Source organism: Haloplanus sp. GCM10025708 (assembly GCF_042663985.1).
Taxonomy (GTDB): Archaea; Halobacteriota; Halobacteria; order Halobacteriales; family Haloferacaceae; genus Salinirarus; species Salinirarus marinus.
The window spans coordinates 278,630-335,327 of record NZ_JBHSZA010000003.1 but is presented as its reverse complement, the minus strand read 5'-3'; the positions used below and the strand labels follow the sequence as shown (position 1 = coordinate 335,327).

Here is a 56,698-nt window from a genome sequence, read left to right as displayed (position 1 = left end):
AAGCCCAACGCGAGTTTCTCCTTCCCTGTCAGGACTTTCTGCGACTGCTTATACGTCTCATCAATATACTGCTCTACCTGATCGTACAGCGGGGCTGCGTCACCCAGCTCGATACGTTTTGTCTCGACATCCCGAGTCGGAACCGTATCGTCGAGCAGCCCGAGATCCTGACACTGCTCCAATACCGCTCGAGTATTCCGGAAGATGCGGGACTGAACCGGTGTCGCCCACTGAGAAGCCTCCATGGTGCGCTCCACTCCGTTGGCCCACAGTCGAAAATGAGCGAGCGCGGATCGTCAAATCGGGGTGAGGTTTCGCGCACGCCGACGAGTTTCTCGGGCTTTCCGCTGTTGAATCGACTCCGTGTCCGTCGCCTCGGCTAGCGCCTTCGCCTGCTCGTCGTAGCCGGGATTCGACGTGAGATGTTCGTGAATGAGTTTCCCGAACCGTTCGATTCTTGGTCGGCCTTCGTCCTCCTCCAGATCGAGCTCTTTCTGGAACTGTTGGAGAACCTGTTGCTGTCCATCGGCTATATTCTGATAGCGAGAGCCGACGGTACTGAGGCTATCTTCGAGTGCTTGCCGTGTTTCGAAGAACTCGACGAATCGGTCCTTGTCGTCCCAACCCTCTGGGAGATCGCATAGTCGAAGGAGATCGTAGAGCTCGCCAACATTCAACTGCATAGGAGTCGCCGTGAGAGCGTAGAGACACCGGGAGGCTTCTTCGGCCTGTCCGAGCAGGTCGTAGAGTTTCGTCTCCTCGCGAGCACTGTGTGCCTCGTCGACGACTGTGAGATCCCACACGTTCTCGTCGATGCGTGGGGCGACGTGTGCCTGATTACCTTCGCGGCGGGCGGTATGCCACGACTCGATTACGACGGTTGGCTCATCTCTCTCCGTAACGAACGAACCAATCGGCGTGTTCTCCCACGCATCGGCGTCGACCGCTCCGGATGTGGGGATACGGTGATCCTCTGCGTCTCCGAGAGGACCGATCATGTAATCACCGTCGTAGGACCGTTCGTGATAGTAGGCGTGGATATTGAAGCGGTCGAGGAGTTCGTTCTGCCACTGCTGTACCAACCCTGCAGGAACCAGAAACAGCGCCTGCTCAGCCTCTCCGACCTCCATCAGCCGTGAGAGGGTCAGGCCTGCTTCGATGGTTTTGCCGAGCCCCACCTCGTCACAGAACAGGAGGTTGTTCGGGTAGATACTGACCGCGGTATCGGAGATCGTTCGCTGATGGGGCCAGGGCGTGACAGTACTGATCTCCTCTGCGAGGTGGATTCCTCCTGGTGTCCGTCCGGCGATCGAGACGACACCGGCGGTATCGTCTTCGGGCACCGTCGTCTGGGGGTCGTGATTCTTAACGCGCTCGACGTGTTCCTCGAGCGTTCCATCGGTGTCCTTCCAGTCAATGAGGTCCTGGCGTGCAGCTTCGTCGAGCTCGAAGACATCGACGGAGGGTGGAAGCCGTTCCAGAGTGCGTTGAACGTCGAGACGTCTTCCTCGACATACTTCGCCTCGCCGCGGCTCCAGGAGCGATGAACTTTGAAGCGTTCGTAGTTGTACTGCCACGCACTGAGCGTCTCGTTGATACTCCCCTCGAAGCTGATCTTGTTGCCCTCGCGATCGACACCGATGCCGAGCTTCGGGTGGAAGAGCCCGTCACCGCCTTTGGGGTCACCGACCTTGATTTGGAGGTCGCCGCGGTCGAGGAGGGTAGCGATGATGGTGAGTTGGGACTCAACCCACGGTTCGAGGGGTTCATCTGCGTCAGGGAACATCGCTCCCTTCTCGCGCTTCTGGAGGTCGGCTCCAGCGATGACACGTACTGTTCCATCAGTCTCGAGGAGGGAGTCAACCCCTTCGAGAGCGTGCGCCAGACTACGCAGACTCAGGTAGCCGGCGAGCCGGTCGTAGCGGATGACCTCGTTGAGGAATGGCCGGTAGAACGTCTCCATGAGCGTCCGGTTGGTCCGGAACTCGCTTTCGTACACCGGCTCCCACGAGACGTTCTGAAGACTCATTCGAATTCTTCAGTCAGGGATGATTGTCGGTCGTCCCCTGACAAGTCCAAGTGAGACAGCTCGATGTCAAGGTATTCCCCGGTGTCTCCTGAGATTAGGTTAATAAGTGTCTCTTTCATTGGTTCGTCACCCGGAAGAACCTCTAATAACGCAGCTACACCTATCTTAAATTCTTGATTAGATTTGAGGTTTCTGTCAGTAATCCACTTCCAGGCACCGTCTGGTCCCTTGTTGTCGTATACATGAACCACTGAATGTATGAGGTCAATTATGTATGTGAAACGCGTATCTGTTGGGTTAACCGGATATTTTCGAGTTGATGGATTCTCTGCACCATCCGCCTTGAGCTTTGTAATATCCTGCACACGATCCTTCGGAGACTGCAGAGTTACCTCACTACCACCTCTCCAGATCTTCGTAGGGCGTTTTAGATCTTCAATATCAACTCCAGCAGCCACGCCCAATTGGTTTGCTTCGTCATATGGCATAGTGTCATTCTCGTATATTAACCAAGCAAGAACATACCAACGTGAGGGAATCCAGTTGGTCAATGCCTGCCGTTTCAAGAAAAGTTTCAGCAATAACACTTGTTACTGCTTCTTGAGCTTTTGATAAAGCGGTCTTTGGTCTAACTTCCTCTCCTTTCTTATTAACTACTGGATATTCAGAAGCATACCGTTGAAGCGTCGGCCCGTAAGCGGAGATCGCCATATCTGTTTTAGAAATGGAATAATCGGATTGAATGATATCTTCTGCTTCCTCACGAGCAACATTTGCGATATCGGACTTCACATCTCCCCATAGCGTCTTTTCGTCGCTCTTCCTTTTTTGCTTCCTTCCAATCAACAGAATGGAGCTATCTGCGCTTGCTTTGTCCTGAGCTCCAATTCGATCACCCATCTCTGTTTTAATCGGATGAGTTGCTGTAATTGTAAATCCCGACTCTATGAGGGCAGACGTAAGAGTATCCCACGCATCAATCTCCCTATGGGTGAACATAATTGTCATAACTCCTCCGTCGCTAAGTGATTTGTATATCTCAGAGAATATTTCTCCCATCTTATCCTCATAGAAATTGTCAGCAAGCTCTTTCTTTGATTTAGAATCGTTATCGAATTCCTCAAATCGAGAAGGATTGGCTACAGCTTCATCTTTCTTATTAGTGAGCTTGGTGTCATATAGGTCTGGGAACACATCACCAAGGTATTCTTTGTGGAAGATGTAGAAGATATCTGCTAGTTCAGCATACTGGATGCTTTGGTAGTACGGAGGGTCGACGATAGCAATATCAACTGAACCTTCTGACCAATCGCTAGAGAGGCTGGCAGCATCACCGTATCGTACCTCTGCCGGTTCTGATTCGCGTACATACGAGGCAATTTTCTCGTAAGAGTCTATAACATGATCTGAGTTCTTCTCATACCCCCGTCTTGGAGCAGATATATTATTATCTGCCCCCATCTTTGAGAACAAAATTATTCTGAGCAAACATCCCATGCGGAATACCCCGTTGGTCATACCACTTTGAGAGTCTTGAATTGAACATTACTACCCGGCTAGCACAAAGCGTTAAGACGGAAGCAATAGCCTCAGCCCTCTCTTGTTCATATTTTGCTTGTATTTCAGGAAGAGCATCTTGGAATGCCTGCAAGTATTCGTAATGTACCACTAGCTGTCTTGGCGTGAAGATGTCCCGCCATTCTTCAACCCCGTAATTTTTGACTCGGTCTGTGAACCCACCTGGATATGACTCGGTGAGGAAGTCGATCATTCCAAAGTCATTTTCTACCCTTTCAGCGGCTTTCTCCATCCCTTTTTGATCAACCTCATCTCCTCCGCGGAACTTACGATTCCCACGCGCATCCTCATAATTAACACCGTAGACACTATATTCGAATTCACCCTCAGCTATCTTCTCCCTTACTTGGTCATTTTCTGTAACTACATCGCAATGAGGACATTCTGCATCACCACCTTTCACTGGTCCATCATCTGGGTCGTAGTCATCAGTGTCTTGCACCTTTACATGTTCGTATGAGACTTCTCCATCGGTGTAAATTGGCTTTATTGCATCCCCTCCATTCGAGCTCTTGTTCAACCACCATTTCACGACAAGCGGAATCTGACCACCACAGGACTCACAGTTTATCAGATATGTGACGGCTGAATTTAGAATTGTGGACCCGTCTTCTTTTGTAGGATAGTATTGCCTAGTATTCTCTTGAGCGGATTCCTGAATCTCATCTCTCCACTCGTAAATTTCAGGAGTGAGAGATCCTACTTGAGGGGCGTATTCCAGTCCTACTCTCATTATCAAGTTGGGAACTGGATTTAGTTCATTAGCCTTCGTGGGGAATCCATATCTAATCGATTCAAACGGGATGATTCCACGGCCTGCTGTCGGATCCATTACAGTCGGTAAGCTACCACCCCACCCTTCTCGAATCTCCGCGTGCATTTCCTCCAGTTCTTTAGCAGTCGGTGTCTGTGTGCTCGGATTCGGATACTGGTAATGATCGTCTAGGGTTGCACCGTTCTTTGGCTCCGTGAACTTTCCTTCAACATATTCAGCAATCTCAGAATCCAGTTCTTTCGGCCCGATCTGCATCAACTTGAGAAGTTTATCCGAGTCGATCTCACCTGGGTATGCAGATGCGATTGTAGCGAGCCTCGCTACTGGAGTGGGTCGAGCAGCAAACCACTTGTGCAAGCTACGTAGTGGGTGATGGCGACCAGACGCCATGTCTTTTTGACTTTCAATGTCAATTGCTGTAAGCGGGAGCTTTGATTCAATTGCTACTTTATTCGGTGTATCGGATCCAACGGAATGGCCTTCTTGATTTTGTTCTGACATATTTAAATGTGGTCGGCGAGTAGGACGCGGAGTGCTTTCGTACCGCTGGGCGAGGACGGAGAGCGAGCCTTGGCGTGCCAGTAGTAGCATTCACCCAGGCTCATCTGGTCGATTCCCTTTGCGACTTCACGGAGACGGTCCCGGCGTCGCATCGGCTTCATCGCACGGAACGCAATCGAAAGCCGAACACCGGCCGCTTCGGGGAGACTCACGCTTGCTGGGTCTCCTGTACAGACGGTCTCGGGATCAAGACTCAGCTCCCGGAAAGTGGATTCGATGAGGAAACTCACCTCGTTGAACGCCCCACCGCGTAACGTTGCGATGCGAATCGCACACCAGTCATCCCAACCGTACGCCGCGTCATCCGCTCCGGGGAGTTCGGACGGGGAACGGTCGCCGGTAATGGCTTCCTCCAGTTCGCGTACTGAGACGCTCACTGCTTTTTGGGCTCTCTCGAACCGTTCTCGTCGAGCCGTTGCGATATCCCGGGGCGCCAGCTCGTAGAGCGTGATTTCGTGCTGGTCGTCGACCCGATCACGCGTCAACACGAACGTCGGTCGATTCCCGTACGCGCCAGTGGTGAAGGCGAACGAATTCCCCTCGGCGATGCCTTGGCTCATACTTGGGTCACCTCGCTGGATTCGATCACACGGATTTGCGTGTGCATCGTGACGGTGAATGCGTTGTCGACCGCAAGGAGCTCGTCAGGAGGTCGAACGTGTCGCCATAGAGGCGGTCATCGCCCTCGTCGAACTCAATCGAGAACTCGGCTTCAGCGGTACGACCGCCATCCGGATTCGCGAGATCTTCCGGCTCCATGTTGAATCTGAGATGGCTCGCGAAGACCTCCGGGCGTCCATTGAAATCGACTTCGAACTCCGATTTCGAGTCGGCTCCGTCGTTGGCCTCATAATCGAAGTCCATCGTCGTGTCCTCTGCGAAGTCCTCGTTATTGCTGAGTTTGTTCGCAGTGAACCACGCACCTTTCCACGCATCGGCCCCGTCCAGATGGATCCAGACGCCTTCGACGATGGGGGTCAGTTCGTCAGGGTGCCCGTCGTACTCCTCGCGAGCGCTGGTAAGCTCATCAGCGATGTCAGCCCGCATTTCCTGCAGGGCCCGAGAGACGTGTGCGGGTTCGGAGGTGCGAACTTCGATGAGTTTACTGAATGGCTCAGGTTCGTCATCGCCACCCGAACCGCCCCCGCTACTGCCGCCAGTCTCCTCCTCATCATCGTCGTCAGTAGTCTCGTCCTCCTGCTCTTCATCTTCGTCGGGTTCCTCCCAGTCGATCTCACTCCCGACGTCGTCGACCAGCTCATCGAGCGAGGTGTAGAGTGTGTGCGACTGCGAGAGCTTCACGTCCTGATAGCTGAGCCCCGCGTGCAGATTCTTCGCGTCGTCGAGTTCGTGATCGGTTGCCGTGAGCGTCGTCTCGGGCGTGTAGTACCCGGTCTTCTGCTCCTCGTCCCAGTAGGCGTACCCGTCTTCACGGACGAGCTGGGCGATCGTCTTTCGCAGTGGGATGGGTGACAGGAGAATCTCCGCATCCTGGCGCTTTCCGAACTGTTCTTCGATTGCTCTCGTCGTCATCGAGGCCGAGCCGACGTTCCAGATCGTCGCCTCGAACCAATCAACACCGTAGGCGTCCTCTCCTTCGGGGATAATCGCGCCTGCCTCATCGAGCTTCTCGATGACACTCTGATGGATGGTGCTGTCGGTGGTGACGTTCCGATGAGCCAGGCCATCTCCAGTCGGGAAGTAGAGGTGCGTATACGCCTTTTTGATGTCCTGATCGAGCGTGCCCTTCGCGCTATCGAGGCGTTCACCGAGCTTGTCCTGCTGTTCGGTGTTGAGCTCGTACTGGTCGCCGAGATTATTCTGGATGTGTTTGATGGCAGCGACGCGCTCTGCGGTCCGCTTCGCGTCAGTCACGTCGTTCGCGCTCGCTGCGAGGAAGACGACGTTGTTCTTGAACACCCGTGGCGTCTTCTGCCCGCCACTCGACGATGCTGTATTCTTGTACAGCGTTTGGATTGCCTCTGGGACGGTCTCGTAGTCCGTGATGGTGACCGTATCGAAGTCCATCACGCACAGGTGCGCTTCGTCAGCTGTATCTGGGATCTCGTGCGGCTCCTCCGGCCCGACAATCACATTCAGACTACCCTGACCGAGCGCCTCGTCGAGGGCTTCCTCGAGATGCCGTCGGGCGAGCCCGTCTTGCAGTTGCTCGACGACAGAATCGATGAGTTTCGTGAGGTTCGGCTCTGACTTGAACTGGATTTTCTCACCGTTGTCTCCGTGCAGGTAGAAACACGCAGACCGACGTCCCTCTCCAAGGAGGTTATTGAGAGCGTCGTCGTAGTGCGCAGCTCGACTTCGGTGTTGGCAATTGCGTGTCGAAGAGGCCGGCGTGTAGTGCCGCGTCCGTCAGCCCCCTTCACGATACTTTTCCAGAGGATTGCCGTCGTCAGATGTGTTCCGAGTGGGGGTGTCCGTTCTTGACCCAGTTCCGGTCCTCTTCCTCTGCGTTCGCCGTGCCATCTTCCGAGAAGATGTCGGCTTTGATTGCGGCCTCGAAGTCCATGTCGACCGACGAGAACAGCCGGAGGAGCGTCGAACGAACGTCCCCATCGGAGGGATGCATGTCGAACAGACGGACGAAGTGGCGTTCTTGGTAGTCGCTCTGGTGCTGCCAAAGGCGGTAGACTGCGCGGGAGAGGAGCTTGAGTGCACCACGAGTGCGCTGGAACGACGGGAGGGAGTCCAGTTCCTCTGTGAGTGTATCGATGACCGTCGGATGAATCGGGTAGCTGTCTTCGAGGCGGTCTCGGTGTTCCGGGTTCGTCGCACTGTCGGGGAAGGAGTCACGATCACCCGTATAGAGGGACATATAGGCATCAACAGTCGCATCCCGCCCGTCTTCCGCGACGCTCTCGAACAAGCGGTGCCGCAGGACAGCGGCAATTTCGTTGTCCTCCGTCGGCGTGATGGACCCCTCGACACGGTCGCTGATACTGTTGAACTCAGAGATGGTCTCGGAGACGAGACCACGGACGTCTTCGGCTTGGTCGGCGAAGGCGGTGTCCGCGATACTGAGGACAACAGTGACCTTATCGTTATTCTGCGTCGCGGACAGCAGCGACATCAGGAAGGTATTCGTCTGCTTTGCGAGCGTCGAATCTCCGATTTCAACAGCGGCAGCTTGCTCGAGATATGCGGCGATCTCGTCGATGAGGATGAGCGACGGATTGTCGTTCCGCTCGAAGAGCCGCTCGAGCTTGGTTGTTCCTGGAGGCGTTCTGTTCTCGTCGTTTTCGCGCAGGAACTCGTAGCCTTCCCGCCCGAACAGCTGGTAGGCCATTTCGCCCCACATCGTCTTCGTTGCGGGGGCGTCAGGGTCGTCGTAGTTCGAGCGAGCGTCCTCGGCGTCGACGTGTGTGCCCACGAAGACGGCTGTGTTGACGTCGAGACCGAGTGCAGCGGTGTCAGTATACTCGTCGGCGATGTCCTGGTCGAGGATGAAGTCAGACAGATCGGGGACAGCACTTGGTGATTCTGCGAGGTGATACGCGGCGATCTGGTTGTGGGTTTTCCACCACCGAAGCTGGTGTCGAGTCGGAGAATGCCGTTCGTGCCGGTGTAGTCGTCGTTATGTGCGCCGACGAAACGGGTTGCGAGACGTGTGAGAAGATCCTGCAGACCGCTGGTGGGGTAGGTTTTCTCGAAGAAAAGTCGAGGGTCAGCGTAGACATCAGGAGCGTCGTCGCTGTGGGCGACGTCCGCGAGGCTAGCCGCGAATTGGTCCTCGGCGAGTTCACCGGTGAGAACGTCTTGGCGAGGTTCGCAGGAGTCGAAAATACTCGGCGGGCGATTCGTCGTGCCGGTGGTTGTGGGCGTATCGCTCATTCGTTTGTTGAGGTGGTTTCGTTGGTGCGTTCTTTGAGGAGCGTCTTGATTACTGAATCAAGGGACGTGTGGTCTTCTTCGTCCTTGATCTCCTCTAGCTGTTCTTTCGTCCAGTCCTGTACCCGTATCATCGGCATAATTGTATCACGAAATGTCCGGTCCCCTGAGTTTCGCGCACAGTAGGTTATCACGATGTATACAGACAGTTGACTTAGTCATTTGGTATTTTAAAGGTGATTTCAGTCCAGCTGGCCTGCGGTTCGACCATGATACCGTCCTCTGGACAGTCTCCCATCTAATTCATGTTTTTTTAGCCAGCTCTTTGTAGCTCCTGGATAAGTCCCCATCTTCCTGATCAATTAGTATAAAAGTAGATTTTTGAATGGTTATCGAGAAGCAAAGGAGTATGAAGGCAGTCGTATTCACCGAATCCTCAAATACTGTTGATGAAAATGCACAGTCTCTGTTAAATTATTATAAGGGTCAGTTTCGACCAGTCGCTTCGCTTGTTGAGGAGCTCTCAAATTTCGCAGATACAGACCTCTATATCCTCTCTGACGAGTTTGGCGTTTCTCAGGCTTCCCAGTCAATCTCAGGACTCACTCCCGGTTCCGACCGGGCTCAGGTACATGAACATGCCCAGTCTCTATTACTCAAGGAAGTAGAAGATGCTGACATAATCATCCTCCTATTGACTAAATCAGTCTTCACAGAAATTCTAAAACCGATTTGGAGCGATCTTATAAAGAAATCCACGGAAGATTCAATTTGGGGATTAGCAGTCCCTCAGAGTGTCCTTGATGAACTTGATCTCAATTCTCTCAGAACTAAGGGGACCCTCTATATTTACCCACGAGTTGGCGTTGCCCGAATTGATACCGAAACACGAACAAGTATTCTTGATGCTGTAGAAGCAAGGACCAATAGTAATTGACCTTTTCAAGTGAGATCAATGTCCAAACCCGAAATAGTCGCCCTTGATGACGGCGAAGCCTATCCCTATTCGTCGCATATCAGCGTAGACGGTACCGAACTCCAGCTGGGCGATCTTCTCCTTGTGTTTGATTCTCCCGACGACAATGGTGTCAGCTTCTTTGAGCGCATCTATGGGTTCACTTGGCCGGGAATTATCACTCACGTCGTCGATGGGCCGGTTCCTGCTGAGTTCCACAATTTCGAGGACTTTGCTGCGGATCTCGAAGGCGGGAAGATCGCGGTCGCCAGCAAACGCGAACAAACGAGCTTCTTCGTCGACGAAGACACCGTTCGCACTATCACCCTCTACCGATACCAGTACCAGGGCGGGTGGCAGCCGATCGTGATTGATGAGCGACGAGATCCACTTGAGAACACCCCCTTCAATGAATCAATTACTCTCTGTGAGGATGAAGAGCAGGTAATTGAAGAAATACTCGGGACGAGTTCCCCTGAGAAGAAGCAGGAGGTTGAGCTTATCCGCGAATTTCTGCGGTCTGCTGGTTATCAACTAAATCCGATCTCTGATTCAGACGAATAAGTCTCTCACTCACCGATTCACATATAGTAGAAATACTGTGGCTGAACCTCTGAAATGGACTCAGTATCTACTTCAGAGAGGATTGTGCCGACACGCTTTGCAACACTCACGGTTGCTGGCATCCGAATTGCGTAGTCCGATGTATTCCAGTCGAGTTTTGTGAAAAAGAGAATCTCCTTACAGATCTCTAACGAGGGTGTCTCACAAATCTCATCAGGTCGGATCTCAATCGGTGATGGTACTCCACTCCCCTGATAGGTCGTCTCTTCTGGGACATATCCAGATGTGTGGAGATAGTGGACGTCGTCATCAGGGACGCTCAGGAGGGTTCCCCGCATGGCGGGATAATCCGTAGGTGGGAACAACCTGATCTTTGGCCGCCTACGAACCCAGACTAGATCTAAATCGCGAACACTGTCTGTGGCATCAAGCAACCCTTCACGTTCTTCTTCCCAGAAGACAGATGGCTTATGAAGGACGAACCGGCTGGGACGTGTCCCTTTCTGAGCTTCGTAGTATTCCAGAATCTGCTCACCTACCTGTCTAGCCGCCTCATATGAGAGGTGGGGAGATCCATTCTCGTCCTCGGTGATATCCGGGAGTGGATCGCTCTGAAGGATAATATGGTCCCGTCCGTGAAAGACGTGAGCAAGAGCAGCTCGAATTACATCATCTCCTTCGTCTCGCTCCCTGTAGAACGAGAGCCCTGCGTAGCAGTGCCCATCTTCGATTTGCCGAGTTTTCCAGGGATGCCCTCGTTGAGACTTGTATAGAAGTCCAACTGTGAGATTCCAGGCCCGAGATGCTCGCTGACGGTCAGTACGGATCGCAAGTGTGGATGGCTTAATCAGCTGTGTGGGGATTCGAGCCTCCATCCCGATCAGTTTGATTCGATTTCGCAGGTCAGAACCTTCCGACTGGATTCGCGCATGGTCCTGGTTCTCTGGAGTACACGCGTCCATCACTTCTTGCGGAATACAGACGATGATTGCGTTCGGCTGAACGGAATCCCGTTCGATTATCTCGATGTCTTTCCGCACCTGCTTCAGGAATCGCTCCATCCGCTCTCTGGGGGTTGATTTACTCGTAACTGATTGGATGTCTCGTCGACGAATCTGGCGTCTCCAGCCCTTTTTTGCATTAATAGAGAGATTGAGCGCGGAACTCTTACACGGCCGGGATACGGAACCTGCCACGGTTTATCACTTGTTCCTGGATGGATCCCGACCTCCATATCGTGAAGTAGTTCGGTCAACCGGCGAATCGAATCTCGATCGCCGATAATCCCGAGTTTGATTGTGTGGTGTCCTTCTTCATAGAGCCGTGGACCATATCTGATAAGGCCTCGTTTGGGAGAGGTTTCAGTACCCCCTTCAAACTGAATCTCTGGCTCCTCGAGGTGACGGAGCGTGAACGGGGAATCTTCAGGCGTCATTGTTCAATTCCACCTGTGTTTTCAAGATCAGACGCTGACTCGATGAGCTCATCACGTTCGTCTCCGTCTTTGGGTGGGCGGACATTGAGGGAAAGCGAGTCAACTCTGGTTACTTCGAGTTCCTTTATGACGGGTATCTTTTCGCCCATAAATCGATCAAGCTGGGTCTGATCGGACATCAGCAGCTCTTCCCAGACACGCAGCTGGCGGTCGTACTTACTATTCTGGGCGTGGAAGCGATTTGGTGAGAAGTCGTTTTGGAGCCGCGATTTACGCTCGCCTTTTACAGGCCGACGACCGTCAGAAGTGAAGACTTGTGTGGGTAGCAGAACGTAGTAGTACTCTTCCGCATAGCGCCGTACTCGTACTTTGACACCACGATGGATGACATCAGGGTAGGAGTCTAACTCCTTTGCAACCCAAGATCGACCTAGTTTTCGCTCGGAACCGTGCTGTTTGCGGTCGAGTTCTGGGTATACAGTTGTTCCTTTCTCACGGTCGATGAGACAATCGTTATCTCTCGCAACGAGAGTGAATATCCCTCTGAGAAGCGACCTTACGATGTTTTCGCGCTCTTCCTCTTGAGCACCCGTTCGAAGGAACTTCTCGAAATCCTGTGTTTCGAAACGGTCCTCGTGGAGGTAATGACGAGTAGACCCCGGAAGATGGTCCGGATGAACGAGAGAATATAATTTCCGCTCGTGAAGCTTGATGGGAAACGCCTCGTTGTTGTAATTATAGACGCGAGCTGACTCGGCTTCCTCCGTCGTATCTATGATGTACAGTGTCTCAGGATAGCGGGTTACCTGAAACAGATTTGTCGCATATTCTGTTTCCTCCGAAACTGGATCGTACGAGTGAAGATATGGTTCGTACTGGAACCGTTCTGTTTTCTCGAGTTGATGAGCTTGTTGACGGAGATCATCGTATGTACCTACGAAAACATGGGTATCGATAGCAAAATCTCGGAACTCATCTACATCAGTATCATCTAGCCGATCTACGACCTCATCGTTGACGCTGTCTTTGAGTTTTTTGTAGAAGTCGACCAGTTTCTGGTTATCGGTGACATCTCGATCGAATAGGGCTTTCCAGAGCTGGTCATTAGAGAGTGTCTCCGTAAAAATATAGAAATCAAAACGTTGGGGTTGGGGCTGTTTGATGTATTCGAGGAAATACCGGGCGAGTTCGTCTCTAAAATCGTTCGGGCTGAGGCCTGTGGAATACGCTTTCGCCTCGGCTACCACTTTATCGCCCGTAGCTTTGTTCACAAACTGAATATCGTCAAGCGTGGAGTGGAAAGCTGAATCCCGCTCAACCATGTAATTCAGCCCTTCCATGTACTCAATGACGACTTCCTTATAGTCCTCCCCGCGTCGCGCCGTCCCTTCCCGCTCTTTATATAGATTGTAGATGGGCACGTTGTATCTCGTTACAAGGAAGTCTCGTGTGAATTACTTTTCCCTCAGTCGTTGGATAGTCTACTGGGATCCGACGGTAGTTCTATAAAACGAGCGGTATATATTGGAGATAATGAATCGCGAGGACTTGGGAACGACTCTGCGCCTCCTCAATCATGAACGAGGGGCCGCGGATGCGCTGCCGAAAAAGTCGCTTCACAAGCTCCTCTATCGTATTGACGTCAAATCTGCCGAGCAAGATTTGGACATCGAGATTCCGTATTACTGGTATCTCTTTGGTACTGTCTCTCCAGCTACGCCCTCGACTGTCCCCTCGGCCAGTATTAATGAGCCCGGAGTTGAAGATCGCCTCCGTTCTATTGTCTCTGAGACTCTTTCTGAATATTACGAGCATGGGTTAGAATGGCTCACAGACAGAATGTATGATGATGCGCCGTATCAGGTTCAGCGGGATTTTCGGGAATTAGATAAGAAAATCCGGACGTTACATACGGGATATCACGATTTCTTTGAGGTTGACCCAAGTAGAGAATCGGTACTCAGTTCGGTTCACGAAACTTTTGAATCATTTCCAAACGACCGATTTCCGGAGTATGACCGACCGCTAATCAAGTGGTATAATGCGGTCACACGAGAACTCCATTCGCATTCTCCTGATCCCTCCAGATTGATGACGGTGAATGTAACGTTCTGGCGTATATTTGCCCTCGAACTTGCTGAACGGCATGCCCAGGGGATGTCTCAGGAAGAGGTCCGTGGGAACCTCGGTATAACTTCATTTGAGCAGGGTCGGAGTGCTGCGATCCAGAAACTTGACGAATTCGAAGAGCAAGACCTTGATGCAAAATTTTCTGGATTAGCAACCGAACTCGAATCTGAACGGAGCGCAGCTGACGAACTTGTTGCTCCGATTCTTGAACGCCGGGGAATTGCGCACGAAGATCTTCATCCGGGCCAATGACTAGATACTTCGTAGATACTAACGTCCTCATTGGACTCACGTTTTCTCACGACCGGTGGGCCGTAGAAGCAGAGCGTATTCTAGACGGCCATAACACGCTCTTCACGAGTGAGTTTGTGATCTACGAGTATTGCAGCCGCCCGCAAGGAGCGCCTCGGGTTGTGTCCGACCCTGATCAGCTACAGGTTGATCCTGACGATACAGGTGGCGTGTTCGGAACCGTTCTTGAAGACTTTCAAGAGAATGTGGAGGACAACATCCCGATGTACAATCGTGAAATCGATTTACAGAGCTACGATGGACTTTCGTTTGAGAGGATATTAGAGATTTTCTTCGAAAATATTGAGGTTCGAAGTCAGGCTAAGCCACACTTTGTTCGGCACTTCCAGAACTACTTTTCCTCGCGTGAAGTCACTCCGCGGAATGCAAAACGGTGTGTCGAAGATCTTCGAGATCGTGTTCTCCACGACGCAAAGGAGCGGAAAGACGCACTAATGGATGCTGTCCACGTTGTGTCCTCAACCTATGATGAACAGGATCGTGCCTGTGGTCTCGTTGATGAGCATATTGGAATTCGAGAGTCCAGAGTCCCTCCAGTAGACTCTCAGTGGCTTCTTGACGCAATAGGGCTTGCAGAACGCGGGGTGCTTCATCGGGTTGTGACTGGAGATAAGAAAGACGTCGTCCGATATCAGCAACAGTTGACCTCCTTATTTGACGTGTCTATCCTCTATATATTGGACGAATTCCATACTCACTCCCAAGTCGGCCAGGATACACACGAGATCTTTTGATTGCGTACCGACTGTTTAGAAGGATCACAGCCGGTTGACCTCTGCTGATTCTCCTATCGGTAGGACACTCCTAAGCTGTCAGTCTCGCCAAGAGTGAAGTGAGACCGATATCTTGGTAGGGAGTGTTCGATGGATTCAACGCTTCTCACCGGTCCGAAACACTCCCGTTTGGAACAACGGGCATTTCAGCGGGCTGATGACATCGCCACCGATTCGCTGGGGAGTATTCTCTACATAACGCGGAACGACGCTCGCCGGAGTACGGTTGAGGACAGCTGGGCCGCCTCATACGACCCACTCCGGCTCCGTGCCGAGACGCTCGATGCGGTCGTTCGAGAGTGGTACGAGGAACTCCAGGGCCCGGTCCAACCCCTCTCCGGGCAGCTGAACCGCCGGCTCGCGGAGTACGCGCTTGACCGAACAACAGTCGAGACAGACGGGGCTCTTGCCGGCGAACCCGCCTCGGCCGCCCTCGCTGATTCGTTCAGTAGCCGCTTCTCACTCTTCGACGACGCCGGCGTCGGGACCCCCGACGCATTGGCAGCGGAGTTCGAGGGCTCCGCTCTCGATGACCGTATCGCGACAGCCACTGTCGACGCGTTCCGTCACTATCGCGATCTCCACGGCGACTACGTCGACGAGTGGGTCTGTACCCGGGGAGAAATGTTCGACGCCGTCGCGACGGCGGAGCAGTCACTATCGGCGTTCTCCCCGGAACTGGATGTGGTCATCCTTTCCGGGTATCACGAGTTCCGTCCTGTCGAACGCCGCCTCATCGAACGCCTCGTCGACGAACTTCCGATGATCGCACTGCTGCCACTCCACCAGGATGGCCGGAGCGGAGTCGACGCCGTTGCGGAGGACGCCTTGGAGGTCTACGAAGCGCTGGACTTTGAGACCGTAGAGCTCGAGTCCGTCGACGAGTCAGGGCGGGCCTTCGGAACGATCACCGAGGCGCTCTATCGCCCGGCCCCCGACACCGTCCCTGCTTCAGACGCGCTCCGGTGGCGTGAACTCCCGACGCCCGAGCGCGAGATTCGCTTCGTCGCTCGCGAGCTCCGAACCGAGTTGGCCGATGGCCGTGACCCCGACGACCTGGCCGTCGTCGTCCCGGGGACCGAGGCCTATTCGGGGTACGTCGAGGACACGTTCGATACGTTCGACATCCCGCACGTCACGACCGCCGCTTCACAGCTGAACCGGACGTTCACCGGGAGCGTCGTACACGATCTCTTGAACCTCGCCGAACCCGACCCGCGTGCCGAGGATCTCACGTCCTTGCTGGCGAATCCACTGGTCGACGTCGTCGATACTGACCAAGCCAACGCCGTCACGGCATCTGCTCGCCGGCGTGACACCGTTTCTGTATCACCCCTGCTCGATGACGTCGACGACGACGCGGAGGCACTGATCGAGGATCTACTGTCCACATTGGAAACGGTCCGAACGGGGAACGTCGAAGATGCGACCGAGACGCTCCGCCGGCTGCTGGACGGTCAGTTTGACGTAGAGGCAGCAACAGAGGACTACGCCAGCGGCGCCGAGCAAGCTGTCGAACAGCGGGCCTACGATCTCGTGGACGAGGTCCTTTCTTCGTTCGAGTCGCTGGCGACGGTCAATAGCGACCTTTCCCCGTTGGCACTGTTCACCCGTGCGTTCGATGGTGTACCGATTAGAGTCCCGCAGAGCGCTGCTGGCGGCCACGTCGAAGTGATGGGGTTGCTCGACGCGCGGATGCGATCCTTCGAGAAGGTGTTCTTTGTGGGACTGACGAGCGAGCACTTCCCCGTGACGCCGGAACGCCCGGCCTTCTTCGAGGAGATGACCGACGCCCATCCGCGGTTCGACACCGGCGACGAGCGCCTCCGGGGGCGCTATCTCTTCGCGACGCTCCTCGCGAACGTCGACGAACTCACGATCACCACACCAGAGACGGGCGACGACGAATCCGCCGTCGTCCGGTCGCCGGTCCTCGACGAACTCCAGCGCGTGACCGGCATCGACCCCGAAGACGGCGTCGACGACCGCGTAGGCTCCCGCGAAGACCTCCAGCGCCACGTCGCTGCAACGGCCGACCGGCGTGCGGCAGTCAGCCGCGCCGGCGACCGAGGTGACCTCTCCCCGAGCAGACCAAGCGCACGGATCGAGGACTCCACTGTGCGGACAACAAGAGAACGGCTGCCCTCTCCGAACACGATGGCGTGTTGAATCCCGAGACAGTCGATGAGGTATACCCTCCGTCGGAGCGGGAACCCTACAGCGCGAGTCGAATCGAACGATACGTCGAGTGTGGGTTCAAGTTCTACGCCGACGAAGTGCTCGGAATCGAGGATCCCGATGATGTCGAAGTCGTCCCTACTCCCCTCGAAACCGGGTCGTACGTTCACGATGTCCTCGAACGGTTTTTCGCGGATCTACAGGACGAGACCGAGGATGGTGTCGATCTCACTGACTTTAACCGGGACGACCTGGCGACGCACCTTCGCGAGATCGCCGTTGAGGAACTCCGGGATGCTGACTTCGAGTACGACGGCTTGTTCTACGAACGGTGGAAGGCGGAGCTGTTCGCGGGCCTGGGTTGGGGCGAGAGCGCTCCGTACCAGGCCGGGAGCAAACCCCACGACGCACCGGAACAGGGGTTGTTCGCTACCTTCCTCGACAACGAACTCTCGCGTGACGGCGCCGCTCGCCCACATCTGTTCGAGGCTCCGTTCGGCGAGGGGCTTCTCGACTCGGATGTTGGGCCGTTCACAGTTGAGCGACCGGACGGCTCGACTGTCTCGATTCGGGGATACATCGACCGCGTTGACGTGGATCGGGATGGCGAACAACCGACGCTCACGCTCTACGACTACAAAACTGGTCGAGCACCGTATATGACGAAGACGACCGGCGGCACGAAGTTCCAACTCCCCATCTATCTGCTCGCTGCCGCCGAGGTCGTCGACGGTGACCTGTTCGCGGAGGGCTCGCTCTCGGCGACGTACTATCAGGTGCGACCGCCAAACGACCTCAAGGTTCCACGCGGCGTCGAATCGAAGTTCGATTCAGAGGCCGAACTCCGCCGGTTCCTGAACGATGTCGTTCCGGAGTGGTTGGGCCAGATCGACGAGGCAATCGGCAACGGACGGTTCCACACGACGCTTCTGTCGGCCAGCGGAGCGAACTGCCGATACTGTGACTACCGTCGGGCGTGCGATGTCCGCCATCACCGCAAGCGGGAGTTCGTCGACGAGGTTCACAAGGACGACGCAGCGTACGTTCCGCTCCGTGTTCGCGACGACGAAGACATCGAGGCGGTGATGAGCGATGACTGAGGAACCCGAGGAGATTCAGCTCACAGAGGAACAGGAGGACGCGCTCGTCCAGGGCCGGAACGTCGCGATCACTGCCGGCGCCGGGACAGGGAAGACGACAACGCTCACCGAGCGGTACGTGACGATACTGGCCGAGAACCCGTCACTCACGCCGGAGAACATCGTCACGATCACCTTCACGCGAAAGGCTGCTGCCGAACTGACCGAGCGCGTTCGAGAGGAGGTGTACGATCGGCTCGAGGCTGTCGACTCACCAGAGGCCTACCACCGTTGGCGAAACGTCCTCGACGACTTGGAGGACGGCTACGTCCACACCATTCACGCGTTCTGTACGCGGCTCTTACGAGAACGGGCCGTTGAGGCTCCGGTTCCACTTGGGTTCGACGTGCTCGATGAAGACGGCGCTGCGACACTCCAACGCGAAGTCGTGACGGAGTTCCTCGAACGCAACCAGGACGATGACGACGTCGCGCTCCTCGCTCATCTTTGGGGTCGTGACCAGCTGGTCGATGTACTCGCTGGATTACTCGATGAGCGCCCACAGAGCGAGGCGGTCCTCGAGGAGTGGCGTGATGCGGAGGTCGACGACTACGTCGATATCTGCTGGGAGGTCGTTTGTGATCTCGACGTCGCCGACGCCCGACAGACGCTGTATGCGGACGGACTCCTTGAGCAGCTTCGCACGGTCGCGAACCGCGTCGACCGCGAGGACACTATCGCCGACGAGGACGGCCTTCGAGCTTACCGGACCTTCACCGAGTTCGCGACGACACTCTCGGACGACCCGGAGGAAAGCGATCCTCGCGACTGTCAGCGGGCAATTCTCGAGCTCTACGAGGCCTGTGAGAAGAAGAACGGCGGCCTGTACAGCAGTTCGGGGTACGTCGTCGGTGACCGGGACGATTGGGGTGAGTACGGTGACGTCTACGACGACCTGAAAGACGCCATCGACACGGTCATCGATGCCGTCGAACCGCACGCGGATGCAGTCGAGACGACGCCGGGAGAATTGGAAGCGAATAGCGCTCACTACGCGCTCGCCCTGATGCGGGTCTTCGACGACGTCCTCACAGCCTACACAGCAGAGAAGGACCGCCGCGATACCCTCGACTTTCCCGACGTGATCGAGACGACCCTCGCGTTCCTGCGAGCCAACGATGCGGTCACGGATCGGCTACGAGAGCAGTTTGCGGCCGTGATGGTCGACGAGTTCCAAGACACGGACCCGCGCCAGTGGGAGTTGGTCAAGCTCCTCACGGGCGTCGACGAGCAGACTGCGTCGAACGTCTTCCTGGTCGGCGACGAGAAACAGAGCATCTACGGATTCCGTGGGGCCGACGTGACGACGTTCGGGGCGGCGAGAGCGGAACTCCAGGCCGTCAACGAAGCCCGTGGGGTCGACGACGTCCCCGACAGCGACGCCGAGAGTCCGACCGCGCTCGAACTCTCCGGGAACTTCCGGACGTTGGACGAGCCGCTGTCGTTCCTAAACGAGCTCTTTGAACATCTCTTCCAGCCGGAAGGTGACACCCACGAACCGTACGAAGCGCCACCGCAGGAACTGAGTACGCAACGCGACCGCGTCGAAGATATCGAGGGACTCACCGGGAGTGTCGAGTATCTCGCTGTCCCCGACGACGCCGATACGGCGGCGGAGCTCTTCGGCGACGACCATCCGGTCGCCGGAGGCGCGCTCGATCACACCATCGAAGCAGAGGCGCAAGCGCTTGCTGCTCGACTGACACACCTGTTCGACGATCCGCCGCAAGTCCAAGACCCCGATACGGGTGTCCATCGTGACGCCACTCCTGACGACACGGCAATCCTCCTTCGCCGGCGAACCCATCTGGATCGGTATCAGCGCGCCCTTGAGGAGTACAATATTCCCTACACTGTCGTCGGTGGCGTCGGGTTCTACGATACGCCTGAGGTCCAGGCGCTCACGAACCTGCTTCGAGTACTCGGTGATCCACAGGACGATGTCTCCCTCTACGGGGTGCTTCGGTCGCCGCTGTTCGGATTCACCGATGATCGCCTCGCACCGGCTGTCGCAGTGGCTGATTCAGTGTGGGACGCGCTCGCCGAGACGGACGACCCGCAGCTGTCGGACGCGTTCGATCTTCTTACGACGTGGCGGACCCTCAGCGGCTGTGCGACGCCGTCCGAAGATGGCGTCCTCCCGTGGAACCGCCTGCTGTCCCGGGTGATCGACGACACAGGGTATCTGGCGAGTGTGAGTGCCGACGAACGCGGTCGACAGGCCGTCGCGAACGTCGAAAAGTTCCGCGACCAGGTCCGTACCTGGAGCGAGAACGGTGTTCACACCGCTGCCGGGTTGCTCCATCGGATCGACCGCCAGGCCGAAATCGATCCCCGTGAGGGGGAGGCAGATATTCCGGGTGACGCCGAGGGCGTCCGGATTATGACGATCCATTCCGCGAAGGGACTCGAGTTCCCGATCGTCACCGTCCCCGATCTCGGGAGTGACCTCAACTTGGGTCGCTCTGTGGACGACCATGGGTACGTTCGACTCGTGGATGGAACTGATGACGCGCCGCCGGTGCCGGCGGTCGGTGGGCCGAATCCGGGCGATGCGTTCTCCATCGAGAAGACGGCCGTCCACGAGTACGCCGACCGACGGTCGCGTCCTCAGGAGCGGGCGGAGTCGAAACGGCTCCTCTACGTTGCGTGTACACGAACGCGGGATCACCTCCTTCTCTGCGGCACGCACGACATCGACGTCGACGAGTCTGGCGCCATCGAACTCGGCGAGCCTGCAGCCTTCGACGACGCAGACCGGTGGCGTGATTGGTTACAGCCAGCCCTTCTCGACGGAGCCCTCGTTGCCGAGGCGGTTCGGGATGGACAGGCCCGTGGCGAGATGGATGGGGCCAGCTATACCGTTCGCAGGCCGCCGCGCCCAGTAGACTGGCACACCGACGACCACGCTGTTGATTCAGCGCCGGAGATCTCGATTCCTTCACCGCCGTCGCTCGCGCCGGCGAAACGGATCGCGGCCACGACGCTCGTGAATGCGGTTGCGGATGCGTCTACAGACGGCCACAGTTACTCTCAACGTGAGGAGTCGGCGGGCCTGAGTCCAACGACGTTCGGGACGGTCGTCCACCGGATCAATGAACTCCGGCCACCGAGAGACCAGTGGACCACCCTGATCCGCCGTCTGAGTCGGATGTCCGGTGAGGAGCCGACAGAACCTGACCTCCGCGAAGCTGTCGATCATGCCGCTGATGCGGTCGAATTTGTGGACCAGGTTGAGGCTGATTCCCAGCTCCAAGCGGTTTACGACGAGTATTCTGTTGTCGCCCGAATTGATGAGTCGCGGATTGTCGGTGATATCGACCGGCTGCTCGTCACACCGGATGCCTTCCACATTATCGACTACAAGACCAACGACCTCTCAGCTACGACGTCGGATGAACTCGCAGAACACTATCGACCGCAGATGCTCGCGTACGCTCTCGCACTCCTCCAACATGACCGAAATCGCGACGTACGATCTTCACTCCGGTTTACTGATGCGGGCGTAGAGGAACGGTTCAATTGGGTATCGGATCAGATGCCGGAAATTGAATCTGAACTTCGACCGATGATGGACCTAGTCAAGTAGTCACACGGCTATTCGACAACCAGCTGTTCGCAGAATGGTTTGTAGCCACGACTGATTCTCAATCCAACCTATTTACCTGCTCTGTCAGATACTCTTGGAGGGCGGAGACTGTCTCTTCTGAGACAGCTGAGGCCCCGAAGTCACTCCGATACCCGTGCTTGAGTTCGTCGCTCTCCAAGATCTCCAGTCCATGCTCTAGCTGCTCCCGTAGCGCATCGTCGTCCCCTCGCCGCAGGTGGGGCGTGACAGCGTCAAGGTCGATCTCTTCCGCCACTGCCAGGACGTCCCGAAGGTCTGTTTCCCGGCCGCTGTGGAGTTTTGCTGCCACGAGGACGGCTCCATCGATGACTCTGGCTGTCGTCGTTACTGTGCCCCCGCTCACCTCCTGCTGGTGGCTATGGTCGTACAGGTAGTCGAACGACCACTGTGCCTCGGTCTGGCGGCAGCCGAGTCCGTTCACCAGCAGATCGAAGCCGATCGGCTGCTGCGGTGTGAGCCGCTTCTCGTACTCGATCACCTCGGTGTCGTAGAACCATTCCTTTGCGTGGCTGTCCGTTTCCTCGAAATCCCGCCGTTCGAGGAACTCGACGAAGTCAGCCTTGGAGTCCGGTGCGACGACGATATCGAGGTCCGTTGAGAAGCGAGCATTAAACGCTGAGACAGCGTAGCCGCCGACAAGGACGTACTCGTGCCCCTCCTGAGTGAGGTCCTCGAGCAGTTCGATGAGTGCGTCACTTCGGTTGTGGAAGCTCATGTCTGTGCCCGCTCCGTCTCCCGGTACGTGACGCCGAGGTCGATGTCCTCGTACATCCGGTCGAGCATCGCGAGCGCCGACTGGAACTGGGCGTAGTTCTCACGCATATACTCGATCGTCTCTGCTCTCGGGATAACCGGGTACCCCTCGATGTGCTCAATGTCGAGTGAAGGGCGTGGCTCGAGGATGATGTGCAGCGCCCCGTCCAGCTCGTCTTGGGGCTGCCGCTCGAATGCGGTTGGGAGGTCAAACGACTCGAAAAACGCCTCCCAGTCGTCGACGTCCCGCTCACGGACGGCGAGGAACAGCGGATAGTCGTCGGGCTCGCGACCAACTTGGTAGCCACCCTGTGTCCACACATAGACGGCATCGATCCTTGTGAATGCGAACGGCCAGTCACCGAACTGCGGGATGACGTAGGTCTCCTTGATGGATGGTGGACTGACGCCGGCGCTGGCAGCGACGAGCTCTCGTGCTGCGTCTCTCACGCGGTCATCGACGACTGAGAGGCCGTCATCATAGCGGACGTAGCCTGCGTCTTCGAGACGGTTGACGGCCTGTCTCACCGTCTCGTACGGCGTGTGGAGGTGTTGGGCGACACGACGGATGGAGTCACCACTCTCGATAGCGAGGATGATCTGCGCCGCCGTGTCGTCGAGCACCTCATACATCTTGTAGTTACCAATAATCCGGTAACAGTTAAAAGTCTTACCCGATTGGTCATGAAGCTACGATATCTCCATTCGTCTCGAAGGTAGCCGGGAACCCTGTCGGAACACTAGAAACGAGCATAATGATGTAAACGAACGAAACGAGCACAACGAGCAAAACGAAGGTACTGAACGAAATCTTCGGAACGAATTGATTGAGGAAAAATCAGTGGAATCTGTTCTCGTTGAACGAAACGATAGAAACGAACGTAACGAACGGAGTGATGGCAACGAGTGTGTTTGCTTCAACGAGTGGAACGAACAGTTGGTTTTAACATCGTCGTAATCCTCTCACCGAGTGAAACACCCTCACCGAACGAAACGAACAGAACAAGGACAACGAACGAAACGAACACAACGAGAGAAACGAAGGAAATGACCGACACCAACACTGCACGAATCACCGTGGCGAATCAGAAGGGGGCGCGGGGAAGACAACCGACGTCATTCATACTGGCGGTGCGCTTTCCGCTCGCGGGCACGACGTCCTCCTCGTCGATATCGACTACCACGGGGGACTCACCTGCTCGCTTGGCTACAACGATCTGTACTACGACACCGACCGCACAACGCTGTTCGACGTCCTCGACTTCGACCAGATGGAGTCGGTGAACGACATCATCGTCGAGCACGAGGAATTCGACATCCTTCCCGCCAGCGAGAAGCTCGCGAACAACAAGAACATCCAGACGTTGCTTGAGGCGCCGAAGAGTCGCGAGCGGTTGGAGATGACTCTCGACGAACTCGACAAGGACTACGACTATATCATCGTCGACACGCCGCCCTCCCTGAACGTCCTCACCGACAACGCCCTCGTCGCGACCGGCAACGTCGTCATCCCCGTCATTCCAGAGAAGCTCAACGCCAACAGCCTCCAGATTTTCGCAAAGCAGCTGAGTTCCTCGAACAGGCGTACGGAGACATCAATCGGCTCGCGATTGTCTGTAACCGTGTCGAGCAGAACGCCGAACACCGCGACACCATCGAGGAGATCAAGTCGGCGTACTCCCTCCCAGTGTACGAGATCCCGAAGCGGACTGACCTCTCTCAGTCAATTGGCGAGGGAGTGTCCGTCTTCGGCTTTGGCAAGGAGAACCAGCGCGTCGAGGATGCACGCGACCTGTTCAACGAGATCGCCGACCTGTTCGACGAGACGTTCGAGAAGACTGCGCCTGAGGAGGTGGAAGCATGACCGACGGCTGGGGCGATGCATCCGGCATCGAGGGCAACTACGAAGAGGAGGACGATGAGTCCGATTCCGGCGAAACGAGTGAGGTGAGTGAAACGGTGGAAACCAGTTCATCGACCGAAACGACCGAATCGACTTCAACGAGTGAAACGAACGAAACGAGCAAAACGAAGACGAACATCAAGGACGAGTGGAACGGTAGGACGATCTACATTCCCGACGATGTCCTCGACGAGATGGAGGATACCTACCTCGAGTCCCAGCTGAAACTCCGCAAGGCGGGCCAGGACGAGTTCAAGAAGAACCGCCACTTCTACCCGCTACTCGTCCAGTTCGGTGTTGAGGCGCTCTCTGAGGCGGATGCCGAGGAAATTCAGGCTCGGCTTTCGGAACTCGGCGACGAATGACCCAGCGCAGAGCGAGGCCCGGGATTTTGTATAGCGATATACGATATACATTTTCCTGTAGTACGGAATTCCAACGTTAAGGGGCTCCAGATGCCGGAATTCTTCAGATGGGGCGAATACAGCTAGTGGTCCTGATTATCCCCGTAATCACGACCACTTTGAAGTACCACGCCGCCGTCGGTGAAGCACGAATGCTGCAACCGCCTCACGACGACGCTTCCCCGGGGTAGAGGCACCAAGACCGGCCCCACAGGACGGTGGAGGGCCGGTGGATGCCTGACCGAACGCTTTCGACGCCGCTCGACGACAGCTTCGAGCGCTACCTCCAAGACAAGGGGAAAGGCCGCGGTGGCGACGGCGGGAACTATCGACGAAACGCTGCACGCGAGCTCGAGCGGTTCGCCGAGTGGGCCGCCGGCGACCGCGGCGCCGACGACTGGACCGGGATCGTCCCCGACGACGTCGACCGGGAGCCGGCCTTCGACGATCTCGACGAACGCGTGTTTCGGGAGTACGCCCGGCATCTCGGTGGAGATCGGGGACTCAAGCAGAACACGGTACAAACCTATTACCGCTATATCTCTGCGTGGTGTGGCTGGTGTGTCAACGAGGGGTATCTCGAAGCGCATTACGCGCAGCGGGCGAGTGCGATGGCGCCGCTACCGGAGGACGACGGTCGCAAGCCCGGTGACCAGCAGGCCTGGACGTCCGAACAGCGCCACGCTCTCACCCGTCACGTCGACGAACGGGCCCGCGAGGTCATCGAGGCGTATACGACACTCCCAGAGGATACTGACCCCATCGATAAGCAGCGAGCGCGCTACACAGCGCTGAAGGCGGCTCGTGACCGGGCGCTGGTGTTCGTTCTCGCGTACACAGCTGTCCGCGTCGGGGAACTGCTCCGGGATCCGAACGACCCGCGCCGGCGCGGCGTCCGCTGGGAGGACCTCTCCCTCGACGACGGGAGTATGGACGTCTACCGAAAGAAACAGCAGTGGGACGCCGCCAGTCTCCCCGACCCGGTGATCTCGCCGCTACGGAGTTACCGCCAGCTGATGGACCCACCGACGGAGCGCTGGCCGGTGTTTCCCACGTTTGACCAACGGACGCTCGCAGGGCTCGTCCAGGATGAGTTTGCCGACCGAGGGGAACGCCCAGAGGCAATTGCTGAGCGGCGTAATGAGTACGCTCGCGACCTCCTGCTGGCGCTCGATGAGGATATGCGGCCACCGTCAATCACGACGGACGGCGCACGGTCGATTCTCCAACGGCTCTCGGAGGCCGCCGAAATCGACATTCCCCATCCGAAACACGATTATCTTGCCCCGCACGGTGGTCGCCGAGGGATGGGGGAGGTACTTGTCCGCGCGTTTGGATACACGGTGGCGGCCCGGTATCTCGATAACTCCGAAGAGATGGTCCGAGAGCGCTACTCGCATATCGAAGCCGGCGAACTCGGTGACGTTGCAACAGAGGCGCTCTCAGAGATTGATGGGTAATTAACGGTTTCCTGGGCACCGAGCTTTCGGCACTACACTCTTCTCAGCTCCTCTCGAACTCTATCGTATGCCTGACAACGTTCTCGTCGCCTTGGACGGCTCCCCGCTTGCCGAGCGTGCCCTCACGTACGCACTCGAGACCTTTCCGAACGCCACGATTACCACAATTTACGTCATCAACCCGATCGACTCGGTAATCGATGTAGAGGCCGGTGGCTTGCCAGTCGCAGAGGGCTGGTACGATACGGCCCAGGAGCGGGGGACCGAGATTCACACGACTGCGACGGATCTCGCGGCGGAACACGATATTGTGATCGATACTGTCACTGAAGTTGGGAAACCAGCGCGTGAGATTCTCGACTACGCTGCCGACAACGGCATCGACCAGATCGTTATGGGGAGCCACGGTCGGGCAGGCCTGACCGGACGTTCCTCGGGAGTGTCGCCGAGACAGTCAATCGCCGAGCACAGATCCCGGTAACCATCATTGGATGAAATCCTCGGCTCGTGTGCCGAGATTAGGATTGGATGAATGCTCGTAGGCTCACCTCAAACGTGAAATCAAACCAAATCATAGGTACCGAGAACGTGGCTGTTACTGAATCACCATCTCTCTCGACGTGTACTATCCACATTGAACGACGAGGTGGTCGTGGCGACGCGGGAGCACGGGCGCTTGAACGACATCTTAGGCGTCTCTCCGGCGTCCACGATGTCGACGTCTCGTTTCGAACAGGGGACGCCCAGATCACCTACGACGGGAGCATCACCTCAGAAGAAACGATTCGAGACGCTATCCGCGACCGCCACGTGTCGATTCAGGACGAATCTGAGACAGCAACGGATGACGTAAGTACCCGCTCGGAACTCAGGCAGGAGGCCGTGTTCGTCGGTCTGACGCTCCTCGGGATGGCAGTCGGCCTTGTGACGGGGTGGCTCGAAGGACCACCGCTCCTCATGTGGGCGGGGTACGGCGTCGCATACGTCTTCGGCGGGTGGTACGGGCTCAAAGGCGCGATCGAGACGCTCCGCCACCGTGCGGTCGATATCGACCTCTTGATGATCGTTGCCGCACTCGGCGCCCTCTCGATTGGCGCACCATTCGAGGGCGCGATGCTGCTGTTCCTGTTCTCACTATCGAACACTCTCCAGCACTACGCGATTGGCCGCTCGCGACGGGCGATCAAGTCACTCGTCGAGATGCGGCCGGACGAGGCACAGGTCTTCCGCGACGGTGAGGAGGTCACTGTGCCCATCGACGAGGTCGCCGTGGGTGACGTGTTCGTCGTCCGTCCCGGCGACAGGATTCCGCTCGACGGCGTCGTCGCGTCTGGCGAGGGAACGGTCGATCAGGCGTCACTCACTGGCGAATCAGTGCCCGTGCCGAAAGAGCCCGGAGATGAGGTGTTCGGCGGGACGATCAATGAGAGCGGCAGCCTGGAGATCGAGGTCACGCGGCAAGCCCACGAGTCGGCGATCAGCCGTCTCATCCACATGGTCGAGCGCGCCCAGAGCGAGAAGGCGCCGACACAGCGGCTCATCGACCGCCTTGAGCAGCCGTACGTCCTCGGTGTGTTCGGGCTCACAATTGCGGCGATCGCCATCCCGCTCGCGCTCGGAAGCGAGTTCACCAGCACGTTCTACCGCGCGATGACCCTGATGGTCGCTGCCTCGCCGTGTGCGGTCATCATCTCCACGCCGGCGGCGGTGCTGTCGGCGATCGCCTCCGGCGGGAGGCAGGGCGTCCTGTTCAAGGGCGGTGAACACGTCGAGACGGCCGCGAACATCGACGCGGTCGCGTTCGACAAGACGGGAACACTCACGCGGGGCGAGACGCAGCTGACCGACGTGTTTGTCCGGGACGGTCTTGGGGACGAGTCACCGACTGCTGACGAACTGCTCTCGCTCGTGGCCGCTGTGCAGGCCCGCTCGGAGCATCACTTGGCTCGTGCGACCGTCTCGGAAGCCGAAGACCGCGCACTCGACGTTCCCGACGCGCGACGGTTTTAATCAGAGGCCGGAAAAGGCGTCCGCGCCGATGTCGACGACGGAATCATCCACATCGGGAATCGGAGTTACGTCGAAACGGTTCTCGAAGACGCTGCAATCGAGGGGCTCGAACCTGGTCTCGATCGGCTCCAGTCCCTGGAGGCGGAGGGGAAAACGAGCGTCCTCGTCGCCCGTGAGCACGGCGACAGTGTCACGGTACTGGGATGGCTTGCGTTCACCGACACGGTCCGGCCGGGGGCTGCAGAGATGATCGAGAACCTCCGCTCGCTCGGCGTGGAGCACATCGTTATGCTGACCGGCGACAACGAACGCGTCGCCCAGCAGATCGCCGACGAAGTCGGTATCGACGAAGTGCAGGCGGAACTGCTGCCGGAAGAGAAAGTGGCAACCATCGACGATCTGGTTGAGCGATACGAGAACGTGGCGATGGTGGGTGACGGTGTGAACGACGCACCCGCGCTGGCGACGGCGACGCTCGGGATCGCCATGGGTGGCGCCGGGACCGACGTTGCCCTCGAAACGGCTGACGTCGTCCTGATGGGCGACGACATCGGGAAGATTCCGTACGTGCTGGGACTCGGTCGCAGGACGCGCCGGACGCTGACAGTCAACCTCGCAATCGCCTTTGGTGCGATTGCGCTGATGGTTGGCACGATTCTGTTACGTGGTATCCCCTTACCGCTGGCCGTGGTCGGCCACGAGGGTTCGACGGTCCTCGTGTCCCTGAACGGGCTTCGATTACTCGGATTCCACGAATAACGATCACTAAAGGCGACGAATGAACCGATGGCGCCGATCAGCAACAGCTAGTGTCGTCGGGAGTCCACTCGCATGCATTCCCGGTAGTGAGGTCGTTCTCGTCGATATATGCGGACAGACAGGCGTAGTTACAGAAATACGTGGGTGAGCCACACTCGTCATCGCAATCGCGGACGCAGATTGGATCGTGGTCGAAAATCCGGGATTCACAGTACGCACATGTCTCGTCTGTTTCGGGTGTTGGACAGTCGTCGACATACTCGTGCTGAGGAGATGCCCACAGAAAACGTTTCTTCGGGCTGTGATCGGTGAAGGAGTCTCGATCACCCCTCCTCCTCGAATTAGCAGTCTTCCCACCACCTTTTCGAACAGCGTTGAAGACAGTCTCCTGTTACAAATCCTCAGGTTTTGGTTCGCGTCGTCCGTCGATACCCTTCGTACAGGGCCGGTAATCCGAGAGGAAGTGCGAGGATTCCAAACCCGAGAAGGGCATATCGGTCTCTATCCTGATGTCGCACGACGAGGATAGTCGTGACGATGCCGAATAGCGCAATGACGTATGCGGTGTTGCTCCAGAGCACGTTGTAGGTCGAACAGTACAGCCAGCAAACGAACGTGTAGGCCGGGGCGTTCCAGGTTGGTGGATTGAGTTTCGGCCAGAAGAACCGACAGTACGTGGTCCAGCCCAGCATCGCGACGGTCGGCAACCCGACGAGCCACACCGCAGCCTCACGGTTCCCGTCGCCGTATCGCCGGTATCCAGCGAGGAAGAGCGCGGGAAAGCAGAAGACCCACAGCCAGATGCCGATCGTGTAGGTGACTGGCCAGTGTTCGATTCTCGGCTGTTGTATCGGAAGTCGCAGCGACGGAGGAAGTGTAGCCCAGGGGAACGATGGGTCCGGGACGGGATTGGTGAAGAGGGCGACGAGACAGAAGACTGTCCCAAGTAGAAGCCCGAAGAGCCCAGCTGTCGTGTACTTCTCTAACCACAAGGGAAGCAACGAAGATGGTGTCGTTTTTCCAGTGGTTTCCATCGTTGAGGGGTTCTGATTCAGGTCTCGCGTTCGAGGAGGTCTTTCCGCTGTTCGTATTCCTCATCCGTGAGATCGCCGCGAGCGTACGCTACACGGAGTTCCTCGAGTGCTCTATCGCCGGTCAACGACGACCCAGCACCGCCGACGAGACCGCGATAGAGAAGGTATCCGATGCCGATGAGGACGACGAGCCAGACGAGCATCATCCCGATGCCCCACAGTGGGGAGAGGCCGCCAGCTATTCCGCCGCCCCACCACCAGCCCATCATCCCCATCATCGGCATCGCAAATACCATCATTAGCAGCGGGAACAGGACGATTACTGCGAGGACTATCAGTACGATGCGGAGCAAACCGTCGGACGTGCGCTCTGTCGACATGTGAACCACTAGTGGGGTTCGTCGACTGCGTTCATAAAGTTGGTCAGCCGCCAGTACTGCTCCAGTAATAGTCTTTGATTTGAGGGCAACCGATACGTTGCTCCGTGTCTTTAGGATGAGTCCCCCAGCAGTAGGGCACGACGTCAGGCGACTATTGTACGTCGGCGATCCACAGTCGTCAGAATCTCCCCACGCACAGGCCCTGACAGGCATCAGTTCTCTTGATTCTGTACCAATCGTTCACGGCGTCGTTGGAACTCCGTTTCGTCGATCTCGCCGCGGGCATATCGACGTTTGAGGGTTTCCATCGCGGAATCGTCACTCTCTGGAGGTGCATCACCTCGCCCGAGTGCCCAGTAGAGGAATCCGCCGACCAGCCCCAGCATTCCGAGTGCCCCGCCGACGAACGGCAGCCCGCCGAACCGGCCACCGTTCCGCCCATTCATCATTCCAGGACCAGACCCCATCCCAGGGCCCATCATTCCGCCACCGGAGGTCCCACCATCTCCGGTGCTGGACCCATACGCTATCGCGCCCTGTTCGACGATCGCGTCGCTTTCGGGCACGTCGCCGTCCAGAATCGGACTCTCCTCGGCTGGACCGCCGGGGCTGCCGACGACGATGCGACCGACCATCCCGATTGACTTGTGTGGGACGCAGTAGTAGTCGTACGTGCCTGGCTCTTCGAACGTGTACTCGAAGGCTCCCGACGAGATGGTTCCACTGTCGAATGCGTTGGTGTCGGCCGGAATCCGGTTCTCGTAGGCGGTTGCCGAGTGGGCTCCGGCCGCAGCTCGAAGCGAACTGTCGTGCCGGGTTCGACGTGGAGTCCGATCGGGTCGAAGTAGTTGTTCCCCATCTCGACGACGGGCGTCTCCTGTGCGGCGACTGGCTGGGTGAATCCCGCACTTGCGACTGTGCCGGCACCGAGCGCTCCTGGAACTGGCGTCTACTGTAGTCCGTCATTGTATTGTTTTGACTTCTGTTATCTGCGGATGATGCTGGTGAGTCGGTGCGCGAGGCCGGGCGATTGCTGGCCGGCGCTCTCGATAGCTGCCTCAGGTCGTCACGGTCGACGATTCCGATGAACTCGGCTGTCTGTTCCCCGTTCGCGTACACAAGCGTCGTTGGCGTCTTTCGAACACCGTACTCCTCGGCCGTCTCCAGATCGGTCTGGATGTCGACCTCGCGAAATTCGACATCCGGATACGCATCTTCGATGCCTTCGTTTTTCTCTCGTTGCGTTGCGCACGCCCCGCACGTCTCCTGTGTGAACAGGATTACTTCCGTCATAGTAGCTAGTAGGGCCTTGTTTCTTTAGCACATTTCTGTTCACATCCGAAAGCTGTGAGGGTCACAGATTTCGGAATACAAGGAAGCGGATGTGAGTAACGCCGGAGTTGGTGGTCAGGGCGTCACTCCGAACGTTCGAGCTTGTTCCGACGCGTCTCAAACTCTTCCTCGGTGAGATCACCGCGGGCGTATGCCATACGCAACTCCTCCATTGCAGGATTCCGCGACGACTGCGATTCGGTCACGCGACGGAAGACGAGATATCCTCCACCGAGCAGGAGGAGGAGGAAGACCAACTGAACGAGCATCCCGACGAGTGGCCACCAGCCGCTGGTCGTCCCGTATCCGCCCATCATTCCACCGTAGCCCATCATCCCGCCGAAGCCCATCCCCATTGTGAGCAACGGGAGCAAGATGATCGCTCCGAGGATCAGGAGAACGATGGTCGTGGTGTCGAGTTGGTTCGATGAAGACATCGAGATCAGGCCTCCGACGTAGATCCTAGTTCGTCGGTAACGCCCGAGAGAACACGCTCGAAACGCTCGTTGACCTCGGTCGCGATGGAGTCGAGCGCATCGTTGTCCACGATACCGACCAATTGCTTTGGATCAACGGCACTCACAACGATATCGCCGTCATCGGTTTCGTAGACGATGACGTTACACGGGAGGAGTGCGCCGAGTTCGATTTCTTCGGTCAGTCCTTCGTATGCCAGCGGTGGATTGCATGCGCCGAGAATGCGATACTGGCGGAATTCTTCGCCGAGTTTCTCCTTGAGCGTCGCCTGGATATCGATGTCACAGAGGACGCCGAATCCTTCGTCTTTGAGCGCAGCACTCGTCGTGTCGACGACATCGTCGAACTCGCCAGTGGCTGAAGTCTGTATTGTGTATTCCATGTAATATTATGCCCCGTCCACGGGGTTAACGGTTGGGTGCCGTAACGGCGGGCGTTGGGAGTGTGATGTATCGGCTGGACAGCAGCTGTTCCAGTCATCCGGTGCGTTCGAGCTGTTTTCGCCGTCGATCGAATTCATCGTCCGAGAGCTCCCCGCGGGCGTAGCGCTCACGGAGAACCGACAACGACTGCTCGTCATTCCCACCGGATCCTCGATTGAGGAGCGCATAGACGAGGTAGAGCGGAACGGCGATGAGGAGCCCCATCCAGAGGAGTCCCCAGAGCCCCATCGCTCCGCCGAAGAGGCCCCAGCCGCCGCCCATCATGCCCCCGACGTAGCTCCCACCACCATGGGCAGCAGCCGTTCCAGTCGCCGCGACCAGCAGCGGGACGGCGAGCATCGCGAGTTGACGAGCAGTGCGTCCGATGTGAGTGGTGGGTTGCGTCATTATCTTGCGTTGGTGAATCGCGGTGTTCAGTTGGAGCGATCGAAACGGTCAGGGCCGTCAGCAGTGGCCCTGCCCGTACATCCCGCCGTCGTGGTCGTCGTCATCCCCGTCGTGGTGTTCCTCGTCAGCCATGTCCTGGGCCATCTCGTTGACGGTCACACCCATGTGCGACTCCATCCACTCGACGCTACCAGGGCCCATGTGTTCGGTCATCTGTGCCTCCATCCAAGTGGCCCATTCATCTGCGGTGGTATTGTCCGTGGGCGCGTCGTCTGCGGTCGTGTCGTTGCCGTGTGCGCTAACCACGGGGGCGGCGAACGCGAGTCCGACAATCGCGAGCGCCACGAGCAGCCAGCGGCCAAGTTTGAAGTTGGTCATTGTCTTTCTCCTCGGTTACTCGTAGGACTGCTCGGGAGTTATCGACGTGGGTATGAATCCGCACAGGAGAACGTTCGAGAACGTGTATAGAGCGCCCTAACCGTTTTTCAGGAAACGGAACGTTCATCCGGCTCGAATTCGCTGGAATAGCACTCGATCCTTCTCACGGGACAGGACCACGACCACACGGACGGCAGCCTGAACGATCCGAAACCGAGGCTTCAACCGAGTCACTCGACGTATCTCACGATACGTGCCATCCCTGGATCGAGATGGTACAGGTTGTGACAGTGGAACAACCACCGGCCGGGATTGTCGGCGTGGAAGTCGATCGTCACCTGCCCTCTATGCCCGGGGACGATGACTGTGTCTTTGATCGCGTTGCCGACCTGAAGAAGTGGCCGTGGAGGTGCATCGGGTGAACGACCGGGCTCTGGTTGGTCATCCGAATCCGGACGTGTTCGTCGGGCCGAATCTGGAGTGGGTCGGCGTCCGGGTAGGCCTGTCCGTCTATCGTCCACGTATAGGACTCGCCGGGAGCGACCGGGTCTTGCGTCACGTTTGGCACGCCGTCGACCGGGTTCGGAACGGGGACTCCGTGCCAGTGAATCGTCGTCTCTGCCTGGAGGTCGTTAGTCAGTTCGACGCTGAGCACGTCACGCTCCTAGACGCGTAGCTCCGGTCCTGGGAATTCACCCTCGTACATCCCGTTGGTCGTCGATGTCTCAGGAGCTGGTCGAATCGTCCCTGACGCTGCAGTGGGGCTGACGGATCTATCTGGGTCGGACGTGACTGTCGAGCGTGGCGTCACCTCACGACCCCCACCATCGTCGGTGCCCGGGAGTTGGCCGGCACAACCCGCGAGCGCTCCGAGGGTGGTTGCCCCCGTCAGTTGGAGGAGCCTGCGGCGCGAGAGCGACCGTTGTTCTCTATGCGGCACAGTTGTTTGGACCCAGTTCAAGTTCTGTCGCCTCGCCCTCGTCGTCGACGGTCTCTTTGCCGGTGTTGATGGCGATGACCCGCTCGTAGTTCGGGGGCTTCTCCGGGGCATCCTCGGTCAATCGCTCGATGAACGCTTCGCGATCGAGCTCGAGGAAGTCCAGTTCCTCGCGCAGATCGCCAAGTTGGGCCTCGAGGGTTCGCCCGGTGAGCCGTTCTCGTAGCGCCCGTCACTCGTGACGGTGAGGTGACCCGGCAGGATCGTCGTGTCGTCCGGGAGGTCGAGGATGGTCTCGTGGAGTGAGTCGTACAGCAGTTCGGCCCCCGGGAGGCGTCGTCATCACCGAACTGGAGTTCCGTCCGCCCGACGGAGTCGACGAATAGCGTATCGCCCGTCAACAGGAGTTCGCCGTCGACGAGGTAGTTCATCATCTCGGAGGTGTGACCCGGCGTGTGCAATGCCTCGATTTCGACGTCGCCGACCTCAATGACGTCTCCATCCGATAGCGGTTCGTATTCGTACTCGACGCCGCGCTCGCTGGCCCCTTCGCTGAGGTAGTAAGGCACGCCGACCTCGGCGGCGAGTGTCGAACTGCCCGAGATGTGGTCGGCGTGGACGTGCGTATCGAGCACGCGCGTGGTGGAGAGTCCAGCGTCCTGGGCGGCGACCTTGAACTGGTCGGTCTGTCTGGTCGCATCGACCACGACGGCCGCGTCCGCCCCTTTGGAGCCGACGACGTAGCCGAGACAGCCCTTCGCTCGGCGCTGAACCTGCCGAACGACGAGGTCGTCGCTGGCTGTCTCGATAGGGACGACCTCGTAGAGTTTGCTCCACTCCTCCATGCCGCCAGTGACGACCGAGAGATCGTCGTAGCCGTGGTCGTCGAGGTCGAACGCGAACGGCGTCGACGTCAACCCCTTCCCGCAGATAGCGACCACCGGCTGGCCGTCGACCAGTGCGTTCACCTCGTTCAGTTGGTCCTCGCTCAAGCCCTCGTCAGGGTCGTACGGAACGTTCTCCGCGTCGCGTACGTGCCAGGCCTCGAAGCTGTCTTCAGGACGCACATCGATGAGCGTGAACTGTTCGTCGGCGTCGATCCTGTCCGCGAGCTGTTCCGCAGTGATGTTCTTGACCATCGTATCTCACCTGTGTCGTGTGGTGTCCTTCGAGTTCGCCGCTCGACGTAGCTTTCGCGTACGCTGTCGCCATCTAGCGCTTTCGGTTACGTCCTTCTTCAGGGAAGGAGTTCCCACGAGGAATCAAGGACGTCTCGCAGTATGCATCACCACCCTGATAGTCGACGCCCGGTTGGATGAACGGATACGGCCCGTCCGCGGGCGTGTTTTGGGCTCGACCGCCGTCGTCCGCGGTCTCGACCAGCCCCATCACCTCGTAGTCGACGGGCGAGTGTTCCTCGAGATACTCGACGATGACGTCGACCGGTATCGTCCCGCTGTCGACCTCGACGTCCTGGAACGGGAATCCACAGTTTCCGAGGTCGCGTTCGGGATCACCGGGCCGACGGAACGTCGCCACCGAGTACGTCTCCTCGGAGTCGACCGGCTCGCCGTCGATCCGCATCTCGACAAGGCGACGGCCACGCTTCGCGGTCGGATCGACGGTCACCTCGACGTTCGAGGAGAAGTTGCGGACGCGGCCGTCCTCCTGGTCGTAGGGGTACGGCGTGAAGTTGTCTTCGAGGAACTCCTCCATGTGGTTCGTGAGTTGCTGGCCGTAGGCGACACCACGGGCGACGGGCGTCGCCATCGGGAAGAACGTGTACAGTTCGCCGAGCGTGATCTCTCCGGGCGGGATCGCAGTCCCGTACCGGAACCCGTGCGAGACGGCGAGATCCGTGTCGAAGTGTGCCTGCAGTGCGTCGTTGAACAGCGTGTTCCACGCGCTCTCGAGGAACGACTGCCGGTAGAGTGGTTCTTCTGTCCGGCCGACGACCGTATCGAGGGGCTTCTCGAGCGTGCCGGCTCCACGTTCGAACCCGGGGCCGTCCTCAAGGAACGGTGCACGCACGGCTTCGACTGTCTCCTGCGCATCGGCGTCTGGTTCCGGCGTCTGCTCGCCGTTCTCGGTCAGACAGTAGAGATGATGACGGAACTGTATCTCCCCGTTTCGAACTCGGAGATCCACACGGCCGAGCGCCTCGCCCATCCCGGACTCGACGACGACCGTCTCGGTCTCCTCGACGACGATCGGGTCGTAGGTGTACTCGTGGGTGTGCGCGCTGAACATGACGTCCACGCTCGGGCAGTCCTTGGCGGCCTGGACCATCCACGAGAGGCCGATCTCGGTGACCGCGACCACGACGTCGGCACCGTCCTCGCGGGCGGCCTGTGCGGACTCTTCGAGGAGCGCGGGATGCTTGCCGAAGCGGTACTTTCCCTCGGAGAATGCGGGTGCCATCCGGTCGACGTAGACGTTCGTCATCCCGACGACGCCCACGGGGAGTCCGCCGACATCGAGGATGCTGTATGCGTCGTACAATCGCTCGTCGGTCTCCCAATCGTAGAGGTTGTTCGCGAGAATCGGGGCGTCAAGGTCGCCCATCAGTTCTACGAAGTTGTCATCCTCAGCGGCTTCGTTCGAGTAGTCCCAGTTGCCGGGGACGTAGATGTCGGGCGCGACGTGGTCGTTGATGGGGTCGAGCATTGCTCGCCCGTCCGTGTAGGTGGTCACGGCAGAGCCGTGGAACGTGTCTCCACTCATGAGCGTACAGACGTCGTGGTGCTCGCGGAGCTCGTCGAGTTTCGCTGCGAGCAGGGGATCCCGCCGCCCCGCTCGATGACGCGGTCGTCGTCTCCGAAGTCGAAGTTCGGCTTCGACGTTGGATTGTCGTAGTAGACCTGGTGGCGCGGCGTTAGCTGCCCGTGGAGGTCGCTGACGTGAGCGAAGACGGCGTCGGGGGCGCCCGCACCGTCGCTGGCAGGGTCGCCACCGAGGGACGTCCACTCTCCGAGTGCCGTGGTATCGTTCATCGTGACGGGAGTACAGCTATGTGCTCCTACTGTTCATGATTTGGGGTTGATATTTGAAAATCAGACATGTATTCGCCAACATTGCATCGCAGAAGACCGGACTCCATATCCGAGAAGTACACTCCCGAGTTGGACACACAAACTTGGCCTCGATCTGAGAGCGATTGCGAACTATGGCCGGGGACGTCTCCCTTCGGCTCACCGGGGTGATTATTAAAGTAGGAAGCCGTGCCACCCTCCACACAGATGCGCCCACTGCCTCGTTCGTGGAGGCGGTATCGATGACGACTAACTGGGTAACGACGGGGATGTCTGCAGTCGTCATCCTCTTCGCGGCCGCCGTTCACGGTATTGCCGGGTTCGGCTTCGCGCAGGTGTCGATGGGCATCATGCCGCTGTTTCGGTCGCCCTCGAGCGCGTCGATCATCTTCACGGCGACGGCGGTGGTGGCCAACGCCCGCGTCTGGTGGAGCGTCCGGGACGCGTTCGACTGGGAGAAGTGGATCGTCCCTGTCGCTGGGCTCGTCGTCGGGATGCCGCTCGGTATCTACGTGTTCAGTGGGTTCGACGCGGCACAGATGCGCGTCGCTATCGGAGGGGTTCTCGTGTTAGCGGTTATCGTCGTCGGCGCGACCCAGCAACTCGATGTCGTTACGGACTGGATCGAGGAGAAGGACTACCGACCGGGGAAGATAATTGGCGCGACGGCCGGGCTGCTCGCCGGAGTCTTCGGCGGCGCCGTCGCCGTTCCCGGCCCGCCGATGATCGTCTACGGGGCCTTCATGTCGGCGAGCGGGTTCTGGAGCGACGAGGAGATGAAGGCCACGTTCACCGCCTTCTTCGGAACGCTCATGCTGTATCGCCTCGGGAGTCTCACCTACACAGGAGACGTGACGATGCCGCTGATGATCGAGGCTGCCGTCGCCATTCCGATGGTGTTCGTCGGCTCTTGGATCGGCGTGTACATCTTCGACAACATCCCCGAACGCATCTTCCAGTGGGTCGTACTGGGGCTACTGACCGTGAACGCGGTCGTCCTCCTATATACGGCAGTTCCGGAGCTCTAACCGCATTCAGCTGCTCTCTGTACGAGGATTCCGGTACCCCCGCTACACTGGTTGTCGCAAAAAACATCATCGCAACAGTGCTGATTCGCGTGCTATTCGTGCGTCGGTCAGGCGCTCATCATGTTCCGACAGCTCTCGGCGCATTCCTTGAGGACCTCGGCACAGACCTGGCAGTGCTGGGCATCGTGACGCTCACATTCTTCGGCACACTCCTCGCAGACGCCGGCGCAGGCTTCAGCCAATTGCGCGCTGTAGTTGGAGTTGCGAGCCATGAATCGGGCATGCAGCGACGCGATATCCGCGACATCGCGACAGAGCCGAGCACACTCTTCCATCTCCTCGTCGCCGAGGCACTCGTCGGCACACCACTCACAGACCTCAGTGGCTTCATTGCAGATCTCGATGCACTCGCGCTCTTCCTCGCTCAGGTGATCGATCTTGGAGACTGTTTCTGCAAGTGACATTGTACGTCACCGTACGAGGCCCTTCTAGTTCATCGGCCTGCTTGCCCTTGCGGGGCCATACCATATCTGGTCGCCAGTAGCCGTCGAAGAGTGTGGGCACACCGCGCGGGAACGCGAGGTTCTGATGGCCTGGGCTCGGACAGCCTGAGAAGCCAACGGGCGCGATGGAACTCGATCCCAGTATACGGTGGCGGGAGAGCGTTGTGGGGGTCATAGCTCTCCTTTTCTGGGAGCCGAGGATCGGCTCTCTAGTGAAGACGGTGATACACGAATGTCGCTTGTCTCGGGTGCAAGCACCCACGACCACGGTTCCGAACAGTTCTGGATCTGCAGTAGCGATTGCTAGTTCGCCTGTTTCTGTTCTAAGTCGTCGCTCGGATAGATGCGATACGTCCGCCCTTGGCGCTCGCGGTACAGGAGGCCGCGCTTCTCGAGAGCGCTCACCGTCTGACTTACTTTGCTCTTCGAGAAGTCCGAGCGATCCCTGAGTTCGATCTGTGTGATGCCAGGTGAGGCGATGACTGGTTCGAGGATACGGCGTTCATCATCCGGCAGGAGGTCTAACACACGAGCCTGTGGCTGAGACTCCGGACTGATGGATCCATTCGATTGGAGAGCTACCTCTGGCGATTCGGCACTCTCTGGATCGGTCGGATTCGCCGTCTCATTCTGTGGGCGGTCGTTTACGTCTATACTTGTGACCTCATCCCGAATCACGAGATACCCCCACCGATGATAGCCGAGACGAGGAAGGTTCCGAGGACGTACCAGAGTGGATTCGTTCCGTGAACGGACCCCATCGACGTGCCCATCATCGATCCCATCTGGTCGAAGGCCTGCTGTTGCTGATATGCTTGCCAGCTGAGCACACCACCGACGATGAGGACGACAGCGACCAAGCCACCGACTACTGTATCCGCTCGCCGTCGATTCATGTTCCCCACCTCGATCCGCCGAGATACCTGCTCATGCATAAGAGTTTGCGAGACCATGCTGTACCTGTTTTGATTGGCCAACGCAATACCCGGGCCTGCCTAGCCGCGATACTTGGGATCGAGACATAGCGGTCAGTGATCTTCATGGCTCTGGGAAGACCCCGTCTCTGAGACGTGTGGGTGTTGCTGTGCAAATTCGGAGGGGCGCTTCTCGAACGATCGCTTGCATTGATCCGAACAGAAGTAGTACGTCTCGCCGTCGTGAGTGAGACTCGGCCCCCTATCGTCGGTTCGCATCCCACAGACGGGGTCGCGGTACTGGCCCGGTGCACCGAGTCCGCGTCGGTAGACGTAGAGGAGAAAGCCAGAGAGCGCGAATGCGAGGATGTTGAGGTAGAACGTGTAGTTAAGTTCGAAGTACGTCTGTTCGGACGCCGTCTGCCCCCGGCGAGATTCGGGACGATACCGAGAACGCTGAACAGTTCCTCCATGAGGAAGCCCGTGAACGCCATCGTCACGAAGAAGATGCCGAGGATGTACAGCATCACCTTCCAGCCGTAGTACTTCCGGTAGACGTTCAGGACAGGGATGGTGATGAGATCGGCGTAGACGAATGCGATGACGCCGGCGAAACTGACCCCACCACCCCAGAGCGCGACGGCGAACGGGACGTTGCCCATGCTGCCGACGAAACTGAGCACGGCGATCGCGACACCCATGATGGCGTTCTCTGCGCTCACCACCAATCCATCGCCCTGGAGGAAGAGCGTGTTCCAAACCCACTGTGGGACGAAGACGATGACGAACCCCGAAATGAGAAAGCCCGCGATGATGTCCGTCCAGATCATCGACCACTCCTTGCGATACTGATTCCCGACTTTGTACCACCCGCCCCACGAGAGGAGTTCGTCGCGCCACCCGCCGCTACTTGCGGCTTCCTGCTGGTACGTCTCCATGCAACCTTCCGAACAGAACTTCAGCGTCTCGCCTCCGTCAGTTACCAGCGAGTACTCGTCTTTGCCTTCCATCCCGCACGTTGGGTCCTCAGTGATCCCTTGGTCGTGGTCGCGTTGATTCAGTTCCTGCCGGACTTGCTCGAACAGGTTCTCGGGGAGCGTCAGATGGACGAGGACCGCCATTACAGCGATGAGAATGACACCACCGAGGAGTTCGGCAACCAGAAATTCCCAGCCGAGGAGGATCAGGATCATCAGGCCGAGTTCGACGATGAGGTTCGTCGAGGCGAACATGAACGCGAGGAAGTTCACCGCGTGCGCACCCTTCTTGAATAGCCCCTTCCCAATGGCGACCGCGCCGAAGCTACAACCACTACTTGCCGCGCCGAATACGGTTGCCTTCGCGAGACTGCCCAGGTCTCCCTCTCCGAGTACGTTGGCCATTCGCTCTTTCGAGACGTAGACCTGGACGAGGCTCGTGATGACGAGCCCCATGATGATCGCCCATGCCGCCGTCCAGAGGAAGCCGACGCCGATCCGTAACGACTCGAGGATTCCGTCGACAAGGACGGCTTGCATATCTAGACTATCCCAGCCATTAGTTTTGTAATTTGTTCTTAAGAAACCGGGGCAGTGGGCGGGGTAAATCTTGCATTCAAAGGTGATTCTTGCTATCAGCTGTGGTCAACCGTTCGAGGACTGCGTTCGCGCACATCAGTTTTTGCGTGTTACTGATTCCAGTCGGAGGTTGCTTCTTGGTTTTCCGACGGACCGGCCACACAGATATGGGGGTTGTACCGCTGGTTCCCCACGATATTCTTGCTCCGTGTTAACAAGGATACTCCCCTTTCGAATTGTAAGAGAAACCCGATTGAAGGAGTAGAGCGTATCTCTAGTCATGAGCACCACTACCACAAACCAAGACGCGCACGAAATGAACTCCACGACCAACGTGATGCATCTCGATTCGTTGGCACTGGCGGGCGCAGCAGCAGTCGTCTCTGCCATCGCGATGCTCCTGCTGGGCGTGTTCGGAGCGATCGGCGTCTACGAGGGCGCAGTCGAAGCGATGGAGCAGTGGCACCTGTTCTTCGAACCGACCGCCGTCGGGACCGTGGCGGGCATGGTCGAGGCAGTGGTGATCAGCTTCGTCTTCGTGTACGCCTTCGCGTGGCTGTACAACGCCTTCGCGTCATAAATCAGGGAGTTAATCCATGTACGTCACCGACAAAGCCGAAATCGTCATCGACGCATCGTCTGAGGAGATCTGGGAGTATGTAACCGACTTAATCCATTAGACGGCGTCGAACCCCGAGAACACTATTGACTCGAATACGATACCCTCGACAACCGTCCCCAAGAGGGCACAACGTTTCACCAAGCCGAAGAGGTCGCCGGGACGTACGCCGACCTGCACGGCCGATTCCAGTAGATCGACCATCCCAACGTGGCAGTCTGGATGGGAACGGCGTACTATGCCCGCAGTGAACTCTCCGATGAGGAGTTCGAACGACGACGAAAACAGCTTGAATAGTCCAAATGAACGAAATAGAGGAAGTATCGTTCAAAACTACTCCCGTCCGACGGCTGTCGCGGCGGGACCAAACTATTAACCCCGTTACTGGAGTATAAGTTTTCATGGAATACACAATACAGATCACAATTGCTGGTGAGTTCGACGATGTCGTCAACGCAACGAACGCTGCACTCAAAGATGAGGGATTCGGGGTCCTCTGTGACATTGACATTCAGGCGACACTCAAGGAGAAACTCGGCGAAGAATTCCGCCAGTATCGCATCCTCGGTGCGTGCAATCCCCCGCTGGCATACGAAGGGTTGAATGCGGAAACCGAACTCGGTGCGCTCTTGCCCTGTAACGTCATCGTCTACGAGGATGATAACGGCGATATCGTGGTGAGTGCGGTTGACCCCGAACAGCTGGTCGGAATCGCGGATAACGACGCGCTTGACTCCATTGCGACCGAGGTCACCGAGCGATTCGAACGTGTTCTGGCTGCCGTCGACGAAACCGAGGTGGACTGAAATGTCGGAGGCTCGGAGTGACCTCACGACAGTCATACTCGTCGTTCTCGGTATCCTCCTCCTCTGGCCGCTCCTGATGATGGGTTTTGGCGGAATGGGGATGATGGGATACGGCGGGATGATGAGCGGCCCCTACAGCGACGGCGGGTACAGCATCGTCGGCGTTGTCCTTCAGTTCGCGTTCTTGATCGTTCTTCTCGGCGGCGGCTATCTACTCGCTCGCCGACTCATCGGTCACCAGGAGTCCCAAGACGAGGCGCTTGAGGAGCTTCGAGTGGCCTACGCTCGTGGCGATCTTTCGGACGAGGAGTTTGAAAACCGACGACACACGCTCAAAACGGACGAGTGATCACTGCAATGGCATCCCTACCTCGTCGTGGATTCCTGTCCGTCGCTGGGGGTGCGGTCGCCGCGCTTTCCGGATGTGTGTCTAACGGGCTCTCCGGTGGTCGGAGAGCATTCGATACCACGGTGTATGTCGGATCCTATCACTGGGGTTCATTCTGTTGGACGACACCGGAACCGAACACGATCGCATCGTCTTCGATCGTGGAGACTCCGTCGAGATCGTCGCGTTCAACACGAGCGCGGAGACTGCCCTGGAGAAACTGCCGTCTGCCGTCCGAGAGGCGATTCCCGATCACGAAACGCTCGAAGAGCGAAACGAAGAACGCATTCCACCGCCACCGAACGGCGACTTTCACGACGTACTCGACGAGGCAAACGAAAATGCTCCGGATCACAGTCTCGCCGTCATGCCGTCGGAGCGGAATATGGGCCACATGGGCGAGGGCGGCATGATGCTTCATCCCATCCCGCTCCCGGCCGACGCGACGTCGACGACGACGGCACGACTCTCCGCGTCCGAGCGTGGTGACTACACGCCGATCTGTCACAGAGACTGTGGATACGGCCACGAATACATGTATCTCGACGGGGCGTTCGTCGTCGAGTAACCGACTATTGAGAGTGTCTAACGTAAGAGAGGTACCATTCCTCAATGGTTCCGACGATGACTTCAGTAGAGCAAACCAAGCGTGAGGATGAAAAAGAGAGTGCCGAGATCATAGGACCACTCGTAGGCTGTCGTGGTGAGACTCGCTGCTGGCCCGCCGAGGAGGCCGACAAGCGGGACGAAGACTGGAACGGTACAGCCAACACACGTCACGACGCCGAGGATCTCTGGACGACGAGTGTCCTCTCTGGCAACCGGAACTTCGAGGCACGCATCCACCCGAAGATCCGGGCGAACTACCTCGCCAGTCCGCCGCTGGTGGTCGCCTACGGTCTCGCCGGGCGCATGGATATCGATCTCGAACACGATCCACTCGGCACTGACGACGACGGCAACCCGGTCTATCTCTCGGACATCTGGCCCGACGCCGACGAGATCCACACGGCAGTCCACGACAGTGTCGATTCCTCGATGTTCGAGGAGAAGTACGCCGAAGTGTTCGAAGGTGACGAGCGCTGGGACGCGCTCGACGCGCCAACCGGCGACGTCTACGAGTGGGACGACTCTTCGACGTACATCCGCGAGCCGCCCTTCTTCGAGGACTTCCCGCTGGACGAGCCCGGCGTCGCAGACATTCAGGACGCTCGCACGTTGATGCTGCTCGGTGATACGGTCACGACTGACCACATCAGCCCAGCGGGCCCGTTCTCTCGTGAGCAACCTGCTGGTGAGTGGCTCGTCGAACAGGGCGTCGAGCCCCACGAGTTCAACACGTACGGCGCTCGACGGGGCAACCACGAGGTGATGATGCGCGGCACCTTCGCCAACGTCCGCATCGAGAACGAGATGCTCGACGACGTCGAGGGCGGCTACACGATTCACCAGCCTACAGACCAGCAGACCACTGTCTTCGAGGCGAGCCGCCGCTATCGCGAGGACGACACGCCACTGGTCGTGTTCGCCGGCGAGGAACTCGGCACCGGGTCGAGCCGCGACTGGGCCGCAAAAGGGACTGACCTCCTGGGGGTTCGGGCAACCATTGCTGAGAGCTACGAGCGTATCTTCCGTGACAACCTCGTCGGCATGGGTGTCCTCCCACTCCAGTTCGCCGACGGCGACTCCTGGGAGTCGCTCGGCCTCGACGGTTCTGAACGGATCGCGATTCACGGGCTTGACGACGGTCTCAACGTGAACGAGGAACTCACGGCGGTTGCCGAACGAGACGACGGATCGACCGTTGAATTCCCCGTTACTGCGCAGGTCGGGACGCCTGCAGCCGTTCGATACGTCGAGAACGGGGGCATCCTTCACCTCGTTCTTCGACGGTTACTTACGCAAGAGTAGGACACAGCTCCACAGTCTCCGCTTGAACGGAACCAGACCGACCCGGAGTGCGGGGGAGTTCTGTCCTTATGTCTGCGGAGATACGTGACGTAGCCGGCCTCGACACTAGGGATGTCGGGACAGACCTACGTCTCACCGACTCACATAAACCCTGACCCCGGTACGGACAGTGGAAACCGTCTGTTCGAATGCATCGCGTGGCGTTTCGACAATCCGAACATCGACGAGTCGGGTTGCGATTCAGAGCCGGCGAACGGGCACCTTCGGAGTATTTCCGCCGGGAAAGTGTATGTGGGGGTGATCTATTCGCAGCCGTGGGAAAGTCATCGAATCGTCGGTTGTACCGACCTCCGGCGGGTGAAACACGTTGAGTCTCTCACTCGTTATCAGTCCGTCATTGCTGCATGTCCCTCGTCACCGCGTTCCCCGCCAGCCACCGACTCCTGTTTGTGGAGCCAGTAGAGGAACACAAAGAACGTGGTCGAGAGGACGTTCAACACCAGCTTGTAGTTGAGCTCGATGGATACCTCGGCGATTTGGGCAGAGGCCCGCGACGGGATGAGGCCCAACCCCAGGAACAGGAAGTGAACTATGAACCCGACGATAACGGCGCTGATGAAGATCATCAGGCTGAGTACCGCCGCGAACGTCGTCCCATAGTACTCATCGTAGGCCTTCATGATGGGTGGGACGATGAGATCCGCGAAGATGTACGAGAGAACTGACCCGAAGGGGAGCCCGCGGGTCCAGAGGACGGTCCCGAACGGGACGTTGCCGACCGAGCAAACGAAGGTGACGACGCCGATGATCGCACCGAGCGCGGCCGTCCAGAGGACGTACACCGGCAAACCGAACACGGCGCCGGAGAAGACGCTCGTCCAGACGGACTCAGGGATGAAGCCCGCGATAAGACCAGCGAAGATGAAGCCGATAGCGATTTCATCCCAGAGCATCGCCCACTCCTTCCACTGCTTGTCAGCGAGCCCCTTCCACCCCGACCAGGACGTCGCTTTCTCCCGAATCGAAGTATTCGCTTCCTCCGGGTCGAAGCTGTCCTTGCAGGATCGCGAACAGAAGTAGTACGTCTGCCCATCGTGCTCGATGGAGTGGTCGGTCTCCTCGGGATCGACCTCCATCCCACAGACGGGATCCTGTACGGTAATACCCTCCTCATCGGTGACGTTCTTGCGTGCTTCGTCGAGAATCTCGTCGGGTACGAGGTAGACGAAGCCGACCGACATCAGGCCGATGAGGAGCAGGCCACCGATCACGTCGGCGAGCAGGAATTCCCAGCCGAGCAGCAGCCAGATGACGATACCGATTTCGATGACGAGATTCGTCGAGGCGAACTGGAACGCTGCTAATGCCGCCGCAGCGGACGCGCCCTTCTTATAGAGGTTTTTCCCGGTGGCGATGGCCGAGTACGAACACGACGAGGAGACGAACCCGAAGAACGTGGCGAGTCCAATCTCTCGTGGGCCGTGGCCTTCGAGTAGCTCCGAAATTTGTTGAGTCGAGACCCACGCCTCGACGCCACCTGCGATGGCGAATCCGACCACGAGCGCCCACCAAGTAATCCACGCCATCGCGATGGTCGTCGTCGCGGCCTGTCGTGTGCTCTCCACGAAGAATCGCCCGAGTGGTTGGTTAGTCGTTACGACACCTATGAGGACGGTGACTATGCCGATAACCGAGAGGATCGCGTAATCTGATTTGTCCATCTTCTTGCTACTACATTATACGGTTCCTATTCCTAATGCAGTTTTGGCTTCCACTGTCGCTATTGATAAAGACCATTCTTTTGGTTAGGGCTGTTATATCCGATTGTAGCTTTGGAACCCAAAAGACGGGCGTCCGGCAAGGGATAACGGATTTGTAGCTGGCTGGAGTGGCTTGTCATATGCTCACTTCCCTCAGCGAGGTCCTATTGACGAGTATTATACTCGTGAGCACCGCATACACAGCGATCAAAACGCCTGCTATCTGGCACCGGTACAAGGGGAGATATGGTCGACTCCTCGTTAGCTTCCCCCTCATTGGCCTCCTATTTGGGCTCGCTCACATTGGGATGCTCACGTCGCTTCCACATAACCTACTTGCCACGGTTGAAACAGGGGCCCTTCTCGGAGTGGGTATTGTAATCGGTGCGTTCGGCTACACACATCCCCGACTCGAATATTCAGGGGGCGAACCGCAATGACTCTACTCCTGCTTTCGAGTCTCTCGATACTCGTCGCTGGTGGGCTTGCGATCTGTTGTTACGTACTCCTCTACCGAGACGTCGTATTGGTGATTCAGCGGCCGTTCCTTTTCAGAATCGGCTTCGGGGCACTCTGTGCTGCAGTGGTTGGAGCGAGTGCAGTATTGGTTGACTGGGTTCCGACGCATATGATTCACGCTGTCTTTGCGGTATCGGTCGCTGCAGCGGTCCACAGCGTTCAAGATGGTCTCCACCCGGATACCGAAGCGTGGTTCTACTCGCTCTTTCGAACCTGAGCCTCGTTTCGTGCGATTCCTGTCCCGTGTCGTGTCGATTTGGATTCCGAACGACCAGCGGTGTAACGTGGCGACCGAGAACTGGGACGGTCCATTTGGTATCGTTAGGTAGGTCGAAAAAGAACGATAGCGGGGTACTTGAACCATTAAATAGCCACGGAAGTATTGTGAAGCGTGCTCTTCTGGGTCCACGCCGCAGTCGCGTACCTCGTTTATCGGGGCATTCCTTTCGGCCGCTCAGATCGTCGACCAGATGACAGCATTGTCATCGCGCTCGTCGTTGGGGCCTTACTACCGGACCTCGTGGACAAACCACTCTCATTCGTATTCACGTCCCTGCCGAGTCGGTCAGTTACTCACTCGATCTTCACCGCTGTAATTGTCGTCTCCGCCGTTCTCTACGCTACCAGACGAATGGATTCGTCGGATATTGGGACAGCGTACGCCCTCGGATACGCCTCCCATCTGGTCACGGATCTCATAGATCCTATCTTCATCCCCGAGGAACCGGTCGCTTTTCTTATGTGGCCGATTCTCACTGACTACCACCACATCAGTGGTCCCGGAGATCTGCTCGCGCTGGTTAGACTCACCCCGTACGTCGTCGGCCAGACTATTGTCACATTGCTCGCAGTTGCGCTCTGGTTCGGAGATGGCAAACCGGACACATTCACCGAATGAGCCGGCGTTCTTATCCGTGTCGTATGCTTCCATCCGTCGTCACGCTGTGCGTGAGCGTGGAACGGTCCAGAGCATATTGTCGATCTTGAGCGAAAGCGTCTCGACTTCGTTCTCGATGTCATCGAATCGGTCGGACGGAATATAGACCGATGGATACGTACTCATCGAGTATGCTTCCGTGTCGAACTCCGCCCTGAACAGTTCCATAGTCTCTCCGTCGAATCGAATGCTGGTAAACCGGTAGGTATCCGCCGGTGTGAGACCGGTCCGCGATTCGATACCGGTCACGTGGGTCGGTTCGCCATCGTCAAGGTCGAAGGCTTCCCGACAGGCCTGCTCGAACCGCGACTCAATTCCTTCCGTGGAGTGGTTGACGTATCCGACCGACGCTCCCCACGTGAGCAATCCAATTAGTGCCCCTCCGACCGAAAATAGTGTCGCAGTACCGAGACCGTCTCGCCCAAGAACGAACGAGCCGGGTATCATGAACGCATTCCCCAGGGCGAAGCCAACAAGCCAGATACCGCCGATCGTCGCCAGCGGGTGCCAGGCCGCACGCCAGAATAGCCGAGTGAAAACGCTACCTGCGGTAGCGTGTGGGCGTATCGTTGAGCCCATAGTGTTAGACATCCCCAAACATACATATAGTTTCTTCGGAAAGAACGAGGTATGTTCGGGGAGTTCGGATACGTCACGACTGCACTGTTCGCTCTGATCGTCGGATCAGTTGCCGGGACGATGGCCATCCTCACGTGGGACATCTTCCGCGAGTCCACATTTGGAACAGCAATTATCGGTGTTGTCGTCGCGTTTTCGATATTTACCCTACATCACGTCTTTTTATTGAGCGTGGAACCACGACCCGCCGAGTTTCGGTCGTACCAGGCGCTTCTGAATACCGTCGTCGTGATCTTCGTCGGACTGATGATTCGTCACCGGAACCGTCTCCGGACCACAATGGAGGGGAAGTGAACGTGATTGATATACTGGGCCTCTACAACATCGTCACTGGCGTCACCGCGGGAGCTGGCTTAGTGTATTTGCTCTCGGAACAGGATTTCGTCCACCAGCACCAGCGGTTCGTCATCGTAATGCTTTCCGGCCTGCTCCTCTATATTTCCGTCTCGCCCATCGTCAACGCAGTCGCACCGCATCTAACTCACATAATCCACATTTTGGCTGGACTGCTGATCATCTGGGGATTATATAACCCCCTCCACAACGAGTTGCGAACCAATCAATGGGATGTCCTCCTCTTCCGTGATCCACCGTCGGCTCGGCCGTCGGAAGAGTGGATGACGCCGATGGACGACGAGATCCTGCAGGTATTCCACTCAACACAACTTATACTCTCCCCATCAATCATCTCACAAAATATCCAGCGGAGTCGTGACGAGGTCAACCGTCGGCTTCGGACGCTGGAGAACCACGGATTCGTCTCGCGGGTCGACCGTGGACAATATAAACTCACGCCACAGGGGGAACAGTATCTGCACGGAGGCACATACGAATCCTTCACCCGAAAGAAAGAAAATATATCTGATATTTTCCAGCAGGATACGTAATCGACAGACGGGTACGCTCCACACGAATTAATGTGGAGCCATATTGGGCGGTAGTATCGAATAAAAGATCATTAGATTATATTACTCTATACGAGAGTGGGTGGTCTATGCCAGCACAACACAGGGGTGGTTGGAGTGGCTGAGGAGACCAGCCGGCGTCGCTTCCTGCGACGAGTCGGCGCAGCAGGGGCGTTAGGCACGGTGTCCCTCACGGGGTGTCTCCAGTCGCAGATGACTGAAGGCTCGATCGGCGCGAATATGCAGCCGATGATGGAGATGGGGTTCCACGCGATGGCAGGCTCGCCGGCAATGGACGAGTATCCCGCTGAGCCGAACGATGACGGATTCGTGGACGTTGCGATGATCGCCTACGACGACGGCACGAACAACTACCACTTTATGCCACACGTGGTCTGGGTCGAACCCGGGACGACGGTTCGGTGGGCGCATACTGCAGAAGGGATCTCGGAGCGGCGAACGCACTCCGCAACGGCGATCACACCTGACCTGATGACCGGCTATCCACGGTTGATCCCCGAGGGCGCCAGTCACTTCGATTCGGGGCTGCTCCCGGGCAGCCACGACAGCGAGTTCGACGCGGTCGGTGAAACCGAACTCGTCCGGTATGGACCGTACACACACGTTCGAGGAGCGAGGCGTGTATTTCTACCTCTGTCAACCGCACTACGGCGTCAGCGGGATGGCCGGCGCAGTCGTCGTCGGCGACCTTTGGGAGGAGAACCAGGGCGATGGGTGGTCACCTGGTATGACCGCCGATCTCTCACCAATCGTCGAGGCAGATCCGGTCAACGGTCCTGTAATCAAAGAGAAGATCGAGGGCGACCTGCGAACGATGGTACGTCACGGTGAGGAAGGTGGAGGTGGACACTGATGACAGAGCACAACACGGATGTGTCGGATAACGGTGACACCGTACAGAGCGATCACGACGACGATCACGGTCCGTCCGGTTGGCGGTACTGGCTCTACACGACCGATCACGAAGTCATCGGTATTATCTACCTCTGGAACGCGCTGTTCTTTTTCGCGGTCGGCGGGCTGGCGGCCCTGGTCTTCCGGACGGAGCTGGCACTGTCTCCCGCCAACGCGATTCTCAACTCTGCGGGCTACAATAGTCTCCTCACGCTCCACGGGTTGACGATGGTCTTTTTCGTTATCCCACCGCTGACGGGAGCGTTTCAGAACTACCTGATCCCCCACTGGGTTGGGGCCGAGGAGATGGCCTATCCCCGGTGGAACGCGCTCGGCGCGTGGTCGATCACTGCTGGCGGACTCCTCCTCTGGCTCCCACTGTTCACGAACGCCTTGGGGCTTACGGGACTCCCAGCAAACGGTGGTTGGTTCCAGTATCCGCCACTCACGACGATGTTCAACTCCTCGGGTATCGACGCGGAGATCGTCGGGCTCACGTTGCTTCTGGGCGGCGGCTCGATCCCTGGCGGCATCAACTTCTTTGTCACTGTGGTGAACGAGCGGCGACCGGACCTCGGGTGGTTCGATATCCCGATAGCCTGCTGGGCGATCGGTATCATTACGCCCGCACTCGGGTTCTACACGTTCCCTTGGGTCGTCACCGCCCTCAATCTGAATTTCCTCGAACGAGCGTTCGAGATGACGTTTTACAACGCTCGAACCGGCGGCGCGCCGTTACTCTACCAGTGGATCTGGTGGACGTTCGGCCATCCAGAGGTGTACATCCTTGTCATTCCCGGGATGGGAATCGCAATGGAGATCATCGGCCGGTTCAGCGAGCGGCCCATCTTCGGGAACAAGTGGGTCATCGTCAGCTTCGCGACGCTGTCGCTGTTCTCCGCGGGTGTGTGGGCCCATCATATGTTCACCACCGGACTGGGGGCCTCTCGGTACGCCTTCATGGTGTTCTCGATGGTCATCGCCCTCACGTTCAGCCTTTATCTATTCAGCGCTCTCGCGACGATGTACAAGGGACGCGTCCATCTCACGACGCCGATGCTGTTCTCCATCGGGCTCCTGGTCGGGCTCGTCTATTCCGGGATGGAAGGACTCCAGTTGGGCCAACCGGCACTCGACCAGATGCTCCACTCGACGTACTTCGTTGTCGGACACTTCCACTTCACCCTCTTTATGGTCGGCGTGATGGGCCTCCTTGCGGGAGTCTACTACTGGTATCCGCTCATCACGGGGCGGATGTACAGTTCCCTCGCCGGCAAGTATCACGCGGTGACAACGCTGGCCGGGCTTCCGCTCTTGTTCTTCCTGATGGCCCGACTGGGCGAACTCGGAATGATGCGGCGGTACGCGACGTACACCTATATGCCGGAGCTCCAGTTCTGGCACGTTCTGACTACCGGAGCGGCGTTCTTCGTCGCCTCCGGGCAACTCGTGTTCTTCATCAATATGCTCTGGAGCCTCAGATACGGAGAGCGAGTCGACAACCCCTGGGAGGACGTCCTCTCCGGGCAGAATATGCCCTCTCCCGAGTGGGACGGCTTCCCGCACCACGCGCCGACGCCGGAGAACGTCTACGACGAGATCCCTGCCGACGACGTCGACGTCGATCTCGACGACGATTCGGGGGCGGTTCTCTCCGACGGTGGTGCTGGCGTCGATGCCGGGGGTGACGACGATGAGTGACGCGGACGACGACGTCACTGTCCCCGACGACAGTTCGTTCGGAGTGCTGTCGGGAGCATTCTGGGCGCTCGTCATCGCGTTCGGTCTCGGGCTGTTCTTCTACGACTTCGGGGTCGTGACACTCGAAGAAGTCGTCAACGGCCAGCCCATCGGCGTCATCCACAACTTCCGCGTGACGATGTCCGTCATCGCGATGGTTGGTGGCGGGGGTTCGTCGCTGTGACTGGTTGGTTCGTCTATCGATACGCCGCTCCACGCCGTGAAACGGCGGCGAAACTCCGTCCCGGCAGTGGTCGCTACACGTTCAGCGTGTGGAGTCTGGCATCGCCTTCTTGGTACTGATGACCGTCTTCATGGGAGCAAGCGCGCTCGCACAGACCGACCAAGCCGCCGACCCGACCGCACAGGCCGGAACGGACCGCGTCCTCGAGATGGACATCACCGCAGGACAGTGGTTCTTCCGGTACGACGTTGCTGGCGTCCCGTTCACGCAGGGGAATCACGTCGTCCTGCCTGCGGACACCGTGATTAAGTTCAGAATCACGTCAGCCGACGTGATTCACTCCTTCGCAATTCAGGAACTCGGCGTGAAGAAAGACGCCATGCCGGGACAAGTCAACTCGGCGTGGTTCTCCGTTGAAGAGGTTGAGGGAGAACGGACCATCACGGTAAATGGAACTGAAATTCCCGCCGATACATACCAGGTCACGTGTGCCGAACTCTGTGGAAAGGGCCATTCGCAGATGGTCTCACAGGTGTTCATCGTCTCGCCAGAGGACTACCGGACGTGGGTGGAGGCCAACGGTGGGACAGTTCCGGAGAGTTTCGAGGCAGCGAAGGCGGCCACGGTGAGGAAGAAGAAGGAGGCCACTAACCATGTCAAACGAAGAAATGTCTGATCGACCCGGTGAACCGGTTCGCCGAGGGGAGGGTGCCGAGGGCTTCCCCCACGGTAGCAAGTACCCGCTGTTCGTCGCCCTGGGGATGTTCTTCACGGGGCTCGGGCTCTCGATGTTCACCGTGGCACTGGCCATCGGGATTCCAGTCCTGATATACGGGATGTGGGGTTGGACGAAGGAATACACGATCGAGGAGTTTGAGACGGGTATTGTTCCGGCGCAAAAACGTCAGCTGCTCGGATTCAAGTCCGGCTACATCTCGATGTTGCTGGTCATCCTCGGCGAGTTGATAATCTTTGCCTCACTGTTCGTCGTCTGGTTTTACCTCAAGGCGACGCGTGGGCCGTTCCCACCCGAGGGAATGCCGGGACCAGATCTGATGCTTGGAATCGTGATGACGGTCCTGCTACTCGCGGCCAGCGTCGCTCTTGGCTACGGCCGCTACGCTATCGCACGGGATGAGCGGACGCCATTCAACTGGGGACTCGCGCTCTCGATGGTGTTCGGTGTGGCGTATCTCGTGGTGTTCGCGCTTGACTGGATAAATCTGGCTGCTGGCGGCGCAGTTCCCTCTCAGGGTCCGTATCCAGCTGCCTACTACGTGCTGACAGGAACACATGCGGCTCACCTCTTAGCAGGCCTGGTGTTGAGTGGCATTATCGCCTACAGGGCGTGGGGGCGGAATCACTTCAGTTCGAACCGTCACCTTATGGTCAAGACGACGGAGGCGTATTGGCACTTCCTAACCTTCGTTTCCATTCTCATTCTGCCTTCGTCTACTTCCCGGGGTGAGCCTATGGCAGCCCACACCGATTCTGTCGACCGGCGTACGACCGACGCCCTGTTCACGCTCGTGCTCGGCGTCTACGCACTTATGTTGGCTGGGGCGACGACTGCCGTGACGGGGGCGTCTGCCGCGTGTCCGACCTGGCCTGCCTGTAATGGGCTGACCTCCGGAGAGGGAATATCCGCGCTCGTAATTGTTGTTCTCTCCCACCGGGTGCTCGCACTGATCGTCGGCCTCGGTCTGCTTTGGCTTACGTGGCATGTCCGTGGCGACAGCGTCGCCAAGGGAGTGCGCCGTCCCATCATCGCTGCCGTCACACTCTACCCGGTTCAGGTCGCGGTCGGGGCACTGGCTGTAGGAGCAGACACGTCGGTTTCGGTCAGCGGGGCACATCTGGTTGTTGCCGTGGCCATCTTCGGCGCATTGACGGTCGCGCTGGCACGGCAGTTAACCGACGTCTCGGACGAGTCCGATGTTCCGAACGCCGGCGTGTTCGACCGTCATGACGGTGTCGAAGCGGAGATGGCTGGTGACAATCGATCCATCTCCGCGGCCGAACCGGGATCCGCTCGCGGGCCGAGCGCTTCGAGTAAGTCGACGCGGATGGGCGTTCGTTCGCTGTTTCCGGAACGTTCGTGGGAGTATCTCCGGATGACCAAGCCCCGGCTGATGTGGCTGCTTTGTCTCGTTGCACTCGCGGCGATGCTACTGGCCGGGGGACGCACCGTTCCGATAGATCGCATCGCGTGGACGCTCCTCGGTGGTGTGCTGGCGGTCGGTGCGAGCGGTGTGTTCAACAACGTCCTCGAACGCGATGTCGACGAGCAGATGAATCGGACGGCGGACCGCCCCTCGTGGAACAGCGGGTCTCGGTCCGGCGTGCGACGGCTTTCGGGATTGTACTCGCGTTCGCCTCGCTGGGGGTGTTTGCAGCCCGCGTCAATCTCCTCGCAGCGCTGCTCGGTCTGCTGGCAATCCTATCCTACAGCGTTGGCTACACCATCCTGTTGAAACCGAACACCACCCAGAACATCGTCATCGGCGGCGCAGTCGGGGCGTTTCCCGCGCTCATCGGGTGGAGTGCCGTCAGAGGGTCGATTGGGTTCGATATTCTCCTGTTGAGCGTGGTCATCTTCTTGTGGACGCCCGCTCACTTCTACAATCTCGCACTTATGTACAAGGAGGAATACGCAACTGCCGGGTTCCCGATGTTGCCCGTCGTGCGGGGCGAGGAGACAACCCGGCGACATATTGTGCTGTACCTCGCGGCGACGATGGTTGCGGTCGCGTTCCTGGGTGCGTTGACGGCCCTTGACTGGCTGTTCGCCGTGAGCGCCGTCGTCGCCGGCGCCGTCTTCCTCTGGTTCGTCGTCCGACTCTGTCGTCGCAAAACCGATCGAGCAGCAGGAACGCGTTTGTCTCCGCGAACGCGTATCTTGGTATGCTCCAGTGGCCATCGTAGTAGACTCCATCTTCGTGTGAGCATTACAGGCGGTGTCCCGATTCGTCGCCCGCAACAGTCACCCGTCGCCGACGTACACCCAGCGGGTGAACCTCGCTCCGAGTTCGTCGCTCCAGTACAGCATCCCGACTGTCGCCACGAATACGAGCGTCGAGAGGTCCCATGAGAGCCACGCAATCGTGCTGAATGTGGAGGCGCCGAGTAACGGCACGAGTAGCGAGAAGGAACAGCCGACGCATGAAACGAGTCCGAACACCCCGGAGAGGGCGCCCTTCGTCGCGTCGAGTAGCCGAGCGTACAGGAGGTACGCAATCGAAAGGTACCCCACGAGTTTGAACGGGACGATGACCGTCTGTACCAACGTATTTCTGAATACGATGATTGGCCCCCAGCCAGGAGTGACCCAGGAAATACGAAACTCCGCCCCGGAACCGAGGGGTTGGAAAAATCCGAGCTGAAGTAACCCACCGAGCGTCAGCAGTACGAACAGATATACTCCCGTTATGGCCGCCGCCGAAGCGCGTACACCGAATCGACGAGCGGATGGTCGCGTCCGGGAAATTGCGAGTGCCCCGAGATTGATCCAGATGAACGGATATACCACATACCTCGGTTCAGTCACGGACGTTTGTGTAACGAGGAAATATCCCCAGACCACCGCGAACTCGACCCCCAAGACCGCCCCCCAGCGGACGATATCGCTACTCTCGATGCCAAAACGAACACGGATATCGTCCAGATACTCCGTTGCTGTACTCATCAGTTCAGCTTTCGGTACTGTATATCATACACCGTACTCATTAAGCGTTGTTCGCCCATTTGTCTCGCCTACCCGATTTTGATCATTCCACGACGAC

General features: G+C 57.9%; 47 protein-coding genes and 15 pseudogenes (2 of these 62 cut by a window edge). 28 read left to right on the top strand and 34 right to left on the bottom strand.

Annotation, left to right across the window (positions count from 1 at the left end):
• Together ACFQJD_RS02375 and ACFQJD_RS02370 are read right to left on the bottom strand one after the other, a co-directional pair.
• Window positions 1–257, bottom strand: the 5' portion of a protein-coding gene (locus tag ACFQJD_RS02375) for a hypothetical protein (RefSeq protein WP_379795864.1). The gene continues 223 nt to the left of window position 1, outside the view; the window shows 257 of its 480 coding nt (coding positions 1–257); the start codon lies at window positions 255–257; its stop codon lies beyond the left edge, outside the window.
• 39 nt (window positions 258–296) lie between these two features.
• On the bottom strand, window positions 297–1,343 hold the full coding sequence (locus ACFQJD_RS02370; protein ID WP_379795862.1) for an SNF2-related protein: 1,047 nt from the start codon (window positions 1,341–1,343) through the stop codon (window positions 297–299).
• Window positions 1,344–1,465: 122 nt separating this feature from the next.
• Between ACFQJD_RS02370 and ACFQJD_RS02365 the strand changes: the two genes are divergently transcribed.
• Window positions 1,466–2,083, top strand: coding sequence for a hypothetical protein (locus tag ACFQJD_RS02365; RefSeq protein ID WP_379795860.1), 618 nt, complete (start codon window positions 1,466–1,468; stop codon window positions 2,081–2,083).
• On the opposite strand, the gene ACFQJD_RS02360 is transcribed toward ACFQJD_RS02365, so the two are convergent.
• From ACFQJD_RS02360 to ACFQJD_RS02340, 5 genes are read right to left on the bottom strand one after another with little or no spacing between them, the layout of a single operon-like run.
• Window positions 2,026–2,517, bottom strand: coding sequence for a hypothetical protein (locus ACFQJD_RS02360; RefSeq protein ID WP_379795858.1), 492 nt, complete (start codon window positions 2,515–2,517; stop codon window positions 2,026–2,028). The two genes, ACFQJD_RS02365 and ACFQJD_RS02360, sit on opposite strands and share 58 nt — an antisense overlap.
• A 4-nt stretch (window positions 2,518–2,521) precedes the next feature.
• Complete coding sequence (locus ACFQJD_RS02355) at window positions 2,522–3,490, bottom strand: hypothetical protein (RefSeq protein WP_379795856.1); 969 nt, start codon at window positions 3,488–3,490, stop codon at window positions 2,522–2,524.
• A complete protein-coding gene (locus ACFQJD_RS02350; protein WP_379795854.1) occupies window positions 3,477–4,883 on the bottom strand; it encodes a hypothetical protein in 1,407 nt (468 codons plus the stop codon). The genes ACFQJD_RS02355 and ACFQJD_RS02350 overlap by 14 nt, the downstream gene beginning before the upstream one ends.
• A 2-nt stretch (window positions 4,884–4,885) precedes the next feature.
• Entirely contained in the window at window positions 4,886–5,503 is a 618-nt protein-coding gene (locus ACFQJD_RS02345) for a DUF7680 family protein (protein ID WP_379795398.1), read from the bottom strand.
• Window positions 5,504–5,528: 25 nt separating this feature from the next.
• On the bottom strand, window positions 5,529–6,971 hold the full coding sequence (locus ACFQJD_RS02340; RefSeq protein ID WP_379795396.1) for a hypothetical protein: 1,443 nt from the start codon (window positions 6,969–6,971) through the stop codon (window positions 5,529–5,531).
• 9 nt (window positions 6,972–6,980) lie between these two features.
• Between ACFQJD_RS02340 and ACFQJD_RS02335 the strand changes: the two genes are divergently transcribed.
• Window positions 6,981–7,154 (top strand): hypothetical protein, encoded by a 174-nt coding sequence (locus ACFQJD_RS02335; RefSeq protein WP_379795394.1) that lies wholly within the window; start codon window positions 6,981–6,983, stop codon window positions 7,152–7,154.
• Window positions 7,155–7,353: 199 nt separating this feature from the next.
• Here the strand turns inward: ACFQJD_RS02335 and ACFQJD_RS02330 are convergent, their stop codons facing one another.
• Both ACFQJD_RS02330 and ACFQJD_RS02325 read right to left on the bottom strand, forming a co-directional pair.
• A complete protein-coding gene (locus ACFQJD_RS02330; protein ID WP_379795852.1) occupies window positions 7,354–8,247 on the bottom strand; it encodes a DUF499 domain-containing protein in 894 nt (297 codons plus the stop codon).
• A 541-nt stretch (window positions 8,248–8,788) separates the two neighbouring features.
• Window positions 8,789–8,923 carry a hypothetical protein gene (locus ACFQJD_RS02325; protein WP_268895834.1) on the bottom strand — a complete coding sequence of 45 codons (135 nt, stop codon included), beginning with the start codon at window positions 8,921–8,923 and terminating at the stop codon, window positions 8,789–8,791.
• 275 nt (window positions 8,924–9,198) lie between these two features.
• On the opposite strand from ACFQJD_RS02325, the gene ACFQJD_RS02320 reads away from it, so the two are divergent.
• Both ACFQJD_RS02320 and ACFQJD_RS02315 read left to right on the top strand, forming a co-directional pair.
• Window positions 9,199–9,726: a hypothetical protein gene (locus tag ACFQJD_RS02320; RefSeq protein WP_379795390.1), complete on the top strand. Its 528-nt coding sequence runs from the start codon at window positions 9,199–9,201 to the stop codon at window positions 9,724–9,726.
• Between the two features lie 18 nt (window positions 9,727–9,744).
• Entirely contained in the window at window positions 9,745–10,308 is a 564-nt protein-coding gene (locus ACFQJD_RS02315) for a hypothetical protein (RefSeq protein ID WP_379795850.1), read from the top strand.
• Between the two features lie 17 nt (window positions 10,309–10,325).
• Here the strand turns inward: ACFQJD_RS02315 and ACFQJD_RS02310 are convergent, their stop codons facing one another.
• Window positions 10,326–11,369 (bottom strand): argonaute/piwi family protein, encoded by a 1,044-nt coding sequence (locus ACFQJD_RS02310; protein ID WP_379795848.1) that lies wholly within the window; start codon window positions 11,367–11,369, stop codon window positions 10,326–10,328.
• Window positions 11,370–11,739: 370 nt separating this feature from the next.
• Window positions 11,740–13,164 carry a hypothetical protein gene (locus ACFQJD_RS02305; RefSeq protein ID WP_379795385.1) on the bottom strand — a complete coding sequence of 475 codons (1,425 nt, stop codon included), beginning with the start codon at window positions 13,162–13,164 and terminating at the stop codon, window positions 11,740–11,742.
• Between the two features lie 112 nt (window positions 13,165–13,276).
• On the opposite strand from ACFQJD_RS02305, the gene ACFQJD_RS02300 reads away from it, so the two are divergent.
• The 4 genes and pseudogenes from ACFQJD_RS02300 (at window position 13,277) to ACFQJD_RS02285 (ending at window position 21,864) form a co-directional block, all read left to right on the top strand.
• Complete coding sequence (locus ACFQJD_RS02300; RefSeq protein WP_379795383.1) at window positions 13,277–14,125, top strand: hypothetical protein; 849 nt, start codon at window positions 13,277–13,279, stop codon at window positions 14,123–14,125.
• A complete protein-coding gene (locus ACFQJD_RS02295; protein WP_379795381.1) occupies window positions 14,122–14,919 on the top strand; it encodes a hypothetical protein in 798 nt (265 codons plus the stop codon). The genes ACFQJD_RS02300 and ACFQJD_RS02295 overlap by 4 nt, the downstream gene beginning before the upstream one ends.
• Before the next feature lie 129 nt (window positions 14,920–15,048).
• Window positions 15,049–18,236 (top strand): annotated as a pseudogene (locus ACFQJD_RS02290) (PD-(D/E)XK nuclease family protein).
• Window positions 18,229–21,864 (top strand): UvrD-helicase domain-containing protein, encoded by a 3,636-nt coding sequence (locus ACFQJD_RS02285; RefSeq protein ID WP_379795846.1) that lies wholly within the window; start codon window positions 18,229–18,231, stop codon window positions 21,862–21,864. Before ACFQJD_RS02290 ends, ACFQJD_RS02285 begins: the two are co-directional and overlap by 8 nt.
• A 58-nt stretch (window positions 21,865–21,922) precedes the next feature.
• On the opposite strand, the gene ACFQJD_RS02280 is transcribed toward ACFQJD_RS02285, so the two are convergent.
• A complete protein-coding gene (locus ACFQJD_RS02280) occupies window positions 21,923–22,618 on the bottom strand; it encodes a hypothetical protein (RefSeq protein WP_379795379.1) in 696 nt (231 codons plus the stop codon).
• Entirely contained in the window at window positions 22,615–23,289 is a 675-nt protein-coding gene (locus tag ACFQJD_RS02275; RefSeq protein ID WP_379795378.1) for a helix-turn-helix domain-containing protein, read from the bottom strand. The genes ACFQJD_RS02280 and ACFQJD_RS02275 overlap by 4 nt, the downstream gene beginning before the upstream one ends.
• Before the next feature lie 414 nt (window positions 23,290–23,703).
• Here ACFQJD_RS02275 and ACFQJD_RS02270 point away from each other — a divergent pair.
• From ACFQJD_RS02270 to ACFQJD_RS02250, 5 genes and pseudogenes are all read left to right on the top strand, one after another.
• Window positions 23,704–24,520, top strand: a pseudogene (locus ACFQJD_RS02270) (ParA family protein).
• Window positions 24,517–24,924 (top strand): hypothetical protein, encoded by a 408-nt coding sequence (locus tag ACFQJD_RS02265; protein WP_379795376.1) that lies wholly within the window; start codon window positions 24,517–24,519, stop codon window positions 24,922–24,924. The pseudogene ACFQJD_RS02270 and the gene ACFQJD_RS02265 overlap by 4 nt, the downstream one beginning before the upstream one ends.
• Before the next feature lie 272 nt (window positions 24,925–25,196).
• The gene (locus tag ACFQJD_RS02260; protein WP_379795375.1) at window positions 25,197–26,423 is read left to right on the top strand and encodes a tyrosine-type recombinase/integrase; all 1,227 of its coding nucleotides are present in this window, start codon (window positions 25,197–25,199) and stop codon (window positions 26,421–26,423) included.
• A gap of 67 nt (window positions 26,424–26,490) precedes the next feature.
• Window positions 26,491–26,918 (top strand): annotated as a pseudogene (locus ACFQJD_RS02255) (universal stress protein).
• A 93-nt stretch (window positions 26,919–27,011) separates the two neighbouring features.
• Window positions 27,012–29,192: pseudogene (locus ACFQJD_RS02250) on the top strand (heavy metal translocating P-type ATPase).
• A gap of 37 nt (window positions 29,193–29,229) precedes the next feature.
• Here the strand turns inward: ACFQJD_RS02250 and ACFQJD_RS02245 are convergent.
• The 13 genes and pseudogenes from ACFQJD_RS02245 to ACFQJD_RS02185 form a co-directional block, all read right to left on the bottom strand.
• Window positions 29,230–29,450: pseudogene (locus ACFQJD_RS02245) on the bottom strand (hypothetical protein).
• Window positions 29,451–29,593: 143 nt separating this feature from the next.
• Window positions 29,594–30,226, bottom strand: coding sequence for a hypothetical protein (locus tag ACFQJD_RS02240; protein WP_379795373.1), 633 nt, complete (start codon window positions 30,224–30,226; stop codon window positions 29,594–29,596).
• A 17-nt stretch (window positions 30,227–30,243) separates the two neighbouring features.
• Entirely contained in the window at window positions 30,244–30,606 is a 363-nt protein-coding gene (locus ACFQJD_RS02235) for an SHOCT domain-containing protein (RefSeq protein ID WP_379795371.1), read from the bottom strand.
• A 212-nt stretch (window positions 30,607–30,818) separates the two neighbouring features.
• A complete protein-coding gene (locus ACFQJD_RS02230; protein ID WP_379795844.1) occupies window positions 30,819–31,241 on the bottom strand; it encodes an SHOCT domain-containing protein in 423 nt (140 codons plus the stop codon).
• 27 nt (window positions 31,242–31,268) lie between these two features.
• A pseudogene (locus tag ACFQJD_RS02225) lies at window positions 31,269–31,322 on the bottom strand (hypothetical protein); the annotation flags it as partial.
• Between the two features lie 397 nt (window positions 31,323–31,719).
• A pseudogene (locus tag ACFQJD_RS02220) lies at window positions 31,720–31,899 on the bottom strand (thioredoxin family protein); the annotation flags it as partial.
• Between the two features lie 122 nt (window positions 31,900–32,021).
• Window positions 32,022–32,375: an SHOCT domain-containing protein gene (locus ACFQJD_RS02215; RefSeq protein ID WP_379795365.1), complete on the bottom strand. Its 354-nt coding sequence runs from the start codon at window positions 32,373–32,375 to the stop codon at window positions 32,022–32,024.
• A gap of 5 nt (window positions 32,376–32,380) precedes the next feature.
• The gene (locus ACFQJD_RS02210; protein WP_379795842.1) at window positions 32,381–32,797 is read right to left on the bottom strand and encodes a DUF302 domain-containing protein; all 417 of its coding nucleotides are present in this window, start codon (window positions 32,795–32,797) and stop codon (window positions 32,381–32,383) included.
• Between the two features lie 94 nt (window positions 32,798–32,891).
• Entirely contained in the window at window positions 32,892–33,245 is a 354-nt protein-coding gene (locus tag ACFQJD_RS02205; RefSeq protein WP_379795361.1) for an SHOCT domain-containing protein, read from the bottom strand.
• A 57-nt stretch (window positions 33,246–33,302) separates the two neighbouring features.
• Window positions 33,303–33,623 (bottom strand): hypothetical protein, encoded by a 321-nt coding sequence (locus tag ACFQJD_RS02200; RefSeq protein WP_379795359.1) that lies wholly within the window; start codon window positions 33,621–33,623, stop codon window positions 33,303–33,305.
• 230 nt (window positions 33,624–33,853) lie between these two features.
• A pseudogene (locus tag ACFQJD_RS02195) lies at window positions 33,854–34,278 on the bottom strand (multicopper oxidase domain-containing protein).
• A 274-nt stretch (window positions 34,279–34,552) separates the two neighbouring features.
• A pseudogene (locus ACFQJD_RS02190) lies at window positions 34,553–35,699 on the bottom strand (MBL fold metallo-hydrolase).
• 73 nt (window positions 35,700–35,772) lie between these two features.
• Window positions 35,773–37,553: pseudogene (locus ACFQJD_RS02185) on the bottom strand (5'-nucleotidase C-terminal domain-containing protein).
• A 308-nt stretch (window positions 37,554–37,861) separates the two neighbouring features.
• Between ACFQJD_RS02185 and ACFQJD_RS02180 the strand changes: the two are divergent.
• On the top strand, window positions 37,862–38,620 hold the full coding sequence (locus ACFQJD_RS02180; RefSeq protein ID WP_379795357.1) for a sulfite exporter TauE/SafE family protein: 759 nt from the start codon (window positions 37,862–37,864) through the stop codon (window positions 38,618–38,620).
• A 107-nt stretch (window positions 38,621–38,727) separates the two neighbouring features.
• On the opposite strand, the gene ACFQJD_RS02175 is transcribed toward ACFQJD_RS02180, so the two are convergent.
• The 3 genes and pseudogenes from ACFQJD_RS02175 to ACFQJD_RS02165 form a co-directional block, all read right to left on the bottom strand.
• A complete protein-coding gene (locus tag ACFQJD_RS02175; protein ID WP_379795355.1) occupies window positions 38,728–39,084 on the bottom strand; it encodes a four-helix bundle copper-binding protein in 357 nt (118 codons plus the stop codon).
• Between the two features lie 342 nt (window positions 39,085–39,426).
• Window positions 39,427–40,019, bottom strand: a pseudogene (locus tag ACFQJD_RS02170) (helix-turn-helix transcriptional regulator).
• Between the two features lie 132 nt (window positions 40,020–40,151).
• Window positions 40,152–41,554 (bottom strand): annotated as a pseudogene (locus ACFQJD_RS02165) (permease).
• 355 nt (window positions 41,555–41,909) lie between these two features.
• On the opposite strand from ACFQJD_RS02165, the gene ACFQJD_RS02160 reads away from it, so the two are divergent.
• Window positions 41,910–42,173: a hypothetical protein gene (locus ACFQJD_RS02160; RefSeq protein ID WP_379795840.1), complete on the top strand. Its 264-nt coding sequence runs from the start codon at window positions 41,910–41,912 to the stop codon at window positions 42,171–42,173.
• 96 nt (window positions 42,174–42,269) lie between these two features.
• Here ACFQJD_RS02160 and ACFQJD_RS02155 read toward each other — a convergent pair whose 3' ends face one another.
• Window positions 42,270–42,416, bottom strand: a complete 147-nt coding sequence (locus tag ACFQJD_RS02155; RefSeq protein WP_379795838.1) for a hypothetical protein — start codon at window positions 42,414–42,416, stop codon at window positions 42,270–42,272.
• 197 nt (window positions 42,417–42,613) lie between these two features.
• Here ACFQJD_RS02155 and ACFQJD_RS02150 point away from each other — a divergent pair, with 197 nt between their 5' ends.
• From ACFQJD_RS02150 to ACFQJD_RS02135, 4 genes and pseudogenes are all read left to right on the top strand, one after another.
• Window positions 42,614–43,018 (top strand): DUF302 domain-containing protein, encoded by a 405-nt coding sequence (locus ACFQJD_RS02150; RefSeq protein ID WP_379795836.1) that lies wholly within the window; start codon window positions 42,614–42,616, stop codon window positions 43,016–43,018.
• Between the two features lies 1 nt (window position 43,019).
• On the top strand, window positions 43,020–43,367 hold the full coding sequence (locus tag ACFQJD_RS02145; RefSeq protein WP_379795834.1) for an SHOCT domain-containing protein: 348 nt from the start codon (window positions 43,020–43,022) through the stop codon (window positions 43,365–43,367).
• A 157-nt stretch (window positions 43,368–43,524) separates the two neighbouring features.
• Window positions 43,525–43,974 (top strand): hypothetical protein, encoded by a 450-nt coding sequence (locus ACFQJD_RS02140; RefSeq protein WP_379795832.1) that lies wholly within the window; start codon window positions 43,525–43,527, stop codon window positions 43,972–43,974.
• Window positions 43,975–44,186: 212 nt separating this feature from the next.
• Window positions 44,187–45,317 (top strand): annotated as a pseudogene (locus ACFQJD_RS02135) (aconitase family protein); the annotation flags it as partial.
• Window positions 45,318–45,703: 386 nt separating this feature from the next.
• On the opposite strand, the gene ACFQJD_RS02130 reads toward ACFQJD_RS02135, so the two are convergent.
• Window positions 45,704–47,038 (bottom strand): permease, encoded by a 1,335-nt coding sequence (locus tag ACFQJD_RS02130; RefSeq protein ID WP_379795830.1) that lies wholly within the window; start codon window positions 47,036–47,038, stop codon window positions 45,704–45,706.
• A gap of 949 nt (window positions 47,039–47,987) precedes the next feature.
• On the opposite strand from ACFQJD_RS02130, the gene ACFQJD_RS02125 reads away from it, so the two are divergent.
• Window positions 47,988–48,494, top strand: a complete 507-nt coding sequence (locus ACFQJD_RS02125) for a metal-dependent hydrolase (RefSeq protein WP_379795828.1) — start codon at window positions 47,988–47,990, stop codon at window positions 48,492–48,494.
• A 39-nt stretch (window positions 48,495–48,533) separates the two neighbouring features.
• On the opposite strand, the gene ACFQJD_RS02120 is transcribed toward ACFQJD_RS02125, so the two are convergent.
• The gene (locus tag ACFQJD_RS02120) at window positions 48,534–49,112 is read right to left on the bottom strand and encodes a hypothetical protein (protein ID WP_379795826.1); all 579 of its coding nucleotides are present in this window, start codon (window positions 49,110–49,112) and stop codon (window positions 48,534–48,536) included.
• A 51-nt stretch (window positions 49,113–49,163) separates the two neighbouring features.
• Between ACFQJD_RS02120 and ACFQJD_RS02115 the strand changes: the two genes are divergently transcribed.
• The 8 genes and pseudogenes from ACFQJD_RS02115 (at window position 49,164) to ACFQJD_RS02080 (ending at window position 56,007) form a co-directional block, all read left to right on the top strand.
• Window positions 49,164–49,466 (top strand): hypothetical protein, encoded by a 303-nt coding sequence (locus ACFQJD_RS02115; RefSeq protein ID WP_379795824.1) that lies wholly within the window; start codon window positions 49,164–49,166, stop codon window positions 49,464–49,466.
• Between the two features lie 2 nt (window positions 49,467–49,468).
• The gene (locus ACFQJD_RS02110) at window positions 49,469–50,059 is read left to right on the top strand and encodes an ArsR family transcriptional regulator (protein WP_379795822.1); all 591 of its coding nucleotides are present in this window, start codon (window positions 49,469–49,471) and stop codon (window positions 50,057–50,059) included.
• Between the two features lie 96 nt (window positions 50,060–50,155).
• Window positions 50,156–50,278: pseudogene (locus ACFQJD_RS02105) on the top strand (twin-arginine translocation signal domain-containing protein); the annotation flags it as partial.
• Between the two features lie 385 nt (window positions 50,279–50,663).
• A complete protein-coding gene (locus tag ACFQJD_RS02100; protein ID WP_379795820.1) occupies window positions 50,664–50,951 on the top strand; it encodes a plastocyanin/azurin family copper-binding protein in 288 nt (95 codons plus the stop codon).
• Window positions 50,951–52,693 carry a cytochrome c oxidase subunit I gene (locus ACFQJD_RS02095; protein WP_379795818.1) on the top strand — a complete coding sequence of 581 codons (1,743 nt, stop codon included), beginning with the start codon at window positions 50,951–50,953 and terminating at the stop codon, window positions 52,691–52,693. Before ACFQJD_RS02100 ends, ACFQJD_RS02095 begins: the two co-directional genes overlap by 1 nt.
• Window positions 52,686–52,916, top strand: a complete 231-nt coding sequence (locus ACFQJD_RS02090) for a hypothetical protein (protein ID WP_379795816.1) — start codon at window positions 52,686–52,688, stop codon at window positions 52,914–52,916. Before ACFQJD_RS02095 ends, ACFQJD_RS02090 begins: the two co-directional genes overlap by 8 nt.
• An 88-nt stretch (window positions 52,917–53,004) precedes the next feature.
• Window positions 53,005–53,592 carry a hypothetical protein gene (locus tag ACFQJD_RS02085; protein WP_379795814.1) on the top strand — a complete coding sequence of 196 codons (588 nt, stop codon included), beginning with the start codon at window positions 53,005–53,007 and terminating at the stop codon, window positions 53,590–53,592.
• Window positions 53,570–56,007 (top strand): annotated as a pseudogene (locus tag ACFQJD_RS02080) (heme o synthase). The gene ACFQJD_RS02085 and the pseudogene ACFQJD_RS02080 overlap by 23 nt, the downstream one beginning before the upstream one ends.
• Here ACFQJD_RS02080 and ACFQJD_RS02075 read toward each other — a convergent pair.
• Together ACFQJD_RS02075 and ACFQJD_RS02070 are read right to left on the bottom strand one after the other, a co-directional pair.
• Window positions 55,900–56,601: a DUF7546 family protein gene (locus ACFQJD_RS02075; protein ID WP_379795812.1), complete on the bottom strand. Its 702-nt coding sequence runs from the start codon at window positions 56,599–56,601 to the stop codon at window positions 55,900–55,902. The pseudogene ACFQJD_RS02080 and the gene ACFQJD_RS02075 overlap by 108 nt on opposite strands.
• Window positions 56,602–56,683: 82 nt before the next feature.
• Window positions 56,684–56,698, bottom strand: partial view of a plastocyanin/azurin family copper-binding protein gene (locus ACFQJD_RS02070; protein ID WP_379795810.1) — the 3' portion only. It continues 294 nt past the right edge of the window; the window shows 15 of its 309 coding nt (coding positions 295–309); its start codon lies beyond the right edge, outside the window; it ends in the stop codon at window positions 56,684–56,686.

What these genes read in the sequence shown, in the direction of transcription:
- ACFQJD_RS02160 (WP_379795840.1), top strand. Translation starts at nt 41,910, where the DNA reads ATGAACTCCACGACCAACGTGATGCATCTCGATTCGTTGGCACTGGCG.
- ACFQJD_RS02280 (WP_379795379.1), bottom strand. Translation starts at nt 22,618, where the DNA reads ATGAGCTTCCACAACCGAAGTGACGCACTCATCGAACTGCTCGAGGAC.
- ACFQJD_RS02340 (WP_379795396.1), bottom strand. Translation starts at nt 6,971, where the DNA reads ATGGACTTCGATACGGTCACCATCACGGACTACGAGACCGTCCCAGAG.
- ACFQJD_RS02145 (WP_379795834.1), top strand. Translation starts at nt 43,020, where the DNA reads ATGTCGGAGGCTCGGAGTGACCTCACGACAGTCATACTCGTCGTTCTC.
- ACFQJD_RS02285 (WP_379795846.1), top strand. Translation starts at nt 18,229, where the DNA reads ATGACTGAGGAACCCGAGGAGATTCAGCTCACAGAGGAACAGGAGGAC.
- ACFQJD_RS02115 (WP_379795824.1), top strand. Translation starts at nt 49,164, where the DNA reads ATGTTCGGGGAGTTCGGATACGTCACGACTGCACTGTTCGCTCTGATC.
- ACFQJD_RS02315 (WP_379795850.1), top strand. Translation starts at nt 9,745, where the DNA reads ATGTCCAAACCCGAAATAGTCGCCCTTGATGACGGCGAAGCCTATCCC.
- ACFQJD_RS02320 (WP_379795390.1), top strand. Translation starts at nt 9,199, where the DNA reads ATGAAGGCAGTCGTATTCACCGAATCCTCAAATACTGTTGATGAAAAT.
- ACFQJD_RS02295 (WP_379795381.1), top strand. Translation starts at nt 14,122, where the DNA reads ATGACTAGATACTTCGTAGATACTAACGTCCTCATTGGACTCACGTTT.
- ACFQJD_RS02265 (WP_379795376.1), top strand. Translation starts at nt 24,517, where the DNA reads ATGACCGACGGCTGGGGCGATGCATCCGGCATCGAGGGCAACTACGAA.
- ACFQJD_RS02075 (WP_379795812.1), bottom strand. Translation starts at nt 56,601, where the DNA reads ATGAGTACAGCAACGGAGTATCTGGACGATATCCGTGTTCGTTTTGGC.
- ACFQJD_RS02260 (WP_379795375.1), top strand. Translation starts at nt 25,197, where the DNA reads ATGCCTGACCGAACGCTTTCGACGCCGCTCGACGACAGCTTCGAGCGC.
- ACFQJD_RS02200 (WP_379795359.1), bottom strand. Translation starts at nt 33,623, where the DNA reads ATGACCAACTTCAAACTTGGCCGCTGGCTGCTCGTGGCGCTCGCGATT.
- ACFQJD_RS02175 (WP_379795355.1), bottom strand. Translation starts at nt 39,084, where the DNA reads ATGTCACTTGCAGAAACAGTCTCCAAGATCGATCACCTGAGCGAGGAA.
- ACFQJD_RS02355 (WP_379795856.1), bottom strand. Translation starts at nt 3,490, where the DNA reads ATGGGGGCAGATAATAATATATCTGCTCCAAGACGGGGGTATGAGAAG.
- ACFQJD_RS02215 (WP_379795365.1), bottom strand. Translation starts at nt 32,375, where the DNA reads ATGTCTTCATCGAACCAACTCGACACCACGACCATCGTTCTCCTGATC.
- ACFQJD_RS02180 (WP_379795357.1), top strand. Translation starts at nt 37,862, where the DNA reads ATGTCTGCAGTCGTCATCCTCTTCGCGGCCGCCGTTCACGGTATTGCC.
- ACFQJD_RS02150 (WP_379795836.1), top strand. Translation starts at nt 42,614, where the DNA reads ATGGAATACACAATACAGATCACAATTGCTGGTGAGTTCGACGATGTC.
- ACFQJD_RS02350 (WP_379795854.1), bottom strand. Translation starts at nt 4,883, where the DNA reads ATGTCAGAACAAAATCAAGAAGGCCATTCCGTTGGATCCGATACACCG.
- ACFQJD_RS02310 (WP_379795848.1), bottom strand. Translation starts at nt 11,369, where the DNA reads ATGGAGCGATTCCTGAAGCAGGTGCGGAAAGACATCGAGATAATCGAA.
- ACFQJD_RS02300 (WP_379795383.1), top strand. Translation starts at nt 13,277, where the DNA reads ATGAATCGCGAGGACTTGGGAACGACTCTGCGCCTCCTCAATCATGAA.
- ACFQJD_RS02240 (WP_379795373.1), bottom strand. Translation starts at nt 30,226, where the DNA reads ATGGAAACCACTGGAAAAACGACACCATCTTCGTTGCTTCCCTTGTGG.
- ACFQJD_RS02360 (WP_379795858.1), bottom strand. Translation starts at nt 2,517, where the DNA reads ATGCCATATGACGAAGCAAACCAATTGGGCGTGGCTGCTGGAGTTGAT.
- ACFQJD_RS02090 (WP_379795816.1), top strand. Translation starts at nt 52,686, where the DNA reads ATGAGTGACGCGGACGACGACGTCACTGTCCCCGACGACAGTTCGTTC.
- ACFQJD_RS02275 (WP_379795378.1), bottom strand. Translation starts at nt 23,289, where the DNA reads ATGTATGAGGTGCTCGACGACACGGCGGCGCAGATCATCCTCGCTATC.
- ACFQJD_RS02210 (WP_379795842.1), bottom strand. Translation starts at nt 32,797, where the DNA reads ATGGAATACACAATACAGACTTCAGCCACTGGCGAGTTCGACGATGTC.
- ACFQJD_RS02345 (WP_379795398.1), bottom strand. Translation starts at nt 5,503, where the DNA reads ATGAGCCAAGGCATCGCCGAGGGGAATTCGTTCGCCTTCACCACTGGC.
- ACFQJD_RS02230 (WP_379795844.1), bottom strand. Translation starts at nt 31,241, where the DNA reads ATGGTCGGTCGCATCGTCGTCGGCAGCCCCGGCGGTCCAGCCGAGGAG.
- ACFQJD_RS02155 (WP_379795838.1), bottom strand. Translation starts at nt 42,416, where the DNA reads ATGGTCGATCTACTGGAATCGGCCGTGCAGGTCGGCGTACGTCCCGGC.
- ACFQJD_RS02130 (WP_379795830.1), bottom strand. Translation starts at nt 47,038, where the DNA reads ATGGACAAATCAGATTACGCGATCCTCTCGGTTATCGGCATAGTCACC.
- ACFQJD_RS02330 (WP_379795852.1), bottom strand. Translation starts at nt 8,247, where the DNA reads ATGGCCTACCAGCTGTTCGGGCGGGAAGGCTACGAGTTCCTGCGCGAA.
- ACFQJD_RS02205 (WP_379795361.1), bottom strand. Translation starts at nt 33,245, where the DNA reads ATGACGCAACCCACCACTCACATCGGACGCACTGCTCGTCAACTCGCG.
- ACFQJD_RS02120 (WP_379795826.1), bottom strand. Translation starts at nt 49,112, where the DNA reads ATGGGCTCAACGATACGCCCACACGCTACCGCAGGTAGCGTTTTCACT.
- ACFQJD_RS02325 (WP_268895834.1), bottom strand. Translation starts at nt 8,923, where the DNA reads ATGATACGGGTACAGGACTGGACGAAAGAACAGCTAGAGGAGATCAAG.
- ACFQJD_RS02235 (WP_379795371.1), bottom strand. Translation starts at nt 30,606, where the DNA reads ATGTCGACAGAGCGCACGTCCGACGGTTTGCTCCGCATCGTACTGATA.
- ACFQJD_RS02095 (WP_379795818.1), top strand. Translation starts at nt 50,951, where the DNA reads ATGACAGAGCACAACACGGATGTGTCGGATAACGGTGACACCGTACAG.